A 57,671-nucleotide genomic window follows, 5' to 3' on the forward strand; every position below is an offset into this window, starting at 1 on the left:
CACCCGAGCGGGCGGATCTACTGGTCCTCGAAAGCACCTATGGCGATAGGTTGCACGGTGCCCGTGGCGAACGTCGCGACGCCCTCGAAGCCATCATCGACCGAGCACTGGCCGACCGGGGCACCGTATTGATTCCTGCATTCAGTTTGGGGCGTACGCAAGAACTGCTGTTCGACCTCGAGGACATCCTGCATCGCAAGGCGCTACGCCAGCAGGGCCAGGCCAGCCCCTCCGACGACCCGCTGGACGTGCTGGACTGGGCGCAGCTGCCGATCATCCTCGACTCGCCGCTCGCCCAACGCATCACCCAGGTCTATCGCGATCTGAGCGACCACTGGAACGATCAGGCAAGCCAGCGCTTGCGGGCGGGGCGGGCGCCGCTGGGCTTCGAGCAGTTGATCGGTATCGATACCCACGGCCAGCACCAGCAGGTGGTCAACTATCTCAAGAGCACGGGCAAGCCTGCGATCGTCATTGCCGGCAATGGCATGTGTTCGGGCGGACGCATCGTGGCGTACCTGAAAGCCATGCTGGGCGATCCTCGGCATGAGGTGGTGTTCGTTGGTTTTCAAGCCAAAGGCACACCAGGCGCCGTGATCCAGGCCAGTGCCGGCGCGGCTGGTTTCGTGTCGATCGACCTGGACGGGCAGCCTTACGAGATCCGCGCCAAGGTGTTTACGGTGCCGGGCTATTCGGCACATGCTGACCAGCAGGGATTGGTCGATTTTGTCACCGGCATGGCCGTGTGGCCGGCACGCATCCGTCTCGTGCATGGCGATCCGCCTGCTCGGCGCGCGCTGGCGGCACGCCTGCGCGAGATTTATGCAAAAAAAGCGCTCGACGTACAGATCGAATGACTCTCATTGCTGTCCAAGGCGCAGCAACGGATAGCCCAATTGCCCCTCCCGTGAGCAAGCCTCGAGCAATGTTCTCTGATATTCTTGTGCCCCTCGAATTCTGGGATGTGCCTGCCTCTATGCTCGCTTGGAGCCAAGCAGCTGGATCAACAAGGAAACTTGAACGTTAAAGATGCGAAGCGGCAAACCGTTGCTGAAGTACTTTGCGTTTCGTCTATGTGCCATGCCAATGGCTAGCAGGATTATAAGATATGGACTTGATACCCGTAATTTTGTCAGGCGGCGTGGGCAGCCGGTTGTGGCCCGTTTCGCGTGAGGCCCACCCCAAGCCATTCATGACCTTGCCCGATGGTCAGAACCTGATCCAAAAGACGTTCCTGCGTGCTTCGAATCTGCCAGGCGTCTCGGAAGTGCTGACCGTCACCAACCGCGAATTGCTGTTCAAGACCGAAGACGAATACCGTGGCGTCCAGCAAAACGGTCTTGCGCAAGCCTTCATTCTCGAGCCTTTCGGCCGCAACACGGCCGCAGCCGTGGCGCTGGCTGCTTTGCAACTGCGTGACAGCCATGGCGCCGACGCGCACATGCTGGTGCTGGCCGCCGATCACCTGATCCAAAACGAGGCTGCCTTTGCCGAGGCCGTGTCGAAAGCGGTCGAGCTGTCGAGCAATGGCTGGCTGGTGACCTTCGGCATCAAACCCCAGTATCCCGAAACCGGCTTCGGTTACATCGAGGCGGGCCAGGCAGGCGAGCTGCCACAGGGTCTGAAGGTGGCACGCTTCGTCGAAAAGCCGAACCTCGAGCTGGCCGAATCCTACGTGGCCGCCGGCAACTACTTCTGGAACTCCGGCATGTTCTGCTTCCGCGTCGGCACGGTGCTGGAAGAGTTCGAAAAGCATTCGCCCGATGTGTTGGAGGCCGCTGCCCACGCCAAGCGCCAGTCGCGTCTGGCCGAGGGCAAGGACTACAGCTGCCTGAGCGTAGACCCGGACAGCTTCGCCCAAGTCCCGGACATTTCCATCGACTACGCCCTGATGGAGCGCTCCGAGCGCGTCGCTACCGTGCCGTGCGACATCGGCTGGAGCGACATCGGCTCGTGGAACGCCGTCAGCGAACTCACCCCGGCGGACGCCGATGGCAACCGCTTCGAAGGTGAAGTGCTGGCACACGCCTCGCGCAACAATTACGTCAACAGCGAAGACCGCCTCACCGCGCTGGTCGGCGTCGAGGACCTGCTGGTGATCGACACCCCTGACGCGGTGATGATCGCCCACAAGGATCACGCCCAGGACGTCAAGCACATCGTCGGCCAGCTCAAGAGCAAGGGCCATACCCTGCACCAGCTGCACCGCACCGTGCATCGCCCTTGGGGCACCTACACGACCCTGGAAAACGGCGACCGCTTCAAGATCAAGCGCATCGTGGTCAAGCCCAAGGCGTCGCTGTCGCTGCAAATGCACCATCACCGCAGCGAGCACTGGATTGTGGTCAGCGGTACTGCCGTTGTGGTCAACGACGACAAGCAGATGATGCTGCACACCAATGAATCCACGTTCATCCGTGCAGGCCACACGCACCGACTGGAAAACCCGGGCGTCATCGACCTGGTCCTGATCGAAGTGCAAAGCGGCGACTACCTCGGCGAAGACGACATCGTCCGTTTTGAGGACATCTACGGTCGTTGCACCGGCTGATACCCAGCGTTTCCCGCTCGGCCCGTGATGCTCCCTCGAGTATCACGGGCCGTTGACCATCGGTCATGACCTCGAGCGGCTACCTTACACATCGATCGCTGCCTACGGGCGGCTCGTCAAAGTGAGAACCATGTACCCATCTATCCAGACCCGCTGCTTCAAAGCCTACGACATCCGTGGCCAGGTCCCTGCCGATCTCAATGAAGACGTCGCCTACCGCATCGGTCGCGCGTTGGTCGCCGAACTGGGCGGCATGCGTTACGTCGTAGGGCGTGACATGCGTCTGGAAAGCCCGATGTTGGCCCAAGCCCTGACCCGCGGCCTGACCGAGGCCGGCGCCGACGTGCTGGACATTGGTCTGTGCGGCACCGAGGAAGTCTATTTCGCCACCAGCCACCTGAAGGCCGATGGCGGCATCATGATCACCGCCAGCCACAACCCCAAGGGCTACAACGGCATGAAGCTGGTGCGCGAGCACTCCAAGCCGATCAGCGGCGACTCGGGGCTGTTCGCCATTCGCGACCGTGTCGAAGCCGGCGAACTGGGCGATGTGGCTGCCAGCAAGGGCCAAGTCCACGAGGCCTTCGACAAGACCGCCTACATCGACCATTTGCTGACCTACATCGACGTGTCGGCGCTCAAGCCGCTGAAAGTCCTGGCCGATCCAGGCAATGGTGCCGTAGGCCCGGTGATCGAACTGCTCAAGGCACGCCTGCCGTTGCACATCGACGTCATCAACGGCGAGCCGGATGGCGAATTCCCCAACGGCGTGCCCAACCCGCTGCTGCCGGAAAATCGTGAACTGACCCGCAACGCCGTGCTCGAGCGACAAGCCGACCTGGGCCTGGCCTGGGATGGCGACTTCGACCGCTGCTTCTTCTTCGACGGCCAGGGCCGCTTCATCGAGGGCTACTACCTGGTTGGCCTGCTGGCCGAGATGCTGCTGCGCAAGCACCCAGGCAGCAAGATCATCCACGACCCGCGCCTGACCTGGAACACCATCGAACAGGTGCAGGCCGCCGGTGGCCACGCCATCCAGAGCAAGACCGGCCACGCCTTCATCAAGGAACGCATGCGCGCCGAAGACGCGGTATACGGCGGCGAAATGAGCGCCCACCACTACTTCCGCGACTTCGCCTACTGCGACAGCGGCAACATTCCTTGGCTGCTGGTGGCCGAGCTGATGAGCGTCAGTGGCAAGACCTTGGCGCAACTGGTGGACGAGCGCATCGCGGCGTTTCCGTGCAGTGGCGAGATCAACTACCAGGTCGACGACGTCAAGGCGTCGGTGGAAAAGGTCCTGGCCTTCTACCTGCCCCAGGCCCCGGAGGTCGACCGCACCGACGGCATCAGCGTGGCCTTCGCCGACTGGCGCTTCAGCCTGCGCGGCTCCAACACCGAGCCGTTGCTGCGCCTGAACGTCGAGAGCCGTGGCGACGAAGCCCTGGTCACCCAACGTGTCGCTGAAATCGAACGTCTGATTCAAGGATAACTATGTTTGGCATGATCCGAGGCGTCTGGGAATACCGGAGCTTTATCCTCACTTCCATCAAGAACGAGTTCATCTCACGGTTCGCGCGCAGCAAGCTCGGTGGCCTGTGGATGATCATCCACCCGCTGGCCCAGGTCGCGATCTATGCCTTGATCCTGTCCAACGTGCTCGGCGCGCGCCTGCCGGGCATCGAGAACAAGTACGCCTATGCGCTCTACCTGATCGCCGGCATCCTGGCCTGGAACCTGTTCTCCGAGATCGTCGGGCGTTGCCTGACGGTGTTCATCGAGCAGGGCAACCTGATGAAGAAGATGCGCTTTCCGCGCATCGCCTTGCCGGTGATCGTGGTGGGTTCGTGTTTGCTGAACAACCTGCTGCTGTTTTTGGCGGTTTTGGTGATCTTCACGGTGCTCGGCCATGCGCCCAGTGTGCAGATGCTCTGGCTGTTGCCACTGACCTTGGTGATCGTCGCCCTGGGCGTGGGCATCGGCTTGGTGATCGGCGTGCTGAACGTGTTCCTGCGCGACATCGGGCAGGTCATTCCCATCGTCATGCAGGTCTGGTTCTGGTTCACACCGATCGTCTACTCGGTGAACATCATTCCCGATTACCTCAAGGGCACCGTCGGCATCAACCCGATGTATCCCATCGTTACCGCCTACCACAACGTCATGGTCTACAAGACCGCGCCTGACCTACAGCAGGTCGGCATCGTACTGCTGATCGCCCTTGGGCTCATGCTGGTAGGCCTGTTCCTGTTCCGTCGGGCCTCGCCTGAAATGGTGGATTCACTATGAGCCTCTTGCGTGTCGACAACGTCGGCAAAGCCTACCGCACCTACCGATCCGAGTGGCAGCGCATCGCGCGCTGGTGCTACGTGCCGGTCAAGCCGAGCCAGGAGCACTGGGTGCTCAAGCATGTCAGCTTCGACATCCAGCCAGGCGAAGCCATCGGCTTGGTCGGCCAGAACGGCGCCGGCAAGTCCACCTTGTTGAAGATGATCACCGGCACTCTGCAACCCACCGAAGGCAAGGTGCAGGTCAACGGGCGGATTGCTGCGATCCTCGAGCTGGGCATGGGTTTCAACGGTGAGTTGACCGGACGCCAGAACGCCTACCACGCGGCCGGTCTGATGGGCTTCAACACCGAGCAGATCGATGGCGTGATCGACGACATCGAAGCCTTCGCCGAGATCGGCGAGTACTTCGACCAGGCGGTGCGCACCTACTCCAGCGGCATGCAGATGCGCGTGGCGTTTGCTGTGGCGACGGCCTTCCGCCCGGAGATCCTGATCATCGACGAAGCCCTGTCAGTCGGCGACAGCTATTTCCAGCACAAGAGCTTCGGGCGTATCAAAGCCTTCCAGAAGGCCGGTACCACCTTGCTGATCGTGTCCCACGACCGTGGTTCGATCCAGGCCCTGTGCAACCGCGCCATCCTGCTCGACGGCGGCACCGTGATCCGTGACGGTGCGCCAGAAGAGGTCATGGACTACTACAACGCCATCATCGCGCAGAAGGAAAACGCCACCGTCGAGGTGACGACCCTGGCCGAAGGCGGCGTGCAGACGCGTTCGGGCAACGGCAAGGCCAGCCTGGAGCGCATTGCACTCCACAACCACGAGGGCGCGCCGGTCGAGTACGTAGGCGTGGGCGACGAAGTGTGCTTGGCGATCGACGTGCGGATCAACGCGCCGCTGCCCGAACTGGTGGTTGGCTACGTGATCAAGGACCGCCTCGGCCAAGACGTCTACGGCACCAACACCCACCACCTCAAGTGCGTGCGCAGCGACCTGGAAGAAGGGCAGCGGCTGTCCTATCGCTTCCGTTTCCCGGCCAACCTGGGGGTGGGGTCGTACTCGGTGGCGGTGGCGCTGCACGCCAGCGACAACCACATCGCAAACAATTACGAGTGGCGCGACCTGGCGCTGCTCTTCAACGTCGTGAACATGTCGGAGAGTACCTTCGTGGGCCTGGCGTGGATTCCTCCGACCGTGGAGTGCAAATGATGGACGGTTTCTACCGGGGCTTCGAGGACCGCTATCGCGGTTCTCGGGAACTGATCAGCCAACGTCTCGAAGCGTACCTGCCGTTTCTCGCACCGCTCAAGGACCTGTATACGGACTACCCGATACTCGACCTGGGCTGTGGGCGAGGGGAGTGGCTCGAGCTGCTGATGCGCGAAGGCTATGCGCCCATGGGCGTCGATCTCGACGAAGGCATGCTCGAAGCTTGCCGCGCATCGGGTTTGCCGGCCCGCAACATCGACGCGATCAGCGCCCTGCGCGAGCTGCCCGACGCCAGCCAGGTAGCGGTCACCGGTTTCCACATTGCCGAGCACCTGCCGTTCGAGGTGTTGCAGGAACTGGTTGCCCAAGCCCTGCGCGTATTGCGCCCGGCGGGCCTGTTGATCCTCGAGACGCCCAACGCCGAGAGCCTGGTCGTCGGCACCAACAGCTTCTACCTGGACCCGACCCACGAGCGCCCGCTGCCCAGCCTGTTGCTGTCGTTCCTGGCCGAGTACAGCGGCTTCGCAAGGGCGAAGATCGTGCGCTTGCAAGAGCCTGCCGAGCTGCACGACCAGAGCCGACGCCTGGGCGTGCTGGATGTGCTCACCGGCACCAGCCCCGACTATGCCATCGTCGCCCAGAAGCAGGCTGCGCCCGAGTCCCTCACGGCGTTCGAAGAGGCGTTCGAAGCGGCCTACGGGATGGCCCTCGACCAACTGGCGGCGCGTTACGACCATGCCCTCGAGCATCGTCTGGCAGGCCTGGAGCATGAAGTGGCCACGAGCCGCGAGCAGCTCATGACCCGCGAACAGTTCAGCGAGGCGCTCGAGCACGCGCACCGCCACCACACCCAGCAACTGAACAACGCGCATTGCCAGCAGACCGAACAACTGCGCCTGATCCAGGAGCGTCACGCGCTCGACATGGACGCATTGCGCAATCAAGCAGCCCTGACCCAAGAGCAGAACGCTCTGCTCTTGCAGCAGAGCGCCGAGCTACAGCGCGGGCATCAAGAGCTCGTAGAGCGCACCGCAGCGTTGCAAGCCGACCTCGAGCAGTCCATTGGCAGCAACCTGACCTCGGGCAAGCGCACCTCCGACCTGGAAGCCGAGCTCAACCAGTCGCTGAACAACGCCCACACCTGGTACCTGCGGGCCACCGATCTGGAAGCCCAGCTGAACCAGTCCCTGGGCAATGCCCACACCTGGTTCCTGCGCGCGAACCAGCATGAGCAATACGTGCAAACGCTGCGCGAGAGCACCTCGTGGCGGGTTACCGGCCCGTTGCGTTTGTTGGGCCGTGGTGTGCGTGCACCCAAGCACATCGCCCGCTCGATGCTCGGCCGCAGCCTGCCCCACGCCCGTCTGTGGCTGGCTCGTCGCCCGGCAATGCGCCGCGTGGTCATGGCGCTGCTCGGCCGTTGCCCGCGACTGACGGAAAAGCTGTACAACCTCAATCGCAGCACCCAGGCCCCACAGCCGGCCGCCGATGGCAGCGTCGCGCCGCTGCCGCCGATGGTCGACCAAGCCCCCCTGACAGCCAGAGGCCGCACCATCGAGCAGGCGCTCTGGGCCGCCATCAAGAAGAGCCAGAACTGATGCGTATCGTGATTGACATGCAAGGCGCTCAAACCGAGAGCCGTTTCCGAGGCATCGGCCGCTACAGCGTCTCGCTCGCCCAAGGCATCGTGCGCAACAGCGCCGGCCATGAGGTGTACTTGGTGCTCAACGGCATGCTCCCCGAAGGCATCGAGAGCATCCGCACCGCTTTTGCCGACCTGCTGCCGCAGAGCCATATCCGCGTGTGGTACGCCGATGGCCCTGTGTCGAACATCCATGCCGAAAACATTCCGCGCAGCGAAGTCGCCGAGCGCATCCGTCAGGCCTGCATCGACGCATTGCAGCCGGACATCGTGCACATCACCAGCCCATTGGAAGGGTTCGTCGACGACGCAGTCATCGGCGACCCGCTGCTGGACAAGCACGCACTGGTCAGCGCCACGCTGTATGACCTGATTCCGCTGGTCAGCCCCAACCAGTACCTGACCCACGCCGGGTACAAGACCTACTACATGGACAAGGTCGAAGCCTTCAAGCACTACGATGTGCTGTTGCCGATCTCCGAGGCTGCGCGTGCAGAAGCCTTGTCGTTGCTGTCGCTCGACGAAGCCAACGTGGTCAACGTCTCCAGCGCAGCGGACGAGATCTTCCACCCGATTCCGTTGAGCGGCGAGGAGCGCGACGTCCTGGCAGCCAAGTTCAGCCTGCGCGACGCCTTCGTGCTGTACTCCGGCGGCGCCGACGAGCGCAAGAACCTGACACGCCTGATCAAGGCCTTCACCCAGGTCAAGCGTGACCTCCCCGACATCCAGCTGGTATTCGCCGGCAAGATGTCCAACCACATCATCGAGCGTTACCGTGCCGAAGCCCTGGGTGAAGGGTTGCAAGAGGACGACCTGGTGTTCACCGGCTTCATCACCGACGATGAACTGGTCGCCCTGTACAACACCTGCCAGCTGTACGTGTTCCCGTCCTGGCACGAAGGCTTCGGCCTGCCGCCGCTCGAAGCCATGAAGTGCGGGGCGCCGGTGATCGGTGCCAACACCTCGAGCGTGCCGGAAGTGATTGGCTGGGAAGAAGCCACCTTCGACCCGATGAGCGTCAAGGCCATCGCCGCCAAGATGAAGCAGGCGCTGGTCGACGACGAGTTCCGTGCGGCGCTGACCGTGCATGGTCTGCAACGCGCCAAGCTGTTCTCCTGGGACCGTACCGGCAAGATCGCGGTCGAGGCCTTCGAGCGTGCGGTGGCCGAACGTGACCAACGTTCCGCCGAGGCCCAGCCGGTCGTCGACGCCGTCCCGGCCCTGATCGAATCGCTCCTGGCCACCGGACAGCTGCACAACGGCGGCCTGGACATCGCCCGACTGGCCAAGGCCATCGACTATTCCGTTCAAGGCCCTTCGGGCATGCCGCGGCTGTTGGTGGACATCTCGCAACTGTGCCGGCACGACGGCAAGAGCGGTATCCAGCGCGTAGTGCGCAGTATCCTGCTCGAGTGGCTGAGCCACCCGCCGGCGGGCTACCAGGTCCAGCCGGTGTACACCAAGGTCGAAGAGTCCTTCTACCGGTACGCGACCCAGTTCACCGCGCAGTTCCTTGGTCACGACGCCGGCCAGGCGCAGGACGAAGCGCTCGACTATCGCGCAGGCGACGTCTACATCTGCCTGGACCTGCTGCTGGATGTGCTACCCCAGCGCCAACCGTATTTCGACACCCTGCATGCCCATGGCGTCAGCGTCTACTTCGTGGTCTACGACTTGTTGATCCTGCAGATGCGCCATTGCTTCTCCGATCACCTGTACCAGCACTACGTGAACTGGATCGGCACCATCGCCCGCTATGACGGCGCCCTGTGCATTTCCCAGGCGGTGGCCGACGAGCTGAGCGAATGGATGACCGAGCATGGCCCGGCGCGCCAGCGCCCGCTACGTATCGGCGCCTTCCACCTGGGGGCGGACATCGACCAGTCGGTACCGTCCACTGGCGTTCCCGAAGACCCAGCCCTGCACATCGAAGTGCTGGAAGCGAACCCGAACTTCCTCATGGTCGGCACGCTCGAGCCACGCAAGGGCCACGCCCAGGCGTTTGCCGCGTTCGAGCAGCTGTGGGAGGCGGATGTCAAAGCGAACCTGATCATCGTGGGCAAGCGCGGTTGGCTGGTCGACGATCTGGCCAGCCGTATCGAAGCGCACCCACAGTTCGGCAAGCGGCTGTTGTGGCTCGACGGGGTCAGCGATGAGTACCTGGAGCACGTCTACCAAAACAGCCAATGCCTGATCGCCGCATCGATCGGCGAAGGGTTCGGCCTGCCGCTGATCGAAGCCGCGCAGCATGGCATGCCGATCATCGCCCGTGACTTGCCGGTGTTCCGCGAAGTGGCTGGCGAACATGCCTTGTACTTCAAGGGCGACGAGCCGCAGGTGCTGGCCGAGACCGTCGAGCGCTGGCTCGAACTGTTCGCCACGGGCGCACACCCGACTTCGACCGACATGCCGTGGCTGACCTGGAAGCAGAGCGCCACGCAATTGATCGACGAAATCAGCCGCTTGCAGCGTATCTGACAGCCTGAGCCTTGAAATTAGAATGAGTGAGATGTGTGCGTTATGGATTTGAAGCTTGTCTCAACCGGGAGGGCGGGCTTTGCGTTCGCGTTGGTATTTGGGTTGTGTTTCGTACTGCGTTACTTCCCCATCGACTTCATCCTGGGCACCAATTCGTATTGGCTGACCGAAGTCGATGACGTCACGCAGTATTTCGCGGGCTTCAATGCGTTCTTCACGGCGCCGTTCAGCTACCCGCTGCTGGCGTTCGATGGCATCAACTACCCACAGGGCACGCGCGCGACCTTCGTCGATGCGATCCCTTTGTATGCCTTCCTGTTGAAGGTGTTCGTGCCGAAGAGCTTCGCCCCGTTCAACCCCTTCGGCATCTGGATCGGCCTGTGCTTCGTCGCACAGGCGGTCTGTGCCTGGTGGATCCTGCGCGAGTTGTGCGTGCGCTCCTGGCTGGCGCTGGCGGCGCTGGTGGTTTGCCTGACCACGATGCCCGAGTTCACTTCGCGCATCGCGCATGTTTCGCTGATGTCGCAGTGGATCGTACTGTGCGCCCTGGCCATGTACTTCCGTTGCCGGCGGACCGAACAGGCCCACCATGTGGCCTGGAGCGTCCTGCTGGTGGCGGGTTTCTACGTCAACGTCTACCTGTTCGTCATGGCCAGCGCCATCTACGTGGCCAGTTGTCTGGGCAGCCCGCAGCGCTTCAAGCCCGGCTATGGGCTGCGTGCTTGTGCGCCATTCCTGATCCTGGCGGCGAGTCTGCTGATCACGATCTTCCCGCTGGGCGCCGCCACGGTCGCCAAAGAGGGTGGTTTCGGGGTCTTCTCCATGAACTTGCTGTCGCCGTTGCATGGCGGGCGTCATGTGCACTTCCCCAACCCGGAGATGCCGGGGCAGGGCGAGGGTTTCAACTACCTGGGCCTGGGGGTGCTGTTGGCCTTCGCGCTGAGCTTCGTGTTGAATGCCCGCAGCGCCAATGGCGTGTTCGCGCGGCACAAGGCGCTCACGTGGCTGATGGCGTTGTTCGCGGTGTATGCGTTGTCCAACGAGATCTACCTGGGCACCACCCACCTGGTGTCGCTCACCTATCCTGGCGTGCTCGACATCATCACCTCGCAGTTCCGTGCCTCGGGCCGTTTCTTCTGGCCAGTGGGCTTCTGCATCGTAATATTCTCGATCGTGTTCCTGTATCGCCGCCTGAGCGCAGGCCTGTTCGCGCTCGCCATGCTGGCGCTGCTGGCCTTGCAAGTGCATGACCTGGCGCCTTACCGCGGCCTGCTGGTGGCCGTGGCCAACCGTCCGGCAGCGGCCGTGCTCACGCAGCCGACCTGGGACCAGCAAGCCACTCCCGACGTGCAGTATTTGTACTTCTTCCCCAAGTTCAAGTGTGGACGGGAGGATGTGTTGCAGACCCTGATGCCGACCATGCGCTACGCCGCAGTGCACAACATCAAGATCAACACCGGTTATGTGTCGCGCTCGAGTGCCAATTGCAGCGTCGAAAGCACACAGGCGGAGATCGCCGGGTCCGACGCCACGCATTCGCTGTACGTCTTCAATACGGGCGATTTCCCGGAAGTCGACCGCGTCAAACAGCTTTTCCCCGCTGACCGCCAGCCTGAGTGCAAGGTGATCGACTTTGCCCACGTCTGCCGTGTCGATTCTGCGAAGGTGAACCCATGACCGAAATGAACAAGCGCACGATCTCGTTGGTATCGCCGTTCTACAACGAAGAGAAAGGCGTGCAGGCGTTCTTCGCGCGCATCAACGAAGTGTTCGCCGAGCTGGCGGACCGTTACGACCTCGAAGTGATCGCCATCAACGACGGCAGCCGCGACAGCACCTACGACGAGCTGGTCAAGGCCAAGGCGAGCAACCCTTACCTGACCATCGTCGACCTGTCGCGCAACTTCGGCAAGGAAGCCGCGCTCTCGGCCGGTCTGGATTTCGCCACCGGCGATGCCGTGGTGCCGATCGACTCCGATTTGCAGCACCCGCCGGAAGTGATTCTGGACCTGGTGCGCAAATGGGAAGACGGCGCCGAAGTGGTGCTGGCCAAGCGTGTGGATCGCGAGACCGACCGCCCCATCCAGAAGGTGACGGCCAATTACTTCTACCGCGTGCACAACCGCATCTCCGACATCGATATCCCCGCCGACGTCGGCGATTTCCGCCTGATGGACCGCAAGGTGGTCGAGGCCCTGAAAACCCTTCCGGAGAGCCGCCGGTTCATGAAGGGGCTGTTCGCCTGGGTAGGCTTTCGTACGGCCACCGTCGAATACAAGGTGGCCGCCCGCGAGCACGGCGCCTCCAGTTTCAACACCTGGAAGCTCTGGAACTTCGCCATCGAGGGCATCACCAGTTTCAGTTCGGTGCCGCTACGGGTCTGGACCTACCTGGGTTGCGCCGTCTCGGCCATCTCCTTCCTGTATGCCGCTTACCTGCTGATCAAGACCGTACTGTTCGGCAGCGATCTGCCCGGTTATGCCTCGATCATGATCACGGTGCTGTTCGCCAGCGGCGTGCAACTGATCGGCATCGGTGTCTTGGGCGAGTATGTGGGGCGCATCTTCACCGAGTCGAAGAACCGGCCGGTGTACATCGTGCGCGACGTGATCAAGTGAAGCACCTCATCCCGCCGCGGTATCACGAGTTCATCCGCTTCGGCCTGGTCGGTGTCACCAACACCTTGGTGCACGCCGGCATCGTCGTCGCGCTGATGGAGTTGCTCGCACCGCCTGCGTTCGTCGCCAATGGCATCGCTTTCGGCTTCGCCAACGTGATGTCCTACCTGCTCAACAGCCGGTTCACCTTCAGGACGCCGGCCACCTTCTCGGGGTACCGGCGATTCTTGACGGTATCGTTGGTATCGCTGGCGCTGACCCTGCTGATCACTTCTGGGGTGGAGTACGCAGGGCTCCATTACGCCGTGGGCCTGGTACTGGTGATTTTCATCGTGCCGGTGCTGAATTACCTTGTGTTGAAACTCTGGGCTTTCAAACCTGCTACCTGAAGCCTGAAGCAGCCGCAAGACAGGCTGGGCCCGAAGGACCGGGCCAGCGACCTACCGGCCTCACGATTAGTCCTGCCGGTAGATACCCGTAATGTCACAATGTCAGTACCATGCCGCCTTTAGGAAATTTCCTACAAGGCTATGCGAAAATGGGTTTATTGAGGTTGTTGCTGGCATGCCTGGTAGCGGTCAGCCACATGGGCATCGACGTAAAGAGCTGGAACGTCGGCGTCGGGTCGGTGGTGATCTTCTACATGCTGGCCGGGCACGTGGTGGCCAAGCTCTGGACACGGCGCCCGCATGACCGCCTCTTACCTTCCCTGGGTTGGTTCTACAAGGACCGAGCCCTGCGGATCTTTCCTCTATACCTGTGTGCTCTGCTGGTCAGTGGGCTCGTGTGGGCGACAGGGGCGCATTCCTACTTCCTCAGCAAGACCCCCGGGTTCGTGGATTGGATAAGCAATCTGACGGTGGTCCCGCTGAACTACTACATGTGGACGGGCATAGATCGCTTCACGCTGATCCCTCCGGCCTGGTCGCTGGGCGCAGAACTGCAGTTCTACCTCATCCTGCCGTTGCTGATGCTGCTGCCCTGGCTGGGCATCTTCGCGGCGGTCGTTAGCCTGGTGGTGTTCTCGCTCGCGCAATACGGCTGGTTGAACACCGACGTCTTCGGCTACCGGCTTCTGTTAGGCGTGCTGTTCATCTTCCTGAGCGGTGTGGCGATCGAAAAGCGTTCCCGCCTGGGCAACCTGGCCCTGGCCGGCGTGTGGATCGCCTTGCTGGCGTATGTCGTGGGCCTGCAAGCGCAAGGGATCCGACGCCCCTTCGACCATGAAGTGGCCGTAGGCTACCTCGTCGGTCTTCCCCTCATCCTGTGGCTCTCGAGCCTTCGGCTACCTGGCTGGGTAAATACCCTGCAACGGCACGCCGGCACCTTGTCGTATGGGGTGTTCGTCTTCCACTTCTCGATGATCTGGCTGGTGGAGCCTTACGCGCTGTCGAACGGGCCCAAGGCAGGGCTGGTTTTGCTAGGGTCGCTGCTGTTGGCCGGTGTGTTCCACTATGGCGTCGAGCGGCCCGTGTGGCAGCGGTTCAGGACCAAGTTGCCCGGCCAGGCGTCTAGCCAACGCTAGACGGTAGTGGTAGGGCGCTCATACCGTCGTGCCAGGCGCAACGGGCTTGCGGACGAGGTGCTTGCCCCAGCGCATCGTCGGCACTTCCACGAAGCGGTGCAGTCCATAGGCCATGACCAGCACGAAGACCAGCGTCAGCAGCACGGCCCCGGGGAAGGGTACGCCCCGATCCATCAGCACACGGATCGACAGATAGCCGATGATCGAATGAAGCACGTAGATGGAATAGCTGATGTCGGCGATGAAATCGAGCGGCTTGATCGGCCGGAAATGGCGACGCAACGCATAGCTCACGGTGAATACGGCTAGCCCATAAACGTAGTTCAGCGGCACATAGGGCATTTGCGCAAGCCATTGGGTATGGGGCCAGCAGACGAGGAACAGCGTGAGCAGGATGGCCACGTACGCGGCGAGCTGGCGGGATGTGTAGGTGCCGGTGTAATGGTGGTAGAACCCCGTTCCGACGAACATGAAGATGACGCACATAAGCTCAGTCTTCAGCGACTCGATAAGACCGAGCGGCACCGCCCAGCCGCTCATCCAATCGGGAAACGCCTCGCAGCCTACCAGTACCAACGTCGAAAACAGAACGATCGGATAGACGTTGCCGCTTCTGATCGAACGATGGAGCAGCGCGGCGATGAGGTAGAACTTGATCTCGATCGACAGCGTCCAGTTCACCAGATCGATCGAGGGCGCAGAGGCATTGCCCTGGATGAGCAGCAGATTGGCCAGCAGACGATCCAACGGCATCGAGAATGACTGGCCCCAGTAGCGACTCGACAGATAGACCAGGACAAGCATGACCAGCGAGGCGACGATGTACGTCGGGTAGATCCTCAGCAGACGCGCCACCAGAAACGGCCCGGGCGCCAGGCGATTGAGCGAGAAGGGTATGACGAAGCCGCTGATCAGGAAGAACAGGGAAACGCCAAAGGGGCCGTAGTTGAAGGTGGGGATCGTGAGCCACAGCAACAGTTTCGACGCCGGGCCCTCGACGACGGGCGCGTAGATATAGGACGCCACGGTGTCCCTGCCTACCCAGTACACGCCGCACCAGTGAACGATAAGGACGGCCACCACTGCCAATCCCCTGAGTTGGTTGGCGAAGAGCGCGCGGTCCGTGGCCCGTTGCATGTGTGTATTCCTTGAAAGGATGCCATTGTCACGTCACCTCGAGGCAGGCCGTTCAGGCGTACCGGGATGGACCTGCTTGCCTGTGTGCTGCGCCCGGCCTGTCTCCCTGTGCGGGCCTGGACGCATGGACGGGTCGGCCTGGGCTGCACAGCGACACGACCCTCAACCGGGTAAAGCAGCGCGCAGGATCGGTATGCGCTTGATCGCGTAGGTGAGGCTCGCGCAAATGATGAACACGGTGGCCATCACCAGCGGAATGGCCAGCCAGGGGTTGATGAAGTTCCAGGGCATGCCGGCATGGTGCAGCTCCCAGATCACCATGGGGTGCATCAGGTAGATGCCGAACGTTAGGTTGCCGAAGAACACCAAAGGGCCTTGCGCGTTCGGGTAGCGCTCCACGAAGCGTGCGCCCGCAGCTCGCACGCCATGGAACACGCAGGCGGCGGCCACGACCACCATGGGTGCGAAGTACTCGTAGTACAGCTCGGTGTTGACGGCGGCGTCTTTGGAGAAGTACCAGGTCAGGGTCGCCGTGCCTGCGGTGCACAGCAGATACCCCACGACACTGGCGAGCAGCCACACACGGCGCATGGCGAGGTGGTGGTAGAGCAACGCACCCGCCAGCAGGTAGGCCGGGTAGATGTAGAAGAATCGCGTGTCCACATACACCCGCGCTTCACCGAACAGCCGTTCGGCAAACGGCACGAGGCTGGCCGCCAGCAACCACACCCCCAGTACCAGGCACTGCAACCGCACGGGCGTGGTACGAAAAAAGCCTGCTAGCACGGGAATGAAGAAGTAGGCGGCGATCAAGGTGTATAGGTACCAGAGATGCCCTGCCACGGGCCACCTGAGGATGGCCATGCACCAATGCCCCAGCTCGGAGAAGTCCGGCAGCCACAGGCCGGTGACCTTGTACTTGTTGTACACCAGATACGCCAACGACCAGACGCCCAAGGCAAGAGCCATGCGCCAGACCCGCCGCAGCACGCCGGCGATCGAGTGCGCGCGTGGCAGCAACAGGGCACCGGTGATCATGAAAAACACCGGAACGCTGGCGCGCGACAGGCTTTCGTAGGCATTGACGCCCCACCAATGCTGGGCCTTCTGGGAGAAACCAGCAGCCGACACATGGATCAGGATGACCATGAACGTGGCGACGAGCCGCAGGACATCGAGCGAGACGTCGTGGGCCTTGGACGGCGCAGGGGCTGGGGCGGCCGAAAAAGACGGCGTTGCGATCGACGTGCTCAAACATGAATCCTTTCATTAAGCTGAACGCGCCATCAGGATGATGGCAGCGTGGCATGATGAAATATTTCGAAACTTTATGCTAGGTGTGGCGTCGGGGGAGGTTGTTTGGAGTAAGTGATATCGGGCAAGGGGCAACGCGAGGGCGCCAGGGCGAGCCGCAGGTCGCGGCGACTCGACCTGTTGGCTCACGCTGGCAAAGCATGAGCGAGTTCTTCAACGATCCGCTGGAAGGGTTTGTTTGCGACAGGCTGTGGTTATTTGTCCAGGGCTTCCATGAGCATGCGGGTAACGCCCCCCTGCCAATCAGGCAAGTGCAGTGCGAACGCCTGACGAAGCTTGGCGGTGTCCAAACGCGAGTTCAAAGGGCGGCTGGCCGGCGTAGGGTATTCGCGGGTGGGGATCGGGTTCACCGCTTCGACCGCAAGCGTTTCGCCATGCGCCCGAGCGAACTGAATGACATAGCTGGCGTATTCGTGCCAAGTCGTTTCACCGGAAGGCACGAGGTGGTAGATGCCACTCAGCTCCGGCTTGTGCCAAGCTTGTTGCAGCGCAGCTGCTGCCACGTCCGCGAGCAGCTCTGCCCCCGTAGGCACGCCCACTTGGTCGGCAATGACGTTGAGGGTGGTGCGATCTTTGGCCAGACGCAACATGGTCTTGGCGAAGTTGTTGCCTCTAGCGGCATACACCCAGCTGGTGCGGAAAATCAGATGCTTGCAGCCCGACGCCTGGATCAGCCGTTCGCCTTCGAGCTTGGTCGCGCCGTAGTAATTGACCGGCGCAACGTTGTCGCTCTCCTTCCACGGGGTGGAGCCCGTACCGTCGAAGACGTAGTCGGTGGAGTAGTGCACCAACCACGCGTCTAGGCGCTTGGCTTCCTCGGCCATCGACTGGCTGGCCAGCGCGTTGACGGTATGGGCCATCTCCCGTTCGCTTTCGGCTTTGTCGACGGCCGTGTAGGCCGCCGCATTGACGATGACCTGTGGCGACACCGCACGGATGGCCGCCCGCAGGCCGTCGAGGTCTGTCAGGTCGCCTGCCAGATCACCGTAGGGCGTGGTAGCTCGGTGGCGATCGAGCGCCACCACTTCACCAAACGCGCTCAGCGCCCGTTGCAGCTCCCATCCCACCTGGCCGTTTTTACCGAGCAGCAGGATTCTCATGCCTGGTCCGTGCGCTTGGCATAGTTACTGTCGATCCACTGCTGGTAGCTGCCGCTTTTCACATGGGCCACCCACTCAGGGTTGTCCAGGTACCACTGCACGGTCTTGCGAATGCCGGATTCGAAGGTTTCTTCCGGGGTCCAGCCGAGTTCGCGCTGGATCTTGCTGGCATCGATCGCATAGCGCAGATCGTGGCCTGGGCGGTCCTGCACATAGGTCAGCAGGTCGGCATGGGGACGGAATTTCGAGTCGGGCCGCAGTTCGTCGAGCAGCGAGCATACGGTGCGCACCACTTCGATGTTCTGCTTCTCGTTGTGACCGCCGATGTTGTAGGTTTCACCGACTTCGCCCTCGGTGACTACTGTGTAGAGCGCGCGCGCATGGTCTTCGACATACAGCCAGTCGCGAATCTGGTCGCCTTTGCCGTAGATGGGCAAAGGTTTGCCTTCCAACGCATTGAGGATGACCAGCGGGATCAGCTTCTCGGGGAAGTGGTAGGGACCATAGTTGTTCGAGCAATTGGTCACGAGGGTTGGCAAGCCGTAAGTGCGTGCCCAGGCGCGTACCAAGTGGTCCGAGCTGGCCTTGCTGGCGGAGTAGGGCGAGCTTGGCTGGTAAGGCGTGGTCTCGGTGAACAGATCTTCCGGGCCTTCCAGGTCGCCGTACACTTCATCGGTGGAAATGTGATGGAAGCGGAAGGCCGCCTTGCGCTGTTCGTCCAGTGTGTTCCAGTAGCCACGTGCCGCTTCCAGCAGCGTGTAGGTGCCGATGATGTTGGTCTGGATGAACTCCGACGGGCCGCTGATCGAACGGTCGACGTGGGATTCGGCGGCCAGGTGCATGACGGCGTCAGGCTGGTGCTCGCGGAACACGCGGTCGAGCGCTTCGCGGTCGCAGATGTCGACGCGCTCGAAGGCGTAACGGTCGCTCTGGTCGACCGATTGCAGCGACTCCAGGTTGCCGGCGTACGTCAGCTTGTCGACGTTGACCACCGAGTCTGCGGTGCTGGAAATGATGTGTCGCACGACTGCCGAGCCGATGAAGCCGGCACCACCTGTTACTAAGATCTTCACGAGAGTTTTCTACCTTGAGGTTCTGACAGGGGCTTGGGGCCCTGTGTAGTCCGTGCGCGCATGGCGTGTTCAGGCCGACGCGGTACAAAAGCCTATCCGATTGGCGCGCCCCTTCGGCAGTGGGGCAGGCGGACAGTTCCACGCTGGCGCAAGCCGGGGCGAAGGAGGGGGCTCTTGCGGGTTGGAGCTAGGTGTTTACGGTAGTACAACACACCAGAACGACAATGGAGTAATTCCACGCACTAGTGTGCGCCATTGCCGATCACAAGGGCGCCCGTAGCCCAGGCGCCCCAGCGTATCGCAAGTGTTCCCCGGCGTCAGCATGGGCCATCCAGCTTGCGACAACGGCCCCGGGATTCGCGCATGCCAGCTCGAGCTACTGCAAGTGGCGCCTTGAGCGGCAGACTCAATCGAACACGTCGGCTTGTGCGAGGGGAAGACCCTGTTGGTCCTTGCCCGACAACAACGGCACGCAGTCGGCAGGCCAGTCGATTCCAATCTGGGGATCGTTCCAGGCGATGCAGCGCTCGCTATGCGTGGAGTAGAAGTCAGTGGTCTTGTAGAGGAACTCGGCGGTATCGCTCAGAGTGATGAACCCATGGGCGAAGCCCGGCGGTATCCACAGCTGATTGTGGTTCTCTGCCGAGAGGTGCGCCCCTACCCATTGCCCGAAGGTGGGCGAAGAGCGACGGATGTCCACCGCAACGTCGAAGACCTCGCCCTGCACCACGCGCACCAGTTTGCCCTGGGCATGGGGCGGCAATTGGTAATGCAGGCCACGCAGCACGTGTTTGGAGGAGCGCGAGTGGTTGTCCTGCACGAAGTCCGGGTTCACACCGGTGGCGGCTTCGAAAGCGCGTGCGTTGAAGCTTTCGTAGAAGAAGCCGCGGTCGTCGCCAAAGACTTTCGGCGTGAGCAACACGACTTCGGGAATTGCCAAGCGAACGGCCTGCATCAGAACACCTTCTCTTTCAGAATGCCTTGCAGGTACTGGCCATAGCCATTCTTGACCAGCGGCTGGGCCAGGCGCTCGAGCTGCTCGGCATCGATCCAGCCCGCGCGGTAGCAGATCTCTTCCGGGCAGGCGACCTTGAGGCCCTGACGACGTTCGAGAGTGGCGATGTACTGGCCGGCCTCCAGGAGGCTGTCATGCGTGCCCGTGTCGAGCCAGGCATAACCACGACCCATGATCTCGACGTGCAGCTTTTGCTGTTGCAGGTAGAGCATGTTCAAGTCGGTGATTTCCAGCTCGCCTCGTGCAGAGGGACGCAGGCTACGGGCCAGGTCGACGACTTGGTTGTCGTAGAAGTACAGGCCGGTGACCGCATAGTTGGACTTCGGCGCGGCGGGCTTTTCCTCCAGCGACAGTACGCGGCCGTGCTGGTCGAAATCGGCGACTCCGTACCGTTCAGGGTCGTGCACGTGATAGGCGAACACCGAAGCGCCTTGGTCGCGGGCGTTGGCGTTGCGTAGCAAGGATTGGAAGTCGTGGCCGTAGAAGATGTTGTCGCCAAGGACCAGCGCCGATGGGTCGTTACCGATGAAGTCGGCGCCGATGGTGAACGCCTGGGCCAGGCCGTCCGGGCTGGGCTGTACGGCGTAGGCAAGGTTCAGGCCCCAGTGGCTGCCGTCGCCCAGGAGCTGTTGGAAGCGAGGGGTGTCTTGGGGGGTGGAGATGATCAGGATGTCGCGGATGCCGGCCAGCAGCAGGGTGCTGAGCGGGTAATAGATCATTGGCTTGTCGTAGACAGGCAGCAGCTGTTTGGAGACGGAGAGGGTGGCGGGGTGGAGGCGGGTGCCGGAGCCGCCCGCGAGTATGATGCCTTTGCGAGTCATGGGGGCCTTAATGGGAACGTAAGAGGTTAAGGTACTGACAATGTATCACCTCGATTTAAAGGAGTCTAAACATAAAGGTTTTAAAGTAGAGGTTGATCGAAGAGTTCAGTGGGTGCCATGCTCAATGTGTTAAGTTTGGGGTTTGAGTGTGTGCGATCCGAAAATTAATAAAAGAATGGGGGGAGCGCTATATATTATAACGCTCTGATTTATTTAGAATTTAAAGTTGAGGGTAAACGGATTTGGCACTCAAGTTTTCCCAGTCTAAAGGGTCGGGGCTGTCGAATGTGATATGGCCTTGAGGCGAAACCCTGAGAAATCCATTTATGGTTTTCAAAAAGAAGGAGTCGGTATATTCAGGGGTGCGTACGACATCAAAAATTAGAATGCCATCTTTATTGGGTTTAAATGTAACGACTTTGTCTTGCATGCTAGGCTGACTAACATAAAAGATTTCAAGAAAGTTCCTATAGAAGAGGATGGCTTTTTCATTCTTTAAGAATTGAACTTCTAGGGGCTGGAATTTACCAGGCCGGCTAAGTTGGTAAGCATTAGCTACCGAAATATTGGAATCTTCGCTGTCGTAGGAAAGATAGTTATTATGAAAAGTTCTGATTACGGTGCCATGCCAAAGGCTGATTTTTTGTGAGCGTTCTTCTTCTAAAGGGTTATTGCCGGTGACGAGGTCTGAAACGTCACTCTGAGATTTATTCCATACCTTCTTCTCTACGAAACCGTCAGCTATAGCTTCAGCTAAAGTGCTGGGTTCCATAACGTAGAAAGATTTGTATAAATCTTTCAAACCCTGCTCGCCGCTCGAAGCAATTACGGATTCAATTTTTTCCAGACGTTTCGTGAATCTGTCTGGCATCAAAGTTGCCACTTTTTTTCTTGAGCGGCGTAGGCACTTTTCTTTGAAAAGTTCGTAGCTTTGACCTTCGAAGTGAAGTAGCTCCAGATCGTTGGTTTTGGCGTTGGCAATTAAGTTTGGATCTAGCGGTATGGGTCGGTGAACAGACATCTTGAAGATTTCAGGATGCTTGCGTACAAAAGATTTTCCGGTTTCGACACCCCAAAAACCACCGCGGGAAAATGAAATCAGATCTTCAGCGTAGTATTTTAAAAGTATAGATTTTTCTGGGAAATATCGCTTGAAATAATGTGTAGAGAATTCTTCGCCTACACCGATTATTTTAGGGTATACAGCTTCATAATTTTTTAGGCAAATAGAAAATACATGCCTCGGAAATTCAGATAGCACTGTTTTTACATCTTTCTTCGCAAAAAGCATTTCGTCTGAGTCAACATGAAGCAACCAGTCGGTTGACATGATTTCCCGAGCATATAGCATATTGGTATGTTGACGAATTTCAACGCCAGTTGGTCTTACCCCTGGTTGTTTAGTAGGAGAGATCTTTGGCACATTTCTCCAGTAATGATCATCGCATATGAATGAAATGACACGACCTGGCGCAATGCTTGGATCATAATCCGCCATTGAAGCATCATCAAAGAACAGGTAAATCTTGCTAGGGTTCAGAGACGCATAATGACGTAAGAACGCATCAGTAATATGTTGTGGTGCTCGGATAGTGCAGGCTACTGACCATGTGTTATTGCGGCTTTCCATGGTTTCTCCAAAGCTTAAATTTCTTGGTAAAACTGATTCATTGCCGTTTTGACATATGAAGTCGCGTCAAATCGTTTAAATTGCTCTTTGGACATTGGAATTTTGCGCATCCCATCGGCCAATGCAGTGACAGTGTTTTCGACTAACATTCCATATCCGTCTTCCAATACGCTACGTGGTCCAGAAACATCCGTTGACACTATCGGTTTTCCAAGGGTCATGGCTTCGAGCAGCACCATGCCTTGCCCTTCGTGATTTGAGGAAAGCACAAAGCAATCAGCTTTCGCAAAGAGAGGGAAAGGATTGAGTTGTTGCCCTGCCAAAAAGACATAGTCTACCAGCTCAAGTTTACGAATCAGTGACTCAAGATAGCTTCTCAACGGGCCTTGTCCAGCGATCACAAGCCTTGCTTTTTCGTTCAAGGTATGCACTGTCTTAAAGGCACGGATGAGTTTTTCATGATCCTTTTCAGGAGACAGGCGTCCCAGCGTAAGGTAGGTATATGTCGACTCAGACGGCCAAGGTAGGTCATGACAAGGCTCATGCTCCTTGGATTTTTCAACGATATCATTAGGCAATAAGGTATTTCGAACATATCGGAACTTGCTAGGTGGAATGGTGAACCGATCAGTAAGAGCCTCTAGGTTTTCCTGACGTACATTGGAGCTAACAGAAATTAGGCCGTCGTAGAAGTTATAAAAACTAATAATGCTTCTTAGGTTGGGGAAGCGTGTCTTCATCTCTTCGTGCATATTGCTATGCAGGTAAATCGTTTTCTTTACATTCAGATTTGTTGGCCCAAGACCGAGCAGGGATGTCCAGAACTGAGAGTAACCTTCAAAATTGATGATGCTGTCAAAATGAGCATATCCAAAAGTCCGTAAGAACTCCCTGCGATAAGATTCCTGATACGGTCTCATTAGAGCTTCGGTATCTAGCGTATAAGATGAACCGAGTTTCGCAGCAATCCATTTTTCTTCAATCGTAATGTTCATTCTGCCGCAGCGAGCGACGACGGCAACGTTTGGAAGAATGCGATTTATCTGCTCAATTCGATCTGGGTTTGAAAGGACGCCAGCTGGATCAATTGCTACAGTAATTGAGTATTTATTTGTATCAATGCTCTTAATGAGATTTACAAATGAGCTGGTAATACCATTTGGAATAAAAGCACCTGCAAAGAATAATAAGTTCTTTTTGGGGCGATCTGCAGTAGGTTTTTTAGCGGTGTTGAATATGGCAGAGATTACTTCTTGTGTTGAGGTCCCATCTTCATGTTTAGAGAATTGCTTTAGACAATTTTTATGGTTTGTATGTAGTGCGGATTTTTCTTGTTTTAGAATCTTTTGGATGTGATTTTTAGTTGTTTCTACAGTGTCAAATGTAGCGCCGGGCAAAGAGGATCTTTCAAAATAAAGCCCGCGCTCGGCTTTGTATTTATCATAATCAGGTACATAGAATACAATCGGTTTCTTCTTGGGCAGGAAATCAAAGTAAATGCTAGAGTAATCAGTGATAAGAATGTCGACAACGCTAAGAAGCTCACATGTGTCGATTTCTTGTGGCACGACCTGGGCGCTTGATTTTACTTTGCTTAGCTTTTCCTCAACGAAGTAGTGGCCTCGGAAGAGAAGCGTATATTCAGCACTGACAAGACTTTCAATATCGGCCTGTAATTGAAAGACGTCTGCATCTGTCTGGTTTTCTCTGTAAGTAGGAGCAAACAGAACAACTGGCTTTCGATTATTGATGCTGAGTTTTTTTAGAATGCTTGATTTTGTTTCACCTGTTGCATTAAGCATCAAGTCGATTCGTGGGTATCCAGTGCGTAAAATTTCCCCTGGATAGATCTCGGCAATGTCGTTGCCAGCGAACAGCACCGATTCAGTATGCAGATTTGGTGCGATAATGTGCGTGCAGTGCAAGAAGTTTCTTGCAATGTTTTTATGGCCGAAGTTTCCTTCATGTATGTCTTTGAATAATGTTTTCTGAGGCGTGCCATGCCATGTGTTCAGATAGACCTGTTCAGGCTTGCGCATGAAATAGGTAGGGAACGTCGAGTTGTTGATCAAATATTTGCAAGTGGTAAGATAAAATCTGTATAGGTCAGACTCTTTCTTTACGAAAATCAAATTGGGTAAGCTGCGCAGCTCATTTGGGATACGATTGCGTTCGTTGATTACCCATACATGAGTCCAGCCGGAAAAATCTGGGTTATCGATTAGCGCTTTAAAAATTGCATAAGGGTTGCAGCTGATTGAGGCGCCATGATAGCTCTCATAGAGAATGCTATGTGTATCCAGAAGATTATTTCGATAAAACTCAGTGTAATCGTTAGTTGCTCTGAATCCCTCGTTTAATCGATCCTTAGATGCATCAATACCATAATCTTTATCCAATACACGAGATTGAATATATACAGAGCTGGACTTTTCGAATTCATTTGCTTTGGCGAAAAGTTCCCCAGCTTTCGCATACAGGGACGGCTCAAACTTTTCATTCCGCTTTGCAGCATTATGCAGAGCTTCCGCAGCTTCATGCCATAAGCCACGGCGCTCTAAACATAGACCGAGTCGATAATGCCAATAATGATCGCATCCGTCTAAGGCAACGGCTTGCTTGTAGTATTGAATGGCTTCATTCCATAGATACATCTTTTCGTAAGCCATTCCCAGGCGATAGAACAATGCTGGGTTGGTGTTGCCTTGTTTGGTGATTTCGTCTCGGTAGTCGGTGATGGCCTCAGCCCACGCTCCCCGTCGCGCGTGGAAAGCACCTATGCCAAATTTTTTAATGTTCAGGCTTCGGTCAAAATTAGCAGCTTTTGCGTAGGCAGCTTCAGAACCATTAATATCGCCAGTTTTTCTTAAGTTGCAGCCTAAGGCGTAATAATGATCAGGGTTTTTAGGATCCAAAGTGCAGAGCTTTCTCAGGCTTACTACAGCATCCTCAGTGTATTCCATGCGCTCTTGAGTGCGTGAAAGCTCTAAAAGCTTTTCCACATTTTTTGGGTCAGCTTCATGCGCTGCTTTATAATAGTGGAGTGACTCCCACGTTCTTCCCATACGTGTGATGGCTACGGCCAGTAACCAATGGGTGTCCTTTTTATCGCATCCGCTTCCCAGCGCTTGTTTGAATGCAGACTCTGCGGATTTCCAATCCTTTGATTCAAAAAATTGCTTGCCACTTAAATAGTGACTTTCAGCATCCTTTTTCAAGCTTAAACTAGGATCTGCCGGTAGCAAAAAAATGCCTTCCAGCTTTTTTTTACTTAAAGCATCACGCGCAGTAAGCGCAGTGTCTGTACTAAACTTTTCAAGGTTTGCGATTTTTATGACGAAACCCTGATTTTTGATAACAGGGTTTATTTTTTCTAAATCCGGGCGTGCGTGTCCAGTTTTGCCTGAGGCTATGACCTTATCATCACGCAGGATTTCAATATCGACCGCTGCTTCAGGGCTGTCTGCATTCAAAGCCCAACCGCAAGCGTGGCCATCCTGGTAGGAATCTAAAAACCCAATGATTTTGTCTTTTGATGGCATTTGGTAACGCAGCTCCGGATGTTATAGAGTCGTATGTGTGGTTGGGGAGATCGGATCAAAGTGATGAAGGTTCAAGCTCAGCTTTGATTTGAGTCGTCGATATGTTTTGCGTGCGTGGCAGATAGATAACTTCGCAGTGTTCTTTCAGGCTATCAAATTTACCTTCCCAGTCATCACCCATCACGAATATATCTGCCTTATACGTGAGAATGTCTCCGATCTTTTGGTCCCACGTCGACTCCGCGAACACCATGTCGACATAGCGAATCGATTCAAGAACATACTTACGGTTTTCATAGTTCAGCAAGGATGACTTATGCTTTCCTGCGTTGAATTCATCTGACGAAAGTCCGACGATTAATCGATCGCCAAGTTCGCGCGCGCGACGCAGGAGATTGATGTGTCCGCGATGAAGGATGTCAAAGGTTCCATAGGTAATAATAGTCTTCACTTTACATCCTTAATCTATTAGTTTTTTGATGTGTTGTACGAGTCTTGCTGAGCTCTGATCGTCAGTGTAAGTATGGAATATTTTCTTTTTCCACAAGTAACATGTCTGTTCCTGTTGCGAGCCGTTGGTATGAGTTACAAGGGCAGCGTTAAACTGCTCAAATGTATAACAAACGGCCCCCGGGAACACATGCTCCAGCTCATAAAACAGCCCACGCTCAACACCCGCGTAGTATTCGTAGTCGTAAGCGAAGCTCACCATCGGCTTGCCCGTCAGCATGAAGTCGATGAAGCAGCTCGAATAATCCGTGATCAACAAGCGCGCGGACCGGTATAGGACCTCGACGTTCCGGTAATGTTCATCGCTCAGGTCCAGGGCGCCCAACGCTTGCAACTGTTCGGCGTAGGAGCCCGTCCGGTCGGCCATGTGCTCTCTGACGCCCAGCACCAGGTTGTGCGCTGCCAGCCACTGCCGCAGCTGTGCAAGCTCCGTGTCTTTGAATTGATAACAGGCATTGCCTTGTCCGTTGCGGAACGTCGGCATGAACAACACCAGCCCACGGCCGGCCAGTTCAGTCTCAAGTTGCCGGCTCTCAGCTTGCAAATCGTTCGGCAACCGCTCGAATGCGCGCAGAATGAAATCGTTGCGCGGCAGCCCGGTCAGCCATATGTCGTTGTAGGTCAATGGATAGAAGGCCGTCGCCATGGCCAGCGTGTCGATGCTCGAAGAACTGATCACCGCCCGGCAGCGCGCATGTTCTTCGGCGATGGCATCACGTTTGGTTTGCTGGTCTAGGGAGGCATAACCAATGCGTTTGAGCGGTATGCCGTGCCACAGGTTGATCAAGTCGTGCAGGTCGCTCGACAACGGATAGACCAGGTTGCGCGTGGGCGTGTGTTTAATGAAGAGGATTTTAGCGCGCAAGAGATGGTATTGGCCTTCGGGGCTCTCCAACGGAACGACAATGACGTTGCGGCCCTCCAGCGTTACCGGTTTGCCCCGCGTGAGGACGATCTTGCGAATGCTGTCGTCGTCTTTGATTTCCTCGAACACCGCCCGCTCGTTGCCGGAGAACACGCCGGAGAAGGCGCACACCGGAAAGGCCCACCAATGGTCGTATTTGGGTACACGATGATCGGCTTCGATGAACTCGGCGTCCGTCAGCAGCGCCTCGGGGACCTGTTCGTCGTCGGCGAGCCTGGACGTGCCGATATACAGATTGTGTTCGAGCACCTCCGGGTCGGTGATCCGTACCAGGTTGCGTTCCATGGCCTCGACATTGGCCTTGGGCGCACAGGCCAGGATCTTGTCTTTCCACCGGTACAGCTTGGGCACTTGGTAGTGATTCGCTGTCAGCAGGTAACGCTTGAAGAGGGGGAAACCCGCTTCCAGCAGTTTGAAGTGCTGATTGCTGTAGATGGGGTGGAAGGGGTACAGGCTTGGTATGAACGTGTCGAAGACGAAACCGCGTGTGATCAGGTAGCGGGTCAGACCAACCTCGTATTTGAGGATGACGTTCTGCTTGTTGGGTTGCCGGCTCACCGCAGCCAGTTGCCTGCGGAACCCTGGGTCGGCGACTACGGGGCGGCGATAGGCCACGAAGTACGAGCCGATCAGGAAGTCGTAGGTGTCGTCTTCTTCGAACCGATCGAGCAGGGAGGCCCGTACCGTGTCCATCGGGATGGGATGCTTGAACTGGTTGCTGGGTATGGCCTTGGTCTTGGCGATGCCCTTCGTCGCTTGCAATCCCCACCAGTCGCAGCGGCGCGCGTCCATACGCTCGAATACGGCGTCGAAGTCGGTGACCAGATAGCAGCTGTCGTTGGCCAGCAGCAGCTCGTCGTATCGGTCGAGGGTGTCCCACCCGACCAACGACGTGGCCAGCAGAGAGTAGGAGCCGAAGTCATAGCATTGATGACGATTGGCCCACGCGCCTTTGACGATACCGGCCAGCTTGTCCAGCTCGCCTTCCTGCATCGCGCAGTCGGCGAGATAGAAGACATCGGCATGGGCACTGAGCGCACGCAGGTATTCGACGACGTACTCGTCGACCACACCGTCAGGGTCATACCCTGCGAACAGGCAGATGCGCTTGATCGGCCGCTCGAGGTGGGTGGCGGCCTGTGCGCTCGAGGCGAAAGACCCCTGCGGGCGTGGCAAGGCGCCTGCCGCTCGGCCGAGGTGCAAGAAGTGCGCCAGCGGGTTGACTGCCTCGCTGGCCGGATCCAGGTACGTCGACCAGTACCACCATACATCGAACGCCGCGCAAGGTTTGCGCAGTTCTTTCCAGCCACTCTCACAGAAATGGTACAGGGCGTTCATGTCGCATTGGGCGACATCGGGATTGTTCGTGAGGTAGTAGTGGGTGTCGAAGTAGGCATTCGGATTACGGTTTTCCCGCGCACCGTGCCGCGCGAAATGCACCAGCGGGTCGATGCCGCTTGCGGCGACGTCCGGGTACTGCTCGAGGTAGTAGGCCGCATCGAAAGTACCTGAACGCCACAGGGTCGCGATGACCAGGTCCGACCCCGCTTCGGGTGGCGGTGGCGGGAGCTTAACCGACATGTGCCGTCTCCCGATCCCGTGCCGCGTGGCCAACCTGGGTCGGCGCAGTACGCCAGTCGAGTGCATTGCCGGCAGCCGGCTGCGCGTCTTCGTCGCAGACTTTGCCGCCACCGTAGCGTACGTCGCTCGTACGCGGCGGCAAGGCCAGCCCACCATAGGGGCCGCTGAGGTAATCGTGGCTGAGGGCAGGGTGGTAGAAGGGGTCCTGCTCGCCTTTGGAGAACCAGCGCTCTGTGAAGTGCTTCTGTTCCCGTTGGGCTCTGGCGCGTTTTTCCGGTGCGATGTCCTTGCCTCGGCTGGCCGACTCGGCATGGATGAGCTGTGCGTTCGCACACCACACGATCTTCAAGCCGAGTTCACGCACGCGCATGCAGAAGTCGACATCGTTGAAGGCGACCGGATAGCGCACTTCGTCCAGGCCACCCAAGGTCTGGAAGACCGAGGCATGGACCAATAGGCACGCGGCCGTCACGGCCGTTTGCTGCCGGGTCAGTTGATTGGTCGCCAGGTAGCCGGCGTCGTGTTCCGCCAATTGATTGCCGGCATGTGCGGCCAGGCCGTTGATGCCCACCACCACACCGCCATGCTGCACCATGCGGTTGGGCCACAGCAGTTTGGCGCCCACGGCGCCTACACCGGGCCGCAACAGTTGGCTGACCATTTCCTTCAACCAGCCGGCGTCGAGGATCTCGATGTCGTTGTTGACCAGCCCGATGATCTGGCCGGTCGCGTGTTGCACGGCCGCATTGTTGATTTCGGAATAGTTGAACGGGTACGGATGTGGGACCACCTTGACGCCCCGGTCGGGCAGCTCGGCAAGGTAGGCGAGGGTTTCCGGCACCACCGACAGGTTGTCCATCACGATGATTTCGAGATCGGGGTAGTCGGTCTGGCTCAGCAGCCCTTCGATACAGGTGCGCAGCAGGACAAGCTGATCCTTGGTCGGGATAACCAGGCTGACTTTGGGTAGTGGGGTCGGCAAGGGCCAGACAACGCGCAACAGGCTTGGGTAAGCAGGGAGTGGCGTTACCTGGGCACCCGGCGCGAGCGTCTCGCACAGCCAACGGACCGCTTCCAGCCGGCGCGGGCAAGGTGCCTCGAGTTCGGGGCTGCTGGCGCTGTCTGCATGGCGGTGGTAGAGCACCTGGGGGAGATGTGCCACGTGGGCCTGCGTTTGCTCGGTGGCCACGACCACGGCCGACATCAGCAGGTGCCAATCGAACGCATGGTGTCCCGCGTTGTGCAACCGCTCTACGGCGCGGGCGATCGTATCCTTGTGGAAGACCGAGCCGCGCGTGAAGGTGTCTGCGCCAAGGAAGGCATCAAGGTCCCAGATCGGCTTGAACCAAGGATGGCCCCTTTCTCCACTGGGCAGATCCTGGTCGCAATCGGCATAACCCCAGGCGGCGCCCTCGGCCAACAGCAGACGCAGTTGCGCCAGGGCATCGGCCCTCAGGCGATCGCCGGCCCACAGCGGCACGATGCAGGTACAGCCTCCGCGCAGCAGTGCCAGCAGCGCCGGGGCGAGATCGTTCGCTTGCGTTTTGACAAGATGCAGCGGGCTTTCGCCAGAGGCGTTCAGGCTAGCCAGGGTAGGCGCTTCGAGCGCGCAATCACTTCCCACGATCAGCAGGACACCAACTTCACTAGCCGCCGGCGCCTGCGTTGCGCTCGGGCGCTGGAAGGCATCGGCCCAGGCGGGATACAGGTGCCAACCCGCACTTTTGGGCAGGCGCAGGCTCTGCTCCTTCGCCACCGCCTCGATCAGGCCGAACAGTGGCTCGTCATGCCGTGCGGCCAATTGCTTGACCAGGCCTTCGATCCCTTCGGGGGCGCAGCACAGTGTGATGGGGCTGCCGGCCAGGGGCTCGCCCGAGTCGCTCTCGATGCTCAACGTATGGGGTTTGCCGTCGGCGAAGGACCAGGGCAAATCCACCACGAAACCATGGTCGCTGCTCTCTCGGTAGGCCAAGGCCTGGCTGTGCTGGTCGCACACCACCTGCATCACCTGACGATCACCTTCGCGGACGCGAATCGTCACGCGCCGCTGAGGTGCCTGCGGGTCCCATGCCCAGCCACCGATACGCAGGCCGCCGGTGTGCCAGACCTGCGAAGCGATCAGCTCAGGCTCTTGGCCGAACGGCGCGGGCAGTGCGATGGCGCCTGCCAGCGAGAGGGGCTCGTTCGCGATCTTGACGCTGATATGGCGCGCCTGGTTCAGCCAGCTACGACGCAACTGCACGGCGAACCCGTTGAACTGATCGCCTTGCGTCGCTTTGGTCTCGAACAGGTCGGCACGCGCGATGGCCACGCTGGCGCCGTCGATATGGATCTCGACGATTAGACGCTGGCCAGGGTCCAGTGTATCCAGAGCCCATCCTTGCAGGACGTCGCCGTACAGTCCGGTGATCTGACCCGTGAATCGGGTCGCGGGAAGCGAAGCGGTGTCCGCTGGGGATTCGTCCAGGACGTGTCGTGACATCAGGCCGGCTCGGTAATGGAAAAGGGATGGAAAGGGAGCAGGGCGGCAGCATTGCCCTGTGCCGTGAACGGTGCATGCAAAGGAAGGTCCAGGTCTCGGGCCAGTGCCGCGGCACGCCATCCCGATACGGGGCAGGCCTGCAGGCTGACGACGGCGCCGCAGCCCGACATCGCGGCGTTTTCCGCCATCGACAGTACGGCCAGGTCCGGCAAGGTATGCACCGCGCCCGTGGCGAGCAGGCGCTTGCTCCAGGGCTGTGTGGCTTCGATCAGAAAGAGGGCCGGCGACCGTTCTCGGGTGATCCGCTGGGCAAGCGCCAGCCATTGCATCGCTAGAGGCTCGTCACTCAAGTCGTCGCCGATCAACCAGGTGTTGGTCTGCATGCTGTCGTCGAGGGGGGCAGGTGCCGACACGGCGGCCAGCACCAGTTGGGTGGCGGGCAGTGCCGCCGCATGACGGACCAGAGATGCGTCCGAGGGCACTTCGATGCGCTGCGCCAAGGCGGCGAATCGAAGGCTGAGCTCGCTGGCGTTCGCGACGAGCAAGGCATCGTCGTGGCAACGGATGCCATACGGTAGGCCCAGCTGGGTCGGCAAGTCGTAAGCGGACGAAGGCGCGTTTTTCAGCCCTTCGAACACCAGGTCGCTCAGCGGCAGACCGCGCAGATCTTCAATCAGATGCGCCCATTCGCTCGGCGCATAGTCCAGGCTGATCTCCAGCGGCAGCAGTTGTGCATGGAGCGTGACCCAGTTGCGCAGCCCGTCGCGGTGCCAGGTCAGGCTGAAGGGCGTTTGCGGGCGGCTGCCGTCGTGCAGGTGCAAGGGTGAGCGGACCTGCTTCGACAGGTCCTGGTGCCGCGCCAGCCAATGGGACAGTCGTGCACGTTGCAGCGTCTGTCGGGCAGGTTTGATCGGATCGCGTCGGCAGAAGGCCTCGTAGCGGGCCTCGGCATCGGGGTAGCGCTGGCGAAGAATGGCGTTGTTGTAGGCCACGCGCAGGTTCTTCTCTTCGCCGAACGACACTCCGCCTTGGTGCGCGACGAACACGTTCGGAGCGCCCAGGTGTTTCCAGCCAAAACTGCGGGCACGAAGGCACCAGTCGGTTTCTTCGCCATAACCGCGCAACAGCTCGATCTCGTCCAGATAGCCGACCTGGGCGATGGCTTCGCGTTTGATGTACAGACAGAAACCACAGCCCGTCTCGATTTCGACAGGCGGCGCCGGGTTGCGCTTGGCGAGCGTGTCGAGCTCGGCATGCTGGGCGGCTGACGGCATCGGCTGGCTGATGCGGCTTCGCGGAAAGCTCATCAGTTCACCGTTGTTGGTGAAGGGGGTGACCGAGGCGGCGCGTGGTTCGCTGTACGCCACCTGACGCAACCGGTCGATCCAATCCCCATGTACCCGGGTGTCGGCGTTCAGCCAGATCACGTCCTTGTCCAGGCCCATCGCCATGGCGCGGTTCATGCTGCGGATGAAACCCAGGTTGGTCGGGTTCTGCACCAGGGTGATCTTGCTCTTGCCTGCCAGCACTTTCAGCGCCTTGCGCAGCGCGGGAAGGGGAGTGGCGTCTTCGATCACCACAAGGCGGTGCGGCGTGCGATTGAGCCGACGAGCCTCGATGGCGCTGTTGATGCATGCAAGCGTCTCTTCCAGGCCGTTGTAGACCGGAATGAGCACGTCCACGGCTGTGTGCTTGGCGAGGTGCGCGAGCGGTGTAGGGGGCGTCCAAGTCGGCATGGCCTGGATGGGGCTGCCTTGCAAGGGCTGGCCTGTCTTGAAGCGGGCGCCTACCACCGCGCCGGCCTTGGGCAGCTTGGCACGGATGCCCCCATGGCTGGACGTGATACCGGCAGCCGTGAGCAGCGTATTGGGGCGGCTGGCCGGCACATCGACCACTTGCCCGTTGAGTTCGAACTGTACGACGCAGGCTTCACCTGGGTTTTTCAAGTCGATTGCCCAGCCTTGGATTTCCTGGGCACTCGGCGCGTAACGAACGACACCCACAGGGCCTGGATGATGCGTCTTTGCCGCCAACAGCCTGAGCACGAGGCTCAGCTCTTGCGGCGAGGTGATCTCCGGCAATTGGGCAAGAATGAGGCGCTCGATCTGCTCCGGCGTGTCCGCCTGGCTGCGCGCATGCCACAGTATCTGCCGCAGACCGGCGTCATTGGGCTGTTTCTGCCAGGCGGCGGCCAGATAGCGAGTGGCGAGTTGCGGTTGCGCCTGCTCCAGTAGGCAGCGGCCTAGAAGCGCATGCAGGTCAGCTCGCTTTGGCAGGGCGTTGACGGCGTTGCTGAAAAAAATGAATGCGAGCTTGGGATGCTTCGGCAGTGCCTCGATGCCTTTCCAGATAAGCGCTTCCGGACGGTATTCGGGAACGTGCAAGGCTTGATCGAGCGCTGAAGCGGCGCTGGCGTGCTCATGTGCCTGGCGATGCCGATGAAAAATGTCCATGAGCGTTTCTCGCCCACGGTCGAGTTGTCTGGACATAAGCTGGCGTATTCAGGGGAGATAAATAAAAAGAGGGGCAACTCGAAAGTCGCCCCTTTTCGCATACGTCCCGGCCTTACGGCCGGGCGTATCCTTCACTACGACAGTGCTAGTTACACGTTACCGTGCAGAACTACCACGTTGTCGATGTGATCAGCAGCTTCTTGCGAACCGACGATGCCGATGGCGACGTCAGCTTGCGAAACGCCGGCAGCCAGAGCTTCGGTCCAAGCAGCCTTGCCACCTTCGTCGGCAGTACGGCCCAGGGCCGACTGGTACAGGGAGTCGACGAAGTCGCCATTGGCTTTGTCCAGAGCTTCGGACGAACCAACGATGCTCTTCGCGACGTCTGCACGGCTCACGCCGTTGTACAGAGCCGATACCCAGTTCTGCAGACCGCCTTCTTCGGCTTCGCGACCCAGTACGTTGGTGTACAGGCTCGAAACGAATTCGCCGTTGGAAGCGTCCAGCTCTTGAGCTTCGGCCGAAACGGAGATGCTAGCGGCAACGTCTGCCAGCGAGCCGCCGTTCTGCAGCACTTCTTGCCATACTTGCGAACCGCCTGCGTCAGCGTCGCGACCCAACAGAGCTTGGTACAGCTCGTTGACGTCAGCAGTGTTGACCACATCGCTGAACTCGGACGATTTCAGGAAGGTGTTGGCGATGTCGCTCAGCGAAGTGCCAGCGTTGACAGCCTCAACGAAGGTTTTCGCGCCGCCAGCATCGGCGTCACGGCCCAACACGCCTTGGTACAGGCGCAGCGCAGCAGCTTCAGCGTCGCTGTGAGCCAGTGCGATGGTGTCCAGGGTGCCGTCTTCGTTGTTGAAGGTCAGGAACTCAGCGTTGCTGATTGCGGCAGTTTGGTTGCCGGTCAGGTTGACGTTGAAGCTGTTGCCAGCGGTCACGGTGTAGTCGGAGCTCGAACCGTCCAGTTGAACGATGTCGAAGCCTGCGCCAGTGTCAACGACGTCAGCGTGGTTGCTACCGCTCAGGATGACGGTGTCATTGCCCGAACCGGTGGTCACGTTGTTGTTGCCCAGGCCAGCGATAACGGTGTTGTTGCCGTTGCCGGTGGTGATGGTGTCGTTGCCGTCACCCGAATCGATCAGGGTGTTTTGGTCGCCTTTGACGTTGATGATGTCGTCACCGTTACCGGTGGCAACTACCAGGTCGACAGCGGAAGCGTCGACTGCAACGCGAGCTTCGGCAGCAGCGAAGGTCTGAACGTCGCCAGCAGCGGCTTGACCTTGCAGGTTGACGACCAGGTTGGCATCGCTCTGCAGCACGTAAGCGCTGACGCCAGCGTTTTCGGCAGCTGCCAGGTCGACGACGACTTGGTCACCTTTAGCGCCTTCGACTTCGCCGAGAACGATGTCAGCGGTGCCAGTGGTTGGCAGCTGAACGGTGTTGCCAGTGATGCCGGCGATACCAACGGTGTCGGTGGAATCCAGGTTCAGGAGGCTGTTGATCGCTGCCAGGGTAGAGCTGGACAGGTTGGCGCTGTCGGCGGACAGGCTGGTTTGCAGATCGCTGCTCGATTGTGGGCTATCGTATTGCATGTGTAATTCCTGTTACATCAAGCCGATTGGCTTGCACTACTGAGGGTCTGCTCGGTTGCAGAGTTGTCCCACGGAGACTTATAGCGGGCAGCGTTCATCTTCGTAACGGGTTTGATACAGATATGCAGCGCTACCAAAGGTTCCATTCCGGTAGGGCCATGCATAACCTGGTTGGGCACGATCAGTTGCGGCGCATGGCCGCTGAACACGATGTGGCCCAGTAATTCGTAGAAATGGCGGTTCGGGCCGACCAGGCTGAAGCCTGCGGCCACCAGGCCTAGGGCCTGGTTGCGCATGCCGGTGTAGACACCGGTCGCCACGTTCGGTCTGGGGCCGGAGCCGGCGGTCGTCGAGGTATAGACCAGATCGACGCCCTCGGGCTTGTTCGACCAGTCCACGCAGAAGCCTTCGAGCAGCCGCGTATCGTCGTGCTGGCCTATCCAGCCTTTACTCGACACCACATCGCCCGCGCCTTGGACATAGGCGGTGAGCGTGAGGGCAGCCGGCGCGTGGTCGGATTCGATGGCGGTGGCGGGAACGGCAGTGGCTATGACGGCGAAGCTACGCATGATGGCAGGCGAGGTGTCGATACGGTCGATGCGCAAATCGATAGGTTCGATGGTGGCATCGAACATATGGTATTCGGTGATCAGAACGGTGGTAGCGCCGCCTTTGACGCGCGCCACGATGGTATCGCCGAGCTTGTGCAGCATGTTCTTGCTGATGCCTTCACCTGGGAAGAAGTCGATCGACCCTTTGCCAAGCGGCGCTTGTTGCAGCGCGATACAGACCGGTTTGTCCTGTGGAGGCTGCGACGCATAACGGAAAATGTACATTCCCGGCTCTAGGAGCGTCACACGAGAGCTGATCTTCAAGCCGTCAAGGGTATGCGAAGGCAATGACATGGCTTTTCAAGCTCCTTTGAACGTAAAGCACATCAGACTGCTGGAGAAGCGGAACCGGATTTCTGCAAAGCATGCAGTCTATATCGGGTTCCCTCCGATGCCGCAGGGTAAGCGATGGACAGATATTGTCAATGAATGTTCATAAAAAAAATTTCTTTATGGGAATAGAACTTACGGTTATTTGAACGGGTCTGTCAGCGATCTGTAACGTGACCTACGTAAAACGGAAATAAACGAACTTTCATGTGAAAAACGCTTAAAATTCAATCCATTAGGTATAGCATCCCGCCTCTGGAGTTGCCGCCGTCAATATTCGAACGCTGATTCTCGAATGTGACGAATTTCACACTCAACGTGAGGGCGCTGCTCTAGACCGCCGCTATCGACGCTGCGAATCGACTTCGTTCGATTCAGGCGCTTGCTAACTGACTGGGTAGGTAATTACTTCATGCAGCTACCGCTTGTCGCTCCTTCCGGTTAAACCTTCCTTTCTCGTCCACCGTCGAGCGCGCCCCTCTTTTCAAGGGGGTGTTACACTGCGCGCCGTTTTTGCCCTCGCGTTAGTACGGATGCCATGAGTCGTATAAAAGAAAATAACTTGCGTGCCGCCCTTCGGGCCTGCAAGAGCAGCTTTCTCTCCGTGGGCTTTTTCAGCCTGTTCGTGAACACGCTGATGCTGGTGCCCACCTTCTTCATGATTCAGGTGTCTGGTCGGGTCGTGCCGTCGAGCAGCGAGTCCACGCTGCTGATGCTGACGCTGATCATGACGGTGCTGATGATCACACTGGGCTCGCTCGAGTGGGTGCGCTCGCGGATCATGGTCCGCATCAGCAACCGTCTGGACGTGTTGCTCAGCCGCGATGTGTACCGTGCCAGCTTCCGGCGCGCCCTCAATAGCGGCGGTGGCGACGCAACCGCCCAATCGCTCAATGACCTGACCTCGCTGCGGCAGTTCTTCACGGGTCCGGGGTTGTTCGCGTTCTTCGATGCGCCCTGGTTCCCCATCTATACCCTGGTGATGTTCCTGTTCCATCCGTGGTTCGGCTGGATGACGCTGGCGTGTGGCTTCATCCTGACGGTGCTGGCGTTCGTTAACCATCGGGTCACGGGCGATGCGCTGGCCGAGGCGAACAAGGAAAGCGTCGTGTCCAACATCGCGACCACCAAGACGCTGCGCAACGCCGAAGTGATCGAGTCGATGGGTATGCTCGACACCCTGATGAACCGTTGGGCCAAGCGCCAGCGCAAAGTGCTCAAGCTGCAATCGGACGCCAGCGACAAGGGCGGCGCCGTGAGTTCGGTGTCCAAGACGTTCCGCATGTGGGCGCAGTCGATCATGCTCGCCATGGGTGGCTATCTGGTGATCACCCACCAGATCAATCCAGGTCTGCTCATGGCCGGCTCGCTGCTGCTGGGTCGTGCGCTGGCCCCCATCGACATGATGATCGGTAGCTGGAAGGGCTTCGTCGCGGCCAAGGTACAGTACGACCGGCTGGACAAAGTCCTCGAAGACCAGAACGCCGAACCCGAGCGCATGAAGCTGCCGGCTCCGGAAGGCCACATCCAGGTAGAAAACCTGGTCTTGGCACCCCCTGGGAGCAAAACGCCGGTGCTGCGCAACATCAGTTTCGTCGCGCCTGCCGGCTCCATCGTCGGCATCATCGGCCCTAGCGCCGCCGGCAAGTCGACGCTAGTGCGTGGCCTTATGGGTATCTGGCCCAGCCAGCATGGCGTGGTACGCCTCGACGGCGCCGACATCAGCGCCTGGGACAAGCATGACCTTGGCCCCTATGTCGGCTACCTGCCGCAGGACATCGAACTGTTCGAAGGCACCATCAGCGAGAACATCGCCCGCTTCGAGAAGGTCGACCCGGAAAAGGTCGTGGAGGCTGCGCAAACGGCCGGTGTGCACGAGATGATCCTCATGCAGCCCGACGGCTACGACACGGTCATCGGCAGCGATGGCGTCAACCTGTCCGGCGGCCAGCGCCAGCGCATCGGCCTGGCCCGGGCGCTATATGGCAAGCCTCGCTTGATCGTGCTCGACGAGCCCAACTCGAACCTCGACGACGTGGGTGAAAAGGCGCTCGGTGTCGCGCTGCAGAAGATCAAGGAAAGTGGGGCGACGGTCTTCATTGTCTCGCACCGTCCGAACATTCTGTCGCGTCTGGACCGTGTGTTGGTAATGTCTGCCGGTACCATCACTATGTACGGCGAGCGTGACAAGGTCATCGCCCAGTTGGCCCAGCAGCAGCAACAGGCGGGCACGCAGCCGCGTATCGCCAAAGGCGCGCCTGGCGCTCCGGCGTCACCTACACCTGGCCCTGCCGCACCAAGCGCTCCGACGACGCCCGCACCTGGTCCCGCTGCACCGGCCGCGCCAGCGGCGCCTGCGCCTGGCGCGACCGCATCGGGCGCCCCGACGCCGCCTACGCCACCCGCCGCGCCCGCCGGGGACACCCCCGTCGCGCCGTCCCCTGCAACCCCGAACGGCGTGTGAAAGGACTTCATCGATGACCAGCAAAGCCATAGCCCAGTTCGACCACAACTTCGATGACATGCCCACATCCGACCGCGGCATCCGCCGCATCGGCCTGACCATCGTCCTGGTGACCTTCGGTATCTTCGGCACCTGGGCCGCGTTCGCGCCCTTGAGCAATGCCGTGCACGGCTCCGGTTTCGTGACCGTGCAGAGCTACCGCAAGACCGTCCAGCACCTGGAAGGCGGCATCGTCAAGGAGCTGCTGGCCCGAGACGGCGACAGCGTCAAGAAAGGCGACCCTGTCATCGTCCTGGACGAGTCCCAGCTCAGCGCCGAGTACGAATCCACACGCAACCAATTGATCGTCGCGCGCTACAAGGAAGCCCGCTTGCGGGCCGAGCGCGATCAGCTCGACACCATTCCGGCCGTCAAGCTTACAGGCACCGATTCCGATCGTGCCCAAGAGGCGCTCGCCGGGGAGCAACAGGTGTTCGTGTCCCGCAAGGCCTCGCGCCTGGGCGAGATTTCGGTGCACCGCGAGCAGATCAGCCAGCTCAAGGCGCAGATCGGCGGCCTGGAAGAGATGATCCGCACCAAGCAGGGCCTCGAGAAGTCCTACAGCGGCGAGATCGTCCAGCTCAAGGACCTGCTGGCCCAGGGCTTCGTCGACAACCAGCGCCTGCTGGAGTCGCAACGCAAGCTCGACATGCTGCGCACGGAGGTGGCCGACCACAAGTCGAACATCGCCAAGACCAAGCTGCAGATCAGCGAAACCGAGCTGCAGATCGTGCAGTTGGACAAGAAATTCAACGCTGACGTGGCCGACGAGCTGGCCCAGGTGCAGGCCCAGGTCTTCGACCTGCAAGAGAAGGAGGCCGCGCTCCAGGACCGACTTTCGCGTGTGGTCATCCGCGCCCCGGAAAGCGGCATGGTGCTGGACATGAAGGTGCACACCGTAGGCGGTGTGGTGCAAGCCGGTACGCCGTTGATGGATATCGTGCCGCTGTCGTCCGATCTGGTCATCGAGGCCAGAGTGGCGCCGGTCGATATCGACCGACTGGAGTTGGGCAAGACGGCCGATATCCGCTTCAGCGCTTTCAACAATGCGACCACGCCGGTCATCGAAGGCAAGCTCACGCGTATTTCGGCCGACCGTTTGACCGATGAGCGTACAGGCGACCCGTACTACCTGGTCCGCGTCAACGTCACCGAAGAAGGCATGAAAAAGCTGGCCAACCGTAAGCTGCAACCGGGCATGCCCGCCGAAGTGCTGATCAATGCAGGCGACCGCACCATGCTCGAGTACCTGCTCAAGCCGGCGCGCAACATGTTCGCCGAATCGATGATCGAGGAATGATTGTGCTGCGTTTGTTACCGGGTGTAGTGCTGAGTCTCGCCATCGCACAGGCCATGGCCGCCGAGCCGGTGGTGCCCAAAGACGTCCCGCCCAAGCCGGTGTCGGCCTCGACCTACGCGCTGGACTTGGGGGCGTTGTACAAGGAGGCGCGACTGGAAGATCCACGTGTGCTGGCGGCCTACCTGCGTGCGCGGTCGGCCTCCGAGCAGCAACGCGCAGCGTTGGGCGGGCTCTTGCCGCAGCTTTCGGCCAACACCAGCGCCAACCGCATCCTGCGCAAGGACGAAGCCTCGCGCGAGATCTACAACAACAAGAGCAATTCTCTGACCCTTACCCAGTACCTGTACAACAAGACGGCCTGGGAAACCTGGCAGAAGACCAAGAGCGTCACGCGCCAGCGCGACGAGCAGGCCGAAGATGCCCACTCCGAGGCTGCCGTCGAACTCGCCAAGCGCTATTTCGTCGCCTTGGCCGCCGACGACGAACTGGAACTGGTCCAGGCCGAGCGCCGCGCCACGCAGAAGAACCTCGACCGCGTGACGTCGATGTTTGAGCAGCAGATGGCCAAGATCACCGACAAGCTCGACCTCCAGGCGCGGGTGGATTTCCTCGCGGCCCAAGAGGTCGAGGCGCGCAATCAGGTGCAGGTGAGCCGCGAGGCGTTGTCCGAACTGGTGGGGCGACCCATCACCGAGCGTTTGAGCCGGGTGCGCAGCGATGTGGCTCTGGAAGCGCCGCCTCGGCCGTTGGAGAACTTCGTGGCCCAGGCGATCGAAACCAACCCGTTGCTCAAGGCGTACCAGTACGGTGCCGATGCAGCCAATGCCGCGGTGCGCGAAGGCAAGGGCGGGCATTACCCGCAGGTGTCGTTGAACCTGAGCGCCCAGCGCAGCGACGTGGGTTACGACAATACCCAGACACCGCGCAGCGACAGCTATGTGGCGAGCGTCGGGATTTCGCTGCCTTTATACAGTGGCGGCTCGACGTCGGCACGGGTGCGTGGCTTGTACGACGACCAGTTGGCAGCCGAGCAGGATCTGGAAGCCGTGCGCCGGCAAGTGGTCAAGGAGACCACCACGTCTTACCTGACCGCTCAGGCGGCGGTCGAGAAGATCCGCGCCAACCGCAATGCGCTGTCCTCGGCACAGCAGTCGAGCATCGCCGCGCAGAAGGCCTTCACCTACGGTGTGGTCAACGCAGTGGATGTGTTGAACAGCGTGCAGAGCGAGTTCAAGGCCCGTCGGGACCTGCTCAAGTCGCAGTACGACTTCATCACCAACCTGTTCATGCTTAACCGCTGGAGCGGGCAGTTGAACCAGGAGAGCGTCGACAGCGTGAACGTCTGGCTCAGCCCGGAACCGGACAAGGGCTTGCCGGGTGGGGATCTGGCCAAGGCCGATACCAAGCGCTGAGCGGGCGGGGCGGGGTGAGGAGTGTCGAGTAGTCAAGGTGGAGAAGCGGCAGGTTCGGCGCTCCGATCAGCTGCGGTGGGGCGCGCAGCGGCCCTTGTTCGAGCGATGGGCTGATGCTGGATCGATGGTGTTATGGCCATCGGGCCGGCTCCGCCGGCCCAGTGCCCAATGCCCAATCCCGGCACCTTATCGGTACCGCTTCAATGCACAGACCTGGCTGATTCGCCTGTCGTAGCCAAACCGGATTTATCCGACATCCGCGAACGAAAAATCCGCTCTGCTGTCCTTACCCCCGGCATGCGCATTCCGCCGAAAGCCGGCTTGTGCAATCCTGTCACATGATCTACGTCGAGCACGATGCTGCGGTAGATGTATACTCCCCACCCACCGTTCACGCCGGCCTGGTTGGCGGCCTCTCGGGCTCGTCCTCGGCATTTGAATGCCCTTTATCGTACTAACGGAGTTGGTTAATTCGCATGAAAGCAATCGTCACTGGGATCACTGGTCAAGACGGCGCCTACCTGGCAGAACTGCTATTGGAAAAGGGCTACACCGTCTATGGCACCTACCGCCGTACCAGCTCCGTCAACTTCTGGCGTATTGAAGAACTGGGCATCCAGAACAATCCCAACCTGCACCTGGTCGAGTACGACCTGACCGACCTGTCCGCCAGCATCCGCCTGCTGCAGACCACCGGCGCCACCGAGGTGTACAACCTGGCCGCGCAGAGCTTCGTCGGCGTGTCGTTCGAACAGCCGCTGACCACCGCCGAAATCACCGGCCTGGGCGCTGTGAACCTGCTCGAAGCCATCCGTATCGTCAACCCGAAGGTGCGCTTCTACCAGGCCTCCACCTCCGAGATGTTCGGCAAGGTCCAGGCCATCCCGCAGATCGAGAGCACCCCGTTCTACCCGCGCAGCCCTTATGGCGTGGCCAAGCTGTACGCGCACTGGATGACCATCAACTACCGCGAGTCGTACGGCATCTTCGCCACCAGCGGCATCCTGTTCAACCACGAGTCGCCGCTGCGTGGCCGTGAGTTCGTGACCCGCAAGATCACCGACACCGTCGCCAAGATCAAGCTGGGCCTGCAGGAAACCCTGGAGCTGGGCAACCTCGACGCCAAGCGCGACTGGGGCTTCGCCAAGGAATACGTCGAAGGCATGTGGCGCATGCTGCAAGCCGAAGAGCCGGACACCTTCGTCCTGGCCACCAACCGTACCGAAACCGTGCGCGACTTCGTCAGCATGGCCTTCAAGGCGGTCGACATCACCCTGAACTGGAAAGGCGAAGCCGAAGCCGAGCAGGGCATCTGCGCCGCTACTGGCAAAGTGCTGGTCTCGATCAATCCCAAGTTCTACCGCCCGACCGAAGTCGACCTGCTGATCGGCAACCCGGCCAAGGCCAAGGAAGTGCTGGGCTGGGAACCGAAGACCTCGCTCGAAGAGCTGTGCCGCATGATGGTCGAAGCCGACCTGCGCCGTAACGAGCAAGGGTTCTCGTTCTGATGACCCAGGCCAGCAAACGCGCACTGATCACCGGTATCCACGGTTTCACCGGCCGCTACATGGCCGCCGAACTCGAAGCCCATGGCTATGAAGTCGTCGGTACGGGCAGCCAGGCCTCCAGCGAGCCGGGTTACGTTCAGGCCGACCTCACCGATGCGGTGGGGCTTCGCGCATTGCTGGCCGACCTGCAGCCCGATGTCGTCGTGCATCTGGCTGCGCTCGCCTTCGTCGGCCATGGTGTGGCCGATGCGTTCTATCAGGTCAACCTGATCGGCACGCGCAACCTCCTCGAGGCCATCGCCGCCTGCGGCAAACGTCCGGACTGCGTGCTGCTCGCCAGCAGCGCCAACGTCTACGGCAACGCTTCCGACGGCATGCTCAGCGAGGCCACGCCACCGGCGCCGGCGAACGACTACGCGGTAAGCAAGCTGGGCATGGAATACATGGCCAGCCTGTGGCAAGACCGCCTGCCCATCGTCATTACACGCCCCTTCAATTACTCGGGGGTCGGGCAGGGCGAGAATTTCCTGTTGTCCAAGATCGTGTCGCACTTCCGCCGTCGGGCGTCGGTGATCGAGTTGGGCAACCTCGATGTATGGCGTGATTTCAGCGACGTGCGCGCGGTCGTGGCGGCCTACCGTGGGTTGCTGGAGGTCGCGCCCATTGGCCAGACGGTCAATGTCAGTTCCGGCGTGGCGCACTCGCTGCGCGATGTCATCGCCCTGTGCGAGCAGATCACTGGGCACAGCATGGAAGTCACTGTGAATCCTGCGTTCGTCCGGGCCAACGAGGTCAAGACGCTGACGGGTGACAACGCCCGGCTGCGCAGCCTGGTACCGGGATGGTCGACGCCGCCTTTGCGGGAGACGTTGGCCTGGATGCTGGATGGGCAATAATGAAGGTCGTGCTCTCCGTCGATCTCGTCCGCTTCCCGCTGACGGGCATTGGCCGCTACACCTACGAATTGGCACGGCACTTGGAAGCCAGCCCGGCCATCGACGAGCTGCGTTACATGGCGGGTCGGCACTTTCTGCCGAGTTTGCCCAATGCGTGCGATGCTTCTGACAGGCAGCACGGGCTCAAGCGCATCGTTCAGAAGATGCCGATCGCCATCGAGGCGTATCGTTGGCTGATGCCGCGCTTGAAAGCCCAGGCGCTCAAGGGGAAAGAGGATTTCCTCTACCATAGCCCCAATTATTACCTGCCGCCGTTCAAGGGGCTGAAGGTCGCCACGTTCCATGACCTGTCGCCGTTCACCTGGTCGCAATGCCATCCGCCGCACGTGGCTCGTTTCCTGCGCAAGGAGTTGAGCCAGACCATCCAGCGCGCTGACCGCCTCATCACCGACTCGGAGTTCACGCGACAGGAATTGGCCGCCTACTTCGATTGGCCCTTGGACCGTATCGATGCCGTGCCGTTGGCCAGCTCGTCTGCGTTCCACCCGCGCGAAGCTGCCGAACTACAGCCGACGCTGGCGCGCCATGGGTTGATGCCTGGTGGCTACAGCTTGTTCGTCGGCACCATCGAGCCGCGCAAGAATATCGAGACGTTGCTCGATGCCTATCAGCGCTTGCCGTCGCACACCAGGGCCCGTTGGCCATTGGTGCTGACTGGTTATCAAGGTTGGCGCAGCGATTCGATCCATCAGCGGCTGGAGTCTGCTCGCAGAGAAGGATGGGCTCACTACCTGGGCTTCGTACCTGGCCATGAGCTGCCGTTACTGTTCGCCGGCGCCCGCCTGTTCACCTTTCCAAGCCTGTACGAGGGGTTCGGCCTGCCCGTATTGGAGGCGATGAGTTCCGGTGTGCCGGTAGTCTGCTCCAATACGTCGTCACTGCCGGAAGTCTCGGGCGACGCGGCATTGATGTGCGACGCCATGGACGTCGAGGCACTGACGGCTTTGATCGCCAAAGGCCTGGAAGACGAAGCCTGGCGCACGGCCGCGATCGTTGCCGGCCTGGCCCATGCGGCCCGCTTCTCCTGGCAGCGTTGTGCCCTCGACACGCTTGATTCCTATCGACGCACGGTGGCCCAGTCATGACCAAGGTGCTGCATTTTTTCAAGACCTATTACCCCGAGACCATGGGTGGCATCGAACAGGTCGTTTTCCAGCTCGCCGAAGGAAGTGTGGCGCGCGGGTTGCAGGCCGAGGTGCTGTCGCTGAGCAAGCGCGGCGCCGCTCGCGGTGAACGCGTTGGCCGCCATGTGGCGCATCGCTCGCGGCTCGACCTGCATGTGGCTTCGACCGGATTCTCGCGTTCGGCCTTCAAGGATTTCGCCGAGCTGGCGAGCCAGGCCGACATCGTGCATTACCACTACCCTTGGCCCTACATGGATGTGGTGCATTTCGTCAGCCGCTTGAAGAAACCGACGGTAGTCAGCTACCACTCCGATATCGTCAAGCAAAAAACCCTGCTCAAACTGTATCAACCGTTGATGAACCGCTTCTTGGGCAGCGTCGACCGCATCGTCGCCTCTTCGCCCAACTATGTGGCCAGCAGCGAGGTGTTGCAGCGTTTCCAGCACAAGGTCGACATCATTCCCTATGGCCTGGACCAGGCAACTTACCCCGTTCCCAGTGAGGCCAAGCGAGCGTACTGGCGTGACCGGCTCGGCGCCCGGTTTTTCCTGTTCGTCGGCGCCTTGCGTTACTACAAAGGCCTCGATTGCCTGATAGAAGCAGCCAAGCAGGCCAATTTGCCGGTGGTCATCGTGGGGCATGGGCACCTGGAACAGACGTTGCGCGCTCAGGCGCAGGCCATTGGCGCCAGCAGCGTCCACTTCGTCGGTGGGTTGGACGATGAAGATAAAGTGGCCTTGCTCGAATCTTGCGAAGCCTTTGTCTTTCCCTCGCACCTGCGTTCCGAATCCTTCGGCATTTCGCTGCTGGAAGCCGCCATGTATGGCAAGCCGATGATCTCGTGCGAAATCGGCAGCGGCACCACGTTCATCAACCTGCATGGCCAGACCGGGCTGGTGACGCCGCCGCGAAACCCTGGCGAGCTGGCCCGCGCCATGCTCGAACTCTGGAGCGACCCGGTGCGCGCAGCCGAAATGGGGCGTCAGGCGCGGCAGCGCTATGAGTCGGTGTTTTCAGCCGAACAGATGGTCGACAGCTATGTGCACTTGTACCAACGCCTGCTCGACGGTCGTCCATGAGCGACTGCGCAGCACCGACCCTTGGCGGCATCCTCGTCACCGGCGCCAACGGCTTCGTCGGCCGTGCTCTGGTGGAGCATTTGTCCGCCTCGCAGCCGCACCCGGTGGTCGCCGCCGTCAGGCGAACCGATGCGGCGTTGCCCTCGCAAGTGTCCAAGCGTACGGCGCCTGATCTAGGTCCAGGCGCAGACTGGTCACCCGTCCTGCAAGGCATCGACTGCGTAATCCATGCCGCAGCACGCGTGCATGTCATGCAAGACACCGCAGCCGACCCGCTCGAGGCGTTCCGCCAGGTCAACACCGCCGGCACCTTGGCGCTGGCCGCCCAGGCCGCGCAGGCCGGTGTCCGGCGCTTCGTCTTCATCAGTTCGATCAAGGTCAACGGCGAGCACACACTGCCTGGCCAGCCGTTCAGCGCCGACCAGGCGCCTCGCCCCAGCGATCCCTATGGCATCTCCAAGCACGAGGCCGAGCAAGGGTTGCTGCGCTTGGCGCAAGAGACCGCCATGGAGGTAGTCATCGTCCGCCCCGTGCTGGTCTATGGCCCAGGCGTCGGGGCGAACGTGGCGAGCATGATGCGTTGGCTGGCCCGCGGTGTGCCCTTGCCACTGGGTGCCATCGACAACCGACGCAGCCTGGTGAGCCTGGCCAACCTAGTGGATTTCGTGGCGCTGTGCGTGGCGCATCCCCAGGCGGCCAACCAGATCTTTCTGGTCAGCGATGGGGAAGACCTGTCCACCACCGACCTGCTGCGGCGGATGTCGCGCGCCTTGGGGCGCCGCCCCTTGTTGCTGCCGGTTCCGGCTGCGTGTTTGGCGTGGGCGGCGCGGCTGCTGGGCAAGGCGGGTGTCGCCCAGCGCTTGCTGGGCTCGTTGCAGGTCGATATCGAAAAGAACGAGCAGCGACTGGGCTGGCAGCCCGCCGTTGCGGTCGATGTGGCGTTGCAGGCCACCGCCCGTCATTTTCTGGAGCATCAACGTCGATGACTTTCGCCTGGCTGCTGATCGCGGTGGCGATCGCTTCATTTCTGCTGACTGCGGTGATCCGTCGCTATGCGCTGGCGCGCAGCCTCATGGACATCCCGAACGCGCGCAGTTCGCACACGGTGCCTACGCCGCGCGGCGGCGGTGTGGCGATCGTGCTGACCTTCCTGCCGGCGCTGCTGGCGCTGTGGCAGCAGGGCTGGGCGACGGGCTCGCAAGTGTTGGCCTTGGGCGGCGCCGGGCTGCTGGTCGCCATCGTCGGGTTCGTCGACGACCACGGCCATATCCCGGCCCGCTGGCGCTTGCTGGGGCACTTCGCGGCGGCGCTCGGGCTGCTGATCGGTCTGGGCGGTGCGCCATCGCTCGCGGTGGCCGGAATTCCAGTACACTCGGCATGGCTATTGTCGCCCCTGCTGGCGGTCTATCTGGTCTGGCTGCTGAACCTGTACAACTTCATGGACGGTATAGACGGCATCGCAGGCCTCGAAGCCTTGTCGGTATGCGCTGCCATATGTGTGGTCTACGCCATGGGGGGGCACATCCAGGCGATGGCTGCACCTTTGCTGCTGGCCGCCGCAGTGTTGGGTTTTCTGGTGTGGAATTTTCCGCCGGCCAAAATCTTCATGGGCGACGCGGGTAGTGGGTTTCTGGGTCTGACCCTGGGCGGGCTGTCGCTGCAAGGCGCCTGGTTGGACGGCCACTACTTCTGGGCATGGGTGATCGTGCTCGGGGTGTTCATCGTCGATGCAACGGTCACGCTGTTGCGCCGCATGCTGGCAGGCGAAAAGGTCTACGAGGCCCATCGCAGCCACGCGTACCAGCACGCGGCCCGGCGTTTCGGCCGGCATCTGCCGGTGACGCTTTGCACCGCGGCCGTGACCCTGTGCTGGCTGCTGCCGATGGCCCTGTGCGTCACCTGGCTTGGCCTCGATGGCGCGCTGGCTACGCTGATCGCCTACGTGCCACTGGTCGCATTGGCACTGAAATTCCGAGCGGGGCGAGCAGAGTAGAGGCACGCCTCGCGTCGTACGCATACGAGTACTGCGGACATTGACAACCACACGCATGCGCTGGCCACGGCCAAGCATGCGACAGCGGAGAAAGCGCGCCTGCGGGCCGGTACCTATGGACAAGTTGCGCAACTACCTCGTCAATCTGCCACGTCGCAAGAAACGCCTGATTCAGGTGACGACCGACGTCTTCCTGGTTTGGCTGGCCCTCTGGCTGGCCTTCGTCGTGCGGCTGGGCATCGACGAAATGTACAACCCGCTGCTCGGCCATCCTTGGCTGTTCGTGGCCGCGCCTATCGTCTCGATCCCGTTGTTCATCCGTTTCGGCATGTACCGGGCCGTGATGCGTTACTTCGGCAACGACGCGTTGGTGGCCATCGTCAAGGCCGTCAGCCTGGCCTCCTTGCTGTTGACGCTCGTGGTCTTCTGGTACAGCGCGCCGCCGCAGGTCGTGCCTCGTTCGATCATCTTCAACTATTGGTGGCTGAGCCTGGTGATCGTGGGTGGCCTGCGCCTCGCTATGCGCCAGTACTTCATGGGCGACTGGTTCACTACTGCGCAGCACGTGCCTTTCGCCACGCGCGACGACGGTTTGCCGAAGGTCGCCGTGTACGGGGCCGGGACGGCGGGCAACCAGTTGGTCGCAGCGTTGCGCATGGGCAAGGTGATGCGCCCGGTGGCCTTCATCGACGACGACCCCGGCATCGCCGATCGGATGATCGCCGGTTTGCCGGTCTACAAGCCCGAACGCATCCAGCGCATGATCGATGCCACTGGCGCCGAAGAAATCCTCCTGGCCCTACCGTCCATCTCGCGCAGCCGCCGCCGCGAAATCCTCGGCAACCTCGAACGCTTCGCGCTGCACGTGCGCAGCGTGCCCGGCATCATGGACCTCGCCAGCGGGCGGGTGAAGGTCGACGACATCCAGGAAGTGGACATCGCCGACCTGCTGGGGCGCGATGCCGTCCCGGCGCAGCACGATCTGCTTGAGCAGTGCATCGCCGATCAGTCGGTGCTGGTTACCGGTGCCGGTGGCTCGATCGGCTCCGAGCTGTGCCGGCAGATCGTCGATTTGCGGCCCAAGGTCCTGATCCTGTTCGACCACGCCGAATTCAACCTCTACAGCATCGCCGCCGAGCTCGAAGCGCATATCGCCCGTGCGCACCTGAGGGTCCGACTGGTCCCCATTTTGGGCTCGGTGCGCAACCAGGCGCTGACACTGGACATCATGAAGACCTGGCGGGTGGATACGGTCTATCACGCGGCGGCCTACAAACACGTGCCGATCGTCGAGCACAACGTCGCCGAGGGTGTGCTCAACAACGTGATGGGCACGCTCTGCACCGCCCAGGCCGCGTTGCAGGCCGGTGTGGCGAGCTTCGTGCTCATTTCCACCGACAAGGCCGTGCGCCCGACCAACGTGATGGGCAGCACCAAGCGCTTGGCCGAAATGACCCTACAGGCGCTGAGCCGCGAACCGGCGCCGGTGCTGCTGGGCGATGCCGACAACGTGGCGCGGGTCAACAAGACCCGCTTCACCATGGTCCGTTTCGGCAACGTGCTGGGCTCGTCCGGCTCGGTGATTCCGTTGTTCCACAAGCAGATCAAGGAAGGCGGGCCGCTGTCGGTCACCCACCCGAACATCACGCGCTACTTCATGACCATCTCCGAGGCGGCGCAACTGGTGCTCCAGGCAGGTTCCATGGGGCAGGGCGGCGACGTCTTCGTGCTCGACATGGGCAAGCCGGTGAAGATCGTCGAGCTGGCGGAAAAGATGATCCACCTCTCAGGCTTCAGCGTGCGCTCGGAGCGCAACCCCATGGGCGACATCGCCATCGAGTTCACGGGCTTGCGTCCGGGCGAGAAGCTGTACGAAGAGTTGCTGATCGGCGACAACGTCGAGCCTACGCGGCACCCGATGATCATGTCGGCGACCGAGGATTTCCTCACCTGGACCGTGCTCAAAGGGCAGCTGAACGAGTTGCTGACCGCTGTGGAGAGCAACAATTGCCCGCGGGTGCGCAAGCTGCTGCGCGAGCTGGTCTGCGGGTATGTACCACAAGGGGAGATCGTCGACTGGATCTATCAGCAACAGCGGCAGGATTCGTGAGCGCGGGTGCATGCGCCGCCAGGCTGCACTCGTAGACGAGGCTCGGTGCAAAGGCGAAGCCGTCATCGAGCGGGTGCGCTGAGACAACCTGTCGCCTTGACGGTTCCCTTTAATTTGTTTGTGCCGATGTTTCCGTTACAATAGCGAAACGTTTCAGCCGGCAGGGTTGCCTGATCCTCCGGCCGAGCGTTGCTGTTTCTCTGGCTGCTGACTCCAATGATCAATAACAAGCGCGCGCTGAAGGACAGACACATCACAGGTCAGGCACCCGCCGTCCTTACGTGCTAACGATTGGAATTGATCAATGTTCAAACATGCTGGCAAGGCCCTGCTGGGTCTGGCTGTCGCCGCGGGCTTCATGCACGCGCAGGCTGCAGAAACCAAGAAAGTAGACGTGCTGCTGGTCGGCGGCGGGATCATGAGCTCCACCCTGGCGGTCTGGCTCACTGAACTCGAGCCGTCCTGGTCGATGGAAATGGTCGAGCGTCTCGACGGCGTCGCCGAAGAAAGCTCCAACGGCTGGAACAACGCCGGTACCGGCCACTCCGCGCTGGCCGAGCTGAACTACACCCCCGAAGACAAAGACGGCAAGATCAACATCAGCAAGGCGATCGAGATCAACGAAGCCTTCCAGATCTCCCGTCAGTTCTGGTCGTGGCAGGTCCGTCAGGGCGTGCTGAACAACCCGCGCTCGTTCATCAACACCACCCCGCACATGAGCTTCGTGTGGGGTGACGACAACATCAAGTTCCTCAAGAAGCGCTACGAGGCCTTGCAGGCGAGCCCGCTGTTCCGTCCGATGCAGTACTCCGAGGACCACGCGCAGATCGCCAAGTGGGTGCCGCTGATGATGGAAGGCCGTGACCCGAGCCAGAAGCTGGCGGTCACCTGGACGCCGATCGGCACTGACGTCAACTTTGGCGAGATCACCCGCCAGTTCGTCAAGCACCTGCAAACCCGCGACAACTTCGACCTGAAGCTGTCCAGCGAAGTGCAGGACATCACCCGCAACGACGACGGCTCCTGGCACGTCGCGTACAAGAACCTCAAGGACGGCAGCGAGACCGCGACCGACGCCAAGTTCCTGTTCATCGGCGCGGGCGGTGGCGCACTCAAGCTGCTGCAGAAATCCGGCATCGAAGAGGCCAAGGAATACGCGGGCTTCCCGGTCGGCGGGTCGTTCCTGGTCACCGAGAACCCAAGTGTCGCCATGCAGCACATGGCCAAGGCCTACGGCATCGCCTCGACCGGCGCGCCGCCCATGTCGGTACCGCACCTGGACACCCGCGTGCTCGACGGCAAGCGCGTGATCCTGTTCGGGCCATTCGCCACCTTCTCCACCAAGTTCCTCAAGAACGGCTCGTACCTCGACCTGCTCAAGAGCACCACGCTGCACAACATGTGGCCGATGACCAAAGTCGGTGTCGACCAGTACCCGCTGGTGGAATACCTCGCCGGTCAGCTGATGCTCTCGGACGACGACCGCTTCGCCGCCCTGCAGACCTACTTCCCGCACGCCAAGAAAGAAGACTGGCGCCTGTGGCAGGCCGGTCAGCGCGTGCAGATCATCAAGCGTGACGCCGAACACGGTGGCGTGCTGAAGCTGGGTACCGAAGTGGTGGCGTCGAAAGACCGCACCCTGGCCGGCCTGCTGGGCGCTTCGCCAGGCGCCTCGACCGCTGCGCCGATCATGCTCAACGTGCTCGAAACCATCTTCAAGGAGAAGGTCGCGACGCCTGAGTGGCAAGCCAAGCTGCACGAGATCGTGCCAAGCTACGGCACCAAGCTCAACGATTCGGCTGCCGCCGTACAGAAAGAGTGGAACTACACCGCCGACGTCCTGCAACTGGCCAAACCGCCGGTGATCGACGCCAGCGTCGGTGAAACCGCCACTGCCGCCGCCCCGGCCAAGCCGGTGGAAAGCAACCCGTCGGCCGACATGGCGCTGTAAGGCCCTGTGTCGCTACCGCTTAAGCGGTAGGGATCGAACGAAAAAACCACGGGTCGCCAGGTCGGCGGCCCGTGGTTTTTTTGTGCTTGCGCTTTAGCGGTTGAGTTTTTCCAGAGCAGCGTCAGCTAGAAAAGAGGAGCGACTCTTTATGTTGTGCAGATGGACGTAGCGATCTATCTGTTGGATCACAGTGCCCGGCAGGGTGACATTGACCTTCTCGGTCTTGCCCAGGTAAGGACTGATATCGATGTCCAGCATGCCCCAGCCCATACCGACCAGATCGCTGTTGTGGCGGTGTTGCGCGGCACTGCTGGGTAAAGGAATCGGCTGGCCGTCCATCGCAAGGGCTTCAAGCATGATGTGCGCAACCTCCAGTGCCGCTGCGTAAGCCTGTTCGAAATCGTCTCCCGCCGTGACTGCACCTGGAATATCCGGGATCTGGATGCCAACGGCGGTCTGTTCGTCGCCCCATTCGATGCAGATAGGGTATTGCATGATGATGCCCTCCAGATTTGCCCCGTGCTACCTGACATGGACTGCCATAAGGATGGGGGCGGCAAAGTATGCCTCTGGAGCAATGCTCAACCTTGTCTGCTTTGTTTCTGAACGTACCCAGGCAATCGTCAGCCGAGTAATTACTTTCGCCAGATCAACGCCGACGTATCGAACCCTTGCTCACGCGCCACCTTCAGCAGCTCGTCCCGTGTAGCCTGGCTGACCTCGGGTGTGCGCGACAGCAGCCACAAATAATCACGATCCGGATGCCCGACCACGGCCACCTTGTACTCGGGATCGTGGTAGATCACCCAGTAATGGCCCTTGGTCAGTCCTGGGGCCAAGCGGCTAAACCAATTATCGAAGCGCACCCACAGCTTGTCGGTACGCCCGGCCACCTGCGGTTCGGCGATGCCCTGGACCTCGTTGACCTCGCCGTTCTTCTCGCGGCAGCGGTTGAGCACATCGATGCGGCCGTCGTCGCGCAGGCCGTAGTGGGCTTCGGACTGCACGCATTTGCGCTGGAAGAACATCGGCAGCCGGGCCAGCTCGTACCACGTGCCTTGGTAGCGTTCGAGGTCGACCTGCATGGTGCTTGGCGGCGGGCTGGAGCGCTTGGCGTTGTTGCTGCAGGCGACGAGGGCGAGGGCGATGCAACCGAGGGTGAGCAGTGCGCGGGTTTTCATGAGTCCTCCCAGGGAAAGGAAAGCCGCCGGCGAAGGGCTCGCGCGGCGGCGTCTGGGAGTTTGGATGCCACGCGCCGCAAAAAGTTGAATGCGGCGGCTAGGCCGGGGCCGTCAGGGCAGGTCGACGCTGCGGTAGAAGGCCGTCAGCACCTTGACCAGGTGCGCCAGGTCGTGGCTGCCGCACAGCTCGCGGATCGAGTGCATGGCGAAGGTCGGCAGGCCGATGTCGACGGTGCGCACGCCCAGGTGGCTGGCGGTGATCGGGCCGATGGTCGAACCGCAGCCCATGTCGCTGCGCACCACGAAGCTCTGCACCGGCACTTCCTCGGCCATGCACAGGTGGCGGAAGAAGCCCGCCGTTTCGCTGTTGGTGGCGTAGCGCTGGTTGCTGTTGACCTTGATCACGGGGCCGGCGTTGAGCTTGGGGCCGTGGTTGCCGTCGTGCTTGTCGGCGTAGTTAGGGTGCACGCCGTGAGCGTTGTCGGCCGAGATCATCAGCGAGCGCTGGATGGCGCGCACGTACTCGTCCTGGCCGGGCAGCAGGCGTTGCAGGGTCTGTTCGAGCATCGGGCCGTCGGCGCCGCAGGCCGAGGACGAGCCGATCTCTTCGTGGTCGGTGCACACCAGTACGCAGGTCTGCTCGCTGTCGGCGCCCAGCAGCGCTTGCAGGCCGGCGTAGCACGACAGCAGGTTGTCGAGCCGGGCACCGGCGATGAAGTCGCCGTTCAGACCGATCAGGGCGGCTTCCTGGGTATCGTAGAAGCTCAGCTCGTAGTCGAGCACCACGTCGGCGATCAGCTCGTGCTCGCGGGCCAGTTGCTCGGTGAGCAGGGCACGGAAGTCGACGCGCTCGTTGCCGGCCACCTGGGCCAGGATCGGCGGCAGCTCGTTCTGCGGGTTGATGGCCCAGCCTTCGTTGGCACCGCGGTTGAGGTGGATGGCCAGGTTGGGAATGATGGCGATCGGCAGGGTGAAGTCGATCAGCTGGCTTTCGACCTTGCCGTCGCGGCGGAAGGTCACCCGCCCGGCCAACGACAGGTCGCGGTCGAACCAGGGCGCCAGCAGCGCGCCGCCGTAGACTTCCACGCCCAGCTGCAGAAAACCCTGGCGTTGCAGCTCGGGCTGCGGCTTGACCCGCAGGCAAGGGCTGTCGGTGTGCGCGCCGACCATGCGGAGGCCGCCTTGCACGGGCGACTGGCGGCCCAGGCTGATGGCGATCAGGGACGAATCGTTGCGGGTGACGTAGTAGCGCCCGCCAGGCACCGTGGCCCAGCTGTCGCGTTCGTCGAGGCGTTGATAGCCCGCCGCTTCCAGGCGCTGGGCCAGGCTCGCGGTCGCATGGAAAGGGGTGGGAGAGGCCTTGAGGAAATCGATCAGGCCGGCATTGAGGGCGTCGCGCATAGGTCACTCCAGACAGCAGAGGCGCGAGTTTAACGCAGTTTGTCGCGGTGCGATCAGGCCGCGAAGATTTTCTGCGCCTGGGCGAAGCATTGCTCGGCGATCGCCGAACGCGGCGCGCTGCGGCGCAGCAGCAGGCCCACCTGGCTACGGATGCTGGCGTCTTCCAGCGGCAGGATCTGCAAATGCTCGCCCAGCGCTTCCAGGCCGAAATCCAGCGGCATGACGGCACAGCACAAGCCGCAGCCCACGGCCTGCACCAATTGGAAGGTGGAGTCGCTTTCCAGCACCGCGCGTGGCTCCAGGCCGCGGCTGCGCAGGCTCAGGTCCAGCGACTGGCGGTAGTGCATGGCCTTGCTCGGCAGGCCCAGGGGCAAGCCGGCCAAGTCTTCCCAGTGCAACGGCCCGTCGAGCGGGAAATGGCGGGTGTCGTGCAGCAGGCCCATGGTCGTGAGGCCCAGCTCGATGACGTCGAAATAGCGGGTGTCCACCTGATCCAGGTAGCAGATGCCCAAATCCAGCTGGTTGCGGCTCAGGCCATCGATGATCTGCTCGGAGCTCAGCGACGACAGTTGGAACTGCAAGCCCGGGTGCGACTGGCGCAGCGGCAGTAACAAAGCCATGGGGTTGAAACTGGCGAGCGGCACCGTGCCCAAGCGCAGGCTGCCCACCACCTGGCCGCGGCAACTGGCGGCCTCGGCGTTCAGGCCGTCGTGGGCGGCCATCAGCGTGCGCGCCCAGGCCAGGATGCGCTCGCCGGCCTCGGTGAAACCCTCGAAGCGCTGGCCGCGCTCGACCAAGGTCAGCTCCAGCTCGTCTTCGAGGTTGCGCAGGCGCATCGACAGGGTCGGCTGGGTGACATGGCACAGCGCCGCCGCCTGGCCGAAATGCCGGGTCTGGTCGAGGGCGATGAGGAACTTGAGCTGCTTGATGTCCATGGGAAGGCCTGCGCGTGCATGAGCGCTCGACCTTAACCAAGTCCGTGGTGTCTCGCTATCGATTAATAGAGCAGGTCGATCGGTCGCAAGAGGGGGTGGGCGGTGATGGATAGACAGTGACGCGCGGTCAACCGCCCGTCATGTTCATGAAACGCACGATCTGCACCTCGCCGCCCACTTCGAAGTGATGGCGGTAGGGCTTGAGCTGCACCGCTTCGCGGATGGCCTTTTCCAGGCGCTCGCTGTCGCCCGGATGGGCGCGCAATACCTGTTTCAGGTCCAGCGAATGCTCGTTGCCCAGGCACAGCAGCAGACGGCCTTCGACGGTCAGCCGCACGCGGTTGCAGGTGGCGCAGAAGTTATGGCTGTGCGGCGAAATGAATCCTACCCGCGTCTGCGGCGCTTCGGCCAGGCGCCAGTAGCGCGCCGGGCCCTGGGAGGTCTCGGCCGATTCGACCAGGGTGAAATGCGGGGCCAGGCGCTCGCGCACCTCGTCGCTGGAGCAGAACGACTCGGCACGCGCGTGCTCCTCGATCACCCCCAGCGGCATCTCCTCGATGAAGGTAATGTCCAGCTCGCGCTCGATGGCGAAACGTACCAGGTCGACGATCTCGTGGTCGTTGCGGCCCTTGAGCACCACGGCGTTGAGTTTGGTGCGACGAAAACCCGCCGCGCGCGCGGCATCGATGCCGGCGATCACCTGGGCCAGGTCGCCGGTGCGGGTGAGCTGGCGGAAACGTTCGGGGTCGAGGCTGTCGAGGCTGATGTTGAGACGGGTGACGCCAGCGTCGAACAGCGGTTGCGCCAGACGGCCCAGTTGCGAGCCGTTGCTGGTCAGGCACAGTTCGCGCAAGCCCGGCAGTGCCCCGATGCGTTGGCACAGACCGACGATGCCCTGGCGCACCAGCGGCTCGCCGCCGGTCAGACGAATCTTGCGCGTGCCCAAGGCGACGAAGCGCTCGGCGATCTGGTACAGCTCTTCCAGGCTGAGGATCTGCTGGCGTGGCAGGAACTGCATCTCTTCGGCCATGCAGTACACACAGCGAAAATCGCAACGATCTGTCACAGACATCCGCAGGTAGTCGATCTTGCGATTGAAGCTGTCGATCAGCGCTGGCTCGTTCACGTCTGTGCCTGGAAAGAAGGAAAGGGCGATATCTCGTTACCGCATCGAAGTCCACGCTATAGCCTGCGCCAGGCACCCGTCAAATCGCTTTTTCCGACCGTTCGATCAGCCCTGTCTATCGCCTGCCGTAGGCAGACGCTTCAGCGGTGGACGGGAAACGCCGTGGTGTATTTCATCTGTTCCATGGCGAAGCTCGACGTCACGTTAGAGAGCCCTTCGGTGCAATTGATCAGTTTTTTGTAGAAGCGGTCGTACGCGCCGATGTCGGCTACCACCACGCGCAGCAGATAGTCCCAGTCGCCGGCCATGCGGTAGCACTCCATCACCTCTTCGAACGCAGTGACTTGGGCGGCGAAACGTTCGAGCCAGGCGCTGTCGTGATGCTGGGTCTTGAGCTGGACGAACACCGTCAGCCCCAGCCCCAGCCGCTCCGGGTCGAGCAACGCCACGCGGCCACGGATGTAGCCTTCTTCCTCCAGCCGTTTGACGCGTTTCCAGCAGGGTGTGGTGGACAGGTTGACGGCCTCGGCCAGGTCCTTGAGGGACAGCGAGGCGTCGCGCTGAAGCAGGGTGAGCAGGTGCTGGTCGAAGCTGTCCATGAAAGGCGGTCCATGTCGGGGCGCGGCGGGGAATGAAAGCTTCAAGACTACGGCATCGGC

The 57,671-nt window shown here is 60.5% G+C and carries 41 protein-coding genes and 1 pseudogene (1 of these 42 only partly in view); 22 read left to right on the forward strand and 20 right to left on the reverse strand.

Going from position 1 to position 57,671, the window contains the following annotated elements; all coding sequences use genetic code 11:
• From B4M43_RS06430 to B4M43_RS06480, 11 genes are all read left to right on the forward strand, one after another.
• Positions 1–857, forward strand: partial view of an MBL fold metallo-hydrolase RNA specificity domain-containing protein gene (locus tag B4M43_RS06430; RefSeq protein ID WP_296265227.1) — the 3' portion only. 577 nt of this gene lie to the left of the window's left edge; the window shows 857 of its 1,434 coding nt (coding positions 578–1,434); its start codon lies beyond the left edge, outside the window; its stop codon occupies positions 855–857.
• A gap of 251 nt (positions 858–1,108) precedes the next feature.
• Complete coding sequence (locus B4M43_RS06435; RefSeq protein WP_296265229.1) at positions 1,109–2,551, forward strand: mannose-1-phosphate guanylyltransferase/mannose-6-phosphate isomerase; 1,443 nt, start codon at positions 1,109–1,111, stop codon at positions 2,549–2,551.
• A gap of 130 nt (positions 2,552–2,681) precedes the next feature.
• The gene (locus tag B4M43_RS06440; protein ID WP_296265231.1) at positions 2,682–4,043 is read left to right on the forward strand and encodes a phosphomannomutase; all 1,362 of its coding nucleotides are present in this window, start codon (positions 2,682–2,684) and stop codon (positions 4,041–4,043) included.
• Between the two features lie 2 nt (positions 4,044–4,045).
• The gene (locus tag B4M43_RS06445; RefSeq protein ID WP_296265233.1) at positions 4,046–4,840 is read left to right on the forward strand and encodes an ABC transporter permease; all 795 of its coding nucleotides are present in this window, start codon (positions 4,046–4,048) and stop codon (positions 4,838–4,840) included.
• Complete coding sequence (locus B4M43_RS06450) at positions 4,837–6,051, forward strand: ABC transporter ATP-binding protein (RefSeq protein ID WP_296265236.1); 1,215 nt, start codon at positions 4,837–4,839, stop codon at positions 6,049–6,051. Before B4M43_RS06445 ends, B4M43_RS06450 begins: the two co-directional genes overlap by 4 nt.
• Positions 6,048–7,649 (forward strand): methyltransferase domain-containing protein, encoded by a 1,602-nt coding sequence (locus B4M43_RS06455; RefSeq protein ID WP_296265238.1) that lies wholly within the window; start codon positions 6,048–6,050, stop codon positions 7,647–7,649. Before B4M43_RS06450 ends, B4M43_RS06455 begins: the two co-directional genes overlap by 4 nt.
• Complete coding sequence (locus tag B4M43_RS06460) at positions 7,649–10,171, forward strand: glycosyltransferase family 4 protein (RefSeq protein ID WP_296265240.1); 2,523 nt, start codon at positions 7,649–7,651, stop codon at positions 10,169–10,171. Before B4M43_RS06455 ends, B4M43_RS06460 begins: the two co-directional genes overlap by 1 nt.
• Before the next feature lie 102 nt (positions 10,172–10,273).
• Positions 10,274–11,848 (forward strand): DUF6311 domain-containing protein, encoded by a 1,575-nt coding sequence (locus B4M43_RS06465; RefSeq protein WP_296265242.1) that lies wholly within the window; start codon positions 10,274–10,276, stop codon positions 11,846–11,848.
• Positions 11,845–12,789, forward strand: a complete 945-nt coding sequence (locus B4M43_RS06470; RefSeq protein ID WP_296265244.1) for a glycosyltransferase family 2 protein — start codon at positions 11,845–11,847, stop codon at positions 12,787–12,789. Before B4M43_RS06465 ends, B4M43_RS06470 begins: the two co-directional genes overlap by 4 nt.
• Positions 12,786–13,178 carry a GtrA family protein gene (locus B4M43_RS06475; RefSeq protein WP_296265246.1) on the forward strand — a complete coding sequence of 131 codons (393 nt, stop codon included), beginning with the start codon at positions 12,786–12,788 and terminating at the stop codon, positions 13,176–13,178. The genes B4M43_RS06470 and B4M43_RS06475 overlap by 4 nt, the downstream gene beginning before the upstream one ends.
• Positions 13,179–13,327: 149 nt before the next feature.
• Positions 13,328–14,314, forward strand: a complete 987-nt coding sequence (locus tag B4M43_RS06480; protein WP_296265352.1) for an acyltransferase family protein — start codon at positions 13,328–13,330, stop codon at positions 14,312–14,314.
• Positions 14,315–14,332: 18 nt separating this feature from the next.
• On the opposite strand, the gene B4M43_RS06485 is transcribed toward B4M43_RS06480, so the two are convergent.
• The 14 genes from B4M43_RS06485 to B4M43_RS06550 all read right to left on the reverse strand — a co-directional run bounded on the left by B4M43_RS06485 (position 14,333) and on the right by B4M43_RS06550 (position 36,328).
• Positions 14,333–15,451 (reverse strand): acyltransferase family protein, encoded by a 1,119-nt coding sequence (locus tag B4M43_RS06485; RefSeq protein ID WP_296265248.1) that lies wholly within the window; start codon positions 15,449–15,451, stop codon positions 14,333–14,335.
• 162 nt (positions 15,452–15,613) lie between these two features.
• A complete protein-coding gene (locus B4M43_RS06490; protein WP_296265250.1) occupies positions 15,614–16,705 on the reverse strand; it encodes an acyltransferase in 1,092 nt (363 codons plus the stop codon).
• Between the two features lie 254 nt (positions 16,706–16,959).
• Complete coding sequence (gene rfbD / locus B4M43_RS06495; RefSeq protein WP_296265251.1) at positions 16,960–17,865, reverse strand: dTDP-4-dehydrorhamnose reductase; 906 nt, start codon at positions 17,863–17,865, stop codon at positions 16,960–16,962.
• A complete protein-coding gene (gene rfbB / locus B4M43_RS06500) occupies positions 17,862–18,938 on the reverse strand; it encodes a dTDP-glucose 4,6-dehydratase (RefSeq protein WP_296265253.1) in 1,077 nt (358 codons plus the stop codon). The genes rfbD and rfbB overlap by 4 nt, the downstream gene beginning before the upstream one ends.
• Before the next feature lie 406 nt (positions 18,939–19,344).
• Entirely contained in the window at positions 19,345–19,893 is a 549-nt protein-coding gene (rfbC, locus tag B4M43_RS06505; protein ID WP_296265256.1) for a dTDP-4-dehydrorhamnose 3,5-epimerase, read from the reverse strand.
• Entirely contained in the window at positions 19,893–20,774 is an 882-nt protein-coding gene (gene rfbA / locus B4M43_RS06510; RefSeq protein ID WP_296265258.1) for a glucose-1-phosphate thymidylyltransferase RfbA, read from the reverse strand. Before rfbA ends, rfbC begins: the two co-directional genes overlap by 1 nt.
• Positions 20,775–20,994: 220 nt before the next feature.
• On the reverse strand, positions 20,995–22,404 hold the full coding sequence (locus B4M43_RS06515) for a glycosyltransferase family 2 protein (protein ID WP_296265260.1): 1,410 nt from the start codon (positions 22,402–22,404) through the stop codon (positions 20,995–20,997).
• Between the two features lie 14 nt (positions 22,405–22,418).
• Positions 22,419–25,946: a CDP-glycerol glycerophosphotransferase family protein gene (locus tag B4M43_RS06520; protein ID WP_296265262.1), complete on the reverse strand. Its 3,528-nt coding sequence runs from the start codon at positions 25,944–25,946 to the stop codon at positions 22,419–22,421.
• Positions 25,947–26,001: 55 nt separating this feature from the next.
• On the reverse strand, positions 26,002–26,397 hold the full coding sequence (tagD, locus tag B4M43_RS06525; protein WP_296265264.1) for a glycerol-3-phosphate cytidylyltransferase: 396 nt from the start codon (positions 26,395–26,397) through the stop codon (positions 26,002–26,004).
• 9 nt (positions 26,398–26,406) lie between these two features.
• Positions 26,407–28,962, reverse strand: a complete 2,556-nt coding sequence (locus B4M43_RS06530) for a CDP-glycerol glycerophosphotransferase family protein (RefSeq protein ID WP_296265265.1) — start codon at positions 28,960–28,962, stop codon at positions 26,407–26,409.
• Complete coding sequence (locus tag B4M43_RS06535) at positions 28,952–31,444, reverse strand: glycosyltransferase family 2 protein (RefSeq protein WP_296265267.1); 2,493 nt, start codon at positions 31,442–31,444, stop codon at positions 28,952–28,954. The genes B4M43_RS06530 and B4M43_RS06535 overlap by 11 nt, the downstream gene beginning before the upstream one ends.
• Positions 31,444–33,897, reverse strand: a complete 2,454-nt coding sequence (locus B4M43_RS06540; RefSeq protein WP_296265269.1) for a glycosyltransferase family 2 protein — start codon at positions 33,895–33,897, stop codon at positions 31,444–31,446. The genes B4M43_RS06535 and B4M43_RS06540 overlap by 1 nt, the downstream gene beginning before the upstream one ends.
• A 149-nt stretch (positions 33,898–34,046) precedes the next feature.
• Positions 34,047–35,492, reverse strand: a complete 1,446-nt coding sequence (locus tag B4M43_RS06545) for a DUF4214 domain-containing protein (protein ID WP_296265271.1) — start codon at positions 35,490–35,492, stop codon at positions 34,047–34,049.
• A gap of 17 nt (positions 35,493–35,509) precedes the next feature.
• Positions 35,510–36,328 carry a hypothetical protein gene (locus B4M43_RS06550; RefSeq protein WP_296265273.1) on the reverse strand — a complete coding sequence of 273 codons (819 nt, stop codon included), beginning with the start codon at positions 36,326–36,328 and terminating at the stop codon, positions 35,510–35,512.
• A 643-nt stretch (positions 36,329–36,971) separates the two neighbouring features.
• On the opposite strand from B4M43_RS06550, the pseudogene B4M43_RS06555 reads away from it, so the two are divergent.
• The 11 genes and pseudogenes from B4M43_RS06555 to mqo form a co-directional block, all read left to right on the forward strand.
• A pseudogene (locus B4M43_RS06555) lies at positions 36,972–38,711 on the forward strand (type I secretion system permease/ATPase); the annotation flags it as partial.
• 199 nt (positions 38,712–38,910) lie between these two features.
• On the forward strand, positions 38,911–40,236 hold the full coding sequence (locus B4M43_RS06560; RefSeq protein WP_296265276.1) for an HlyD family type I secretion periplasmic adaptor subunit: 1,326 nt from the start codon (positions 38,911–38,913) through the stop codon (positions 40,234–40,236).
• A complete protein-coding gene (locus B4M43_RS06565) occupies positions 40,233–41,648 on the forward strand; it encodes a TolC family outer membrane protein (RefSeq protein WP_296265278.1) in 1,416 nt (471 codons plus the stop codon). Before B4M43_RS06560 ends, B4M43_RS06565 begins: the two co-directional genes overlap by 4 nt.
• A 476-nt stretch (positions 41,649–42,124) precedes the next feature.
• Positions 42,125–43,156 (forward strand): GDP-mannose 4,6-dehydratase, encoded by a 1,032-nt coding sequence (gene gmd / locus B4M43_RS06570; protein WP_296265280.1) that lies wholly within the window; start codon positions 42,125–42,127, stop codon positions 43,154–43,156.
• Entirely contained in the window at positions 43,156–44,052 is an 897-nt protein-coding gene (locus B4M43_RS06575; protein ID WP_296265282.1) for a GDP-mannose 4,6-dehydratase, read from the forward strand. The genes gmd and B4M43_RS06575 overlap by 1 nt, the downstream gene beginning before the upstream one ends.
• The gene (locus B4M43_RS06580; RefSeq protein WP_296265284.1) at positions 44,052–45,197 is read left to right on the forward strand and encodes a glycosyltransferase family 4 protein; all 1,146 of its coding nucleotides are present in this window, start codon (positions 44,052–44,054) and stop codon (positions 45,195–45,197) included. The genes B4M43_RS06575 and B4M43_RS06580 overlap by 1 nt, the downstream gene beginning before the upstream one ends.
• A complete protein-coding gene (locus B4M43_RS06585) occupies positions 45,194–46,315 on the forward strand; it encodes a glycosyltransferase family 4 protein (RefSeq protein WP_296265287.1) in 1,122 nt (373 codons plus the stop codon). The genes B4M43_RS06580 and B4M43_RS06585 overlap by 4 nt, the downstream gene beginning before the upstream one ends.
• On the forward strand, positions 46,312–47,301 hold the full coding sequence (locus B4M43_RS06590) for a UDP-glucose 4-epimerase family protein (protein ID WP_296265289.1): 990 nt from the start codon (positions 46,312–46,314) through the stop codon (positions 47,299–47,301). Before B4M43_RS06585 ends, B4M43_RS06590 begins: the two co-directional genes overlap by 4 nt.
• Entirely contained in the window at positions 47,298–48,308 is a 1,011-nt protein-coding gene (locus B4M43_RS06595) for an MraY family glycosyltransferase (protein ID WP_296265290.1), read from the forward strand. Before B4M43_RS06590 ends, B4M43_RS06595 begins: the two co-directional genes overlap by 4 nt.
• A gap of 115 nt (positions 48,309–48,423) precedes the next feature.
• Complete coding sequence (locus B4M43_RS06600) at positions 48,424–50,418, forward strand: polysaccharide biosynthesis protein (RefSeq protein ID WP_296265293.1); 1,995 nt, start codon at positions 48,424–48,426, stop codon at positions 50,416–50,418.
• A 304-nt stretch (positions 50,419–50,722) separates the two neighbouring features.
• Complete coding sequence (mqo, locus tag B4M43_RS06605; protein ID WP_296265295.1) at positions 50,723–52,369, forward strand: malate dehydrogenase (quinone); 1,647 nt, start codon at positions 50,723–50,725, stop codon at positions 52,367–52,369.
• A gap of 93 nt (positions 52,370–52,462) precedes the next feature.
• On the opposite strand, the gene B4M43_RS06610 is transcribed toward mqo, so the two are convergent.
• The 6 genes from B4M43_RS06610 to B4M43_RS06635 all read right to left on the reverse strand — a co-directional run bounded on the left by B4M43_RS06610 (position 52,463) and on the right by B4M43_RS06635 (position 57,611).
• Positions 52,463–52,864 (reverse strand): type II toxin-antitoxin system HicB family antitoxin, encoded by a 402-nt coding sequence (locus B4M43_RS06610; protein ID WP_296265297.1) that lies wholly within the window; start codon positions 52,862–52,864, stop codon positions 52,463–52,465.
• 140 nt (positions 52,865–53,004) lie between these two features.
• Entirely contained in the window at positions 53,005–53,550 is a 546-nt protein-coding gene (locus tag B4M43_RS06615) for a lipocalin family protein (RefSeq protein ID WP_296265298.1), read from the reverse strand.
• Positions 53,551–53,661: 111 nt separating this feature from the next.
• A complete protein-coding gene (locus B4M43_RS06620) occupies positions 53,662–54,951 on the reverse strand; it encodes a M18 family aminopeptidase (RefSeq protein ID WP_296265300.1) in 1,290 nt (429 codons plus the stop codon).
• A gap of 53 nt (positions 54,952–55,004) precedes the next feature.
• Complete coding sequence (locus B4M43_RS06625) at positions 55,005–55,886, reverse strand: LysR family transcriptional regulator (RefSeq protein WP_296265301.1); 882 nt, start codon at positions 55,884–55,886, stop codon at positions 55,005–55,007.
• Between the two features lie 127 nt (positions 55,887–56,013).
• Positions 56,014–57,012: a GTP 3',8-cyclase MoaA gene (moaA, locus tag B4M43_RS06630; RefSeq protein WP_296265302.1), complete on the reverse strand. Its 999-nt coding sequence runs from the start codon at positions 57,010–57,012 to the stop codon at positions 56,014–56,016.
• A gap of 140 nt (positions 57,013–57,152) precedes the next feature.
• Complete coding sequence (locus B4M43_RS06635; RefSeq protein ID WP_296265303.1) at positions 57,153–57,611, reverse strand: Lrp/AsnC family transcriptional regulator; 459 nt, start codon at positions 57,609–57,611, stop codon at positions 57,153–57,155.
• Between the last annotated feature and the right edge of the window lie 60 nt (positions 57,612–57,671).

This window comes from Pseudomonas sp. UBA6562 (assembly GCF_002434265.1).
Taxonomy (GTDB): domain Bacteria; phylum Pseudomonadota; class Gammaproteobacteria; order Pseudomonadales; family Pseudomonadaceae; genus Aquipseudomonas.

Coding starts and splice junctions, on each gene's coding strand:
- B4M43_RS06435 (WP_296265229.1), top strand. CDS start 1,109: ATGGACTTGATACCCGTAATTTTGTCAGGCGGCGTGGGCAGCCGGTTG.
- B4M43_RS06440 (WP_296265231.1), top strand. CDS start 2,682: ATGTACCCATCTATCCAGACCCGCTGCTTCAAAGCCTACGACATCCGT.
- B4M43_RS06445 (WP_296265233.1), top strand. CDS start 4,046: ATGTTTGGCATGATCCGAGGCGTCTGGGAATACCGGAGCTTTATCCTC.
- B4M43_RS06450 (WP_296265236.1), top strand. CDS start 4,837: ATGAGCCTCTTGCGTGTCGACAACGTCGGCAAAGCCTACCGCACCTAC.
- B4M43_RS06455 (WP_296265238.1), top strand. CDS start 6,048: ATGATGGACGGTTTCTACCGGGGCTTCGAGGACCGCTATCGCGGTTCT.
- B4M43_RS06460 (WP_296265240.1), top strand. CDS start 7,649: ATGCGTATCGTGATTGACATGCAAGGCGCTCAAACCGAGAGCCGTTTC.
- B4M43_RS06470 (WP_296265244.1), top strand. CDS start 11,845: ATGACCGAAATGAACAAGCGCACGATCTCGTTGGTATCGCCGTTCTAC.
- B4M43_RS06480 (WP_296265352.1), top strand. CDS start 13,328: ATGGGTTTATTGAGGTTGTTGCTGGCATGCCTGGTAGCGGTCAGCCAC.
- B4M43_RS06485 (WP_296265248.1), bottom strand. CDS start 15,451: ATGCAACGGGCCACGGACCGCGCGCTCTTCGCCAACCAACTCAGGGGA.
- rfbD (WP_296265251.1), bottom strand. CDS start 17,865: ATGAGAATCCTGCTGCTCGGTAAAAACGGCCAGGTGGGATGGGAGCTG.
- rfbC (WP_296265256.1), bottom strand. CDS start 19,893: ATGCAGGCCGTTCGCTTGGCAATTCCCGAAGTCGTGTTGCTCACGCCG.
- rfbA (WP_296265258.1), bottom strand. CDS start 20,774: ATGACTCGCAAAGGCATCATACTCGCGGGCGGCTCCGGCACCCGCCTC.
- B4M43_RS06515 (WP_296265260.1), bottom strand. CDS start 22,404: ATGGAAAGCCGCAATAACACATGGTCAGTAGCCTGCACTATCCGAGCA.
- B4M43_RS06520 (WP_296265262.1), bottom strand. CDS start 25,946: ATGCCATCAAAAGACAAAATCATTGGGTTTTTAGATTCCTACCAGGAT.
- B4M43_RS06530 (WP_296265265.1), bottom strand. CDS start 28,962: ATGTCGGTTAAGCTCCCGCCACCGCCACCCGAAGCGGGGTCGGACCTG.
- B4M43_RS06535 (WP_296265267.1), bottom strand. CDS start 31,444: ATGTCACGACACGTCCTGGACGAATCCCCAGCGGACACCGCTTCGCTT.
- B4M43_RS06540 (WP_296265269.1), bottom strand. CDS start 33,897: ATGGACATTTTTCATCGGCATCGCCAGGCACATGAGCACGCCAGCGCC.
- B4M43_RS06545 (WP_296265271.1), bottom strand. CDS start 35,492: ATGCAATACGATAGCCCACAATCGAGCAGCGATCTGCAAACCAGCCTG.
- B4M43_RS06550 (WP_296265273.1), bottom strand. CDS start 36,328: ATGTACATTTTCCGTTATGCGTCGCAGCCTCCACAGGACAAACCGGTC.
- B4M43_RS06560 (WP_296265276.1), top strand. CDS start 38,911: ATGACCAGCAAAGCCATAGCCCAGTTCGACCACAACTTCGATGACATG.
- B4M43_RS06565 (WP_296265278.1), top strand. CDS start 40,233: ATGATTGTGCTGCGTTTGTTACCGGGTGTAGTGCTGAGTCTCGCCATC.
- gmd (WP_296265280.1), top strand. CDS start 42,125: ATGAAAGCAATCGTCACTGGGATCACTGGTCAAGACGGCGCCTACCTG.
- B4M43_RS06575 (WP_296265282.1), top strand. CDS start 43,156: ATGACCCAGGCCAGCAAACGCGCACTGATCACCGGTATCCACGGTTTC.
- B4M43_RS06580 (WP_296265284.1), top strand. CDS start 44,052: ATGAAGGTCGTGCTCTCCGTCGATCTCGTCCGCTTCCCGCTGACGGGC.
- B4M43_RS06585 (WP_296265287.1), top strand. CDS start 45,194: ATGACCAAGGTGCTGCATTTTTTCAAGACCTATTACCCCGAGACCATG.
- B4M43_RS06590 (WP_296265289.1), top strand. CDS start 46,312: ATGAGCGACTGCGCAGCACCGACCCTTGGCGGCATCCTCGTCACCGGC.
- B4M43_RS06595 (WP_296265290.1), top strand. CDS start 47,298: ATGACTTTCGCCTGGCTGCTGATCGCGGTGGCGATCGCTTCATTTCTG.
- B4M43_RS06600 (WP_296265293.1), top strand. CDS start 48,424: ATGGACAAGTTGCGCAACTACCTCGTCAATCTGCCACGTCGCAAGAAA.
- mqo (WP_296265295.1), top strand. CDS start 50,723: ATGTTCAAACATGCTGGCAAGGCCCTGCTGGGTCTGGCTGTCGCCGCG.
- B4M43_RS06610 (WP_296265297.1), bottom strand. CDS start 52,864: ATGCAATACCCTATCTGCATCGAATGGGGCGACGAACAGACCGCCGTT.
- B4M43_RS06615 (WP_296265298.1), bottom strand. CDS start 53,550: ATGAAAACCCGCGCACTGCTCACCCTCGGTTGCATCGCCCTCGCCCTC.
- B4M43_RS06620 (WP_296265300.1), bottom strand. CDS start 54,951: ATGCGCGACGCCCTCAATGCCGGCCTGATCGATTTCCTCAAGGCCTCT.
- B4M43_RS06625 (WP_296265301.1), bottom strand. CDS start 55,886: ATGGACATCAAGCAGCTCAAGTTCCTCATCGCCCTCGACCAGACCCGG.
- B4M43_RS06635 (WP_296265303.1), bottom strand. CDS start 57,611: ATGGACAGCTTCGACCAGCACCTGCTCACCCTGCTTCAGCGCGACGCC.